This is a genomic window from Streptomyces sp. (assembly GCF_019510245.1).
Classification (GTDB): Bacteria; Actinomycetota; Actinomycetes; order Streptomycetales; family Streptomycetaceae; genus Streptomyces.
Window position 1 is genome coordinate 1 of record NZ_JAEKKT010000142.1, and the last position, 57,671, is coordinate 57,671.

The 57,671-nt window shown below is 73.2% G+C and carries 38 protein-coding genes and 3 pseudogenes (1 of these 41 running past the window's edge); 24 read left to right on the forward strand and 17 right to left on the reverse strand.

The window, feature by feature from the left end; all coding sequences use genetic code 11:
• The first annotated feature begins 347 nt into the window (after positions 1-347).
• The 10 genes from JF597_RS23530 to JF597_RS23575 all read left to right on the forward strand — a co-directional run bounded on the left by JF597_RS23530 (position 348) and on the right by JF597_RS23575 (position 11,336).
• Complete coding sequence (locus JF597_RS23530) at positions 348-1,625, forward strand: MFS transporter (RefSeq protein ID WP_293998039.1); 1,278 nt, start codon at positions 348-350, stop codon at positions 1,623-1,625.
• A 123-nt stretch (positions 1,626-1,748) separates the two neighbouring features.
• Positions 1,749-2,504, forward strand: a complete 756-nt coding sequence (locus JF597_RS23535; protein WP_293998041.1) for an SDR family oxidoreductase — start codon at positions 1,749-1,751, stop codon at positions 2,502-2,504.
• A 42-nt stretch (positions 2,505-2,546) separates the two neighbouring features.
• Positions 2,547-2,849 (forward strand): YciI family protein, encoded by a 303-nt coding sequence (locus JF597_RS23540; protein ID WP_293998044.1) that lies wholly within the window; start codon positions 2,547-2,549, stop codon positions 2,847-2,849.
• Positions 2,850-2,949: 100 nt separating this feature from the next.
• Positions 2,950-4,293 carry a PLP-dependent aminotransferase family protein gene (locus JF597_RS23545; protein ID WP_293998046.1) on the forward strand — a complete coding sequence of 448 codons (1,344 nt, stop codon included), beginning with the start codon at positions 2,950-2,952 and terminating at the stop codon, positions 4,291-4,293.
• Positions 4,290-5,555, forward strand: a complete 1,266-nt coding sequence (locus JF597_RS23550; RefSeq protein ID WP_293998048.1) for an ATP-grasp domain-containing protein — start codon at positions 4,290-4,292, stop codon at positions 5,553-5,555. The genes JF597_RS23545 and JF597_RS23550 overlap by 4 nt, the downstream gene beginning before the upstream one ends.
• 109 nt (positions 5,556-5,664) lie before the next feature.
• Positions 5,665-6,774 carry an LLM class flavin-dependent oxidoreductase gene (locus JF597_RS23555; protein ID WP_293998051.1) on the forward strand — a complete coding sequence of 370 codons (1,110 nt, stop codon included), beginning with the start codon at positions 5,665-5,667 and terminating at the stop codon, positions 6,772-6,774.
• A gap of 111 nt (positions 6,775-6,885) precedes the next feature.
• Positions 6,886-7,362, forward strand: coding sequence for a flavin reductase family protein (locus JF597_RS23560; protein WP_293998054.1), 477 nt, complete (start codon positions 6,886-6,888; stop codon positions 7,360-7,362).
• A gap of 624 nt (positions 7,363-7,986) precedes the next feature.
• A complete protein-coding gene (locus JF597_RS23565; RefSeq protein ID WP_293998057.1) occupies positions 7,987-8,943 on the forward strand; it encodes a ScbA/BarX family gamma-butyrolactone biosynthesis protein in 957 nt (318 codons plus the stop codon).
• A 133-nt stretch (positions 8,944-9,076) separates the two neighbouring features.
• Complete coding sequence (locus JF597_RS23570) at positions 9,077-10,045, forward strand: chlorophyllase (RefSeq protein ID WP_293998060.1); 969 nt, start codon at positions 9,077-9,079, stop codon at positions 10,043-10,045.
• Positions 10,046-10,202: 157 nt separating this feature from the next.
• Positions 10,203-11,336 carry a helix-turn-helix domain-containing protein gene (locus JF597_RS23575; protein ID WP_293998062.1) on the forward strand — a complete coding sequence of 378 codons (1,134 nt, stop codon included), beginning with the start codon at positions 10,203-10,205 and terminating at the stop codon, positions 11,334-11,336.
• Positions 11,337-11,397: 61 nt separating this feature from the next.
• Here the strand turns inward: JF597_RS23575 and JF597_RS23580 are convergent, their stop codons facing one another.
• The 5 genes from JF597_RS23580 to JF597_RS23605 all read right to left on the reverse strand — a co-directional run bounded on the left by JF597_RS23580 (position 11,398) and on the right by JF597_RS23605 (position 17,750).
• On the reverse strand, positions 11,398-12,147 hold the full coding sequence (locus JF597_RS23580) for a D-Ala-D-Ala carboxypeptidase family metallohydrolase (protein WP_293998064.1): 750 nt from the start codon (positions 12,145-12,147) through the stop codon (positions 11,398-11,400).
• Between the two features lie 37 nt (positions 12,148-12,184).
• Positions 12,185-12,619 (reverse strand): hypothetical protein, encoded by a 435-nt coding sequence (locus JF597_RS23585; RefSeq protein WP_293998067.1) that lies wholly within the window; start codon positions 12,617-12,619, stop codon positions 12,185-12,187.
• Positions 12,620-12,643: 24 nt separating this feature from the next.
• Positions 12,644-14,380 (reverse strand): GH25 family lysozyme, encoded by a 1,737-nt coding sequence (locus JF597_RS55650; protein WP_366916442.1) that lies wholly within the window; start codon positions 14,378-14,380, stop codon positions 12,644-12,646.
• Between the two features lie 183 nt (positions 14,381-14,563).
• Positions 14,564-17,356, reverse strand: a complete 2,793-nt coding sequence (locus JF597_RS23600) for a tetratricopeptide repeat protein (RefSeq protein ID WP_293998070.1) — start codon at positions 17,354-17,356, stop codon at positions 14,564-14,566.
• Positions 17,343-17,750, reverse strand: a complete 408-nt coding sequence (locus tag JF597_RS23605; protein WP_293998073.1) for a hypothetical protein — start codon at positions 17,748-17,750, stop codon at positions 17,343-17,345. The genes JF597_RS23600 and JF597_RS23605 overlap by 14 nt, the downstream gene beginning before the upstream one ends.
• Positions 17,751-18,327: 577 nt before the next feature.
• Here JF597_RS23605 and JF597_RS23610 point away from each other — a divergent pair.
• Both JF597_RS23610 and JF597_RS23615 read left to right on the forward strand, forming a co-directional pair.
• Positions 18,328-20,211, forward strand: coding sequence for a hypothetical protein (locus JF597_RS23610; RefSeq protein WP_293998076.1), 1,884 nt, complete (start codon positions 18,328-18,330; stop codon positions 20,209-20,211).
• A 154-nt stretch (positions 20,212-20,365) separates the two neighbouring features.
• Positions 20,366-21,166 carry a hypothetical protein gene (locus tag JF597_RS23615; RefSeq protein ID WP_293998078.1) on the forward strand — a complete coding sequence of 267 codons (801 nt, stop codon included), beginning with the start codon at positions 20,366-20,368 and terminating at the stop codon, positions 21,164-21,166.
• An 80-nt stretch (positions 21,167-21,246) separates the two neighbouring features.
• Here the strand turns inward: JF597_RS23615 and JF597_RS23620 are convergent, their stop codons facing one another.
• Both JF597_RS23620 and JF597_RS23625 read right to left on the reverse strand, forming a co-directional pair.
• The gene (locus tag JF597_RS23620; protein ID WP_293998081.1) at positions 21,247-22,872 is read right to left on the reverse strand and encodes a S53 family peptidase; all 1,626 of its coding nucleotides are present in this window, start codon (positions 22,870-22,872) and stop codon (positions 21,247-21,249) included.
• 127 nt (positions 22,873-22,999) lie between these two features.
• Positions 23,000-26,050: a helix-turn-helix transcriptional regulator gene (locus JF597_RS23625; protein ID WP_293998084.1), complete on the reverse strand. Its 3,051-nt coding sequence runs from the start codon at positions 26,048-26,050 to the stop codon at positions 23,000-23,002.
• Between the two features lie 195 nt (positions 26,051-26,245).
• Here JF597_RS23625 and JF597_RS23630 point away from each other — a divergent pair, with 195 nt between their 5' ends.
• The 3 genes and pseudogenes from JF597_RS23630 to JF597_RS55655 form a co-directional block, all read left to right on the forward strand.
• The gene (locus JF597_RS23630) at positions 26,246-27,565 is read left to right on the forward strand and encodes an alpha/beta hydrolase-fold protein (RefSeq protein ID WP_293998087.1); all 1,320 of its coding nucleotides are present in this window, start codon (positions 26,246-26,248) and stop codon (positions 27,563-27,565) included.
• Between the two features lie 84 nt (positions 27,566-27,649).
• Positions 27,650-28,267 (forward strand): DJ-1/PfpI family protein, encoded by a 618-nt coding sequence (locus JF597_RS23635; protein WP_293998090.1) that lies wholly within the window; start codon positions 27,650-27,652, stop codon positions 28,265-28,267.
• 51 nt (positions 28,268-28,318) lie between these two features.
• Positions 28,319-28,393: pseudogene (locus tag JF597_RS55655) on the forward strand (hypothetical protein); the annotation flags it as partial.
• 21 nt (positions 28,394-28,414) lie between these two features.
• On the opposite strand, the gene JF597_RS23640 reads toward JF597_RS55655, so the two are convergent.
• A complete protein-coding gene (locus tag JF597_RS23640; protein ID WP_293998314.1) occupies positions 28,415-30,085 on the reverse strand; it encodes a phospholipid carrier-dependent glycosyltransferase in 1,671 nt (556 codons plus the stop codon).
• Positions 30,086-30,439: 354 nt separating this feature from the next.
• Between JF597_RS23640 and JF597_RS23645 the strand changes: the two are divergent.
• From JF597_RS23645 to fxsT, 3 genes and pseudogenes are all read left to right on the forward strand, one after another.
• Positions 30,440-31,891, forward strand: a pseudogene (locus JF597_RS23645) (hypothetical protein); the annotation flags it as partial.
• A complete protein-coding gene (locus JF597_RS23650) occupies positions 31,888-33,006 on the forward strand; it encodes a MoxR family ATPase (protein ID WP_293998096.1) in 1,119 nt (372 codons plus the stop codon). The pseudogene JF597_RS23645 and the gene JF597_RS23650, both read left to right, overlap by 4 nt.
• Entirely contained in the window at positions 33,006-37,610 is a 4,605-nt protein-coding gene (fxsT, locus tag JF597_RS23655; protein WP_293998099.1) for an FxSxx-COOH system tetratricopeptide repeat protein, read from the forward strand. The genes JF597_RS23650 and fxsT overlap by 1 nt, the downstream gene beginning before the upstream one ends.
• Before the next feature lie 97 nt (positions 37,611-37,707).
• Here the strand turns inward: fxsT and JF597_RS23660 are convergent, their stop codons facing one another.
• Positions 37,708-39,036, reverse strand: coding sequence for a cation:proton antiporter (locus tag JF597_RS23660; protein ID WP_293998102.1), 1,329 nt, complete (start codon positions 39,034-39,036; stop codon positions 37,708-37,710).
• 295 nt (positions 39,037-39,331) lie between these two features.
• On the opposite strand from JF597_RS23660, the gene JF597_RS23665 reads away from it, so the two are divergent.
• From JF597_RS23665 to JF597_RS23680, 4 genes are all read left to right on the forward strand, one after another.
• A complete protein-coding gene (locus JF597_RS23665; RefSeq protein WP_293998105.1) occupies positions 39,332-40,390 on the forward strand; it encodes a hypothetical protein in 1,059 nt (352 codons plus the stop codon).
• The gene (locus JF597_RS23670; RefSeq protein WP_293998108.1) at positions 40,387-41,496 is read left to right on the forward strand and encodes a caspase family protein; all 1,110 of its coding nucleotides are present in this window, start codon (positions 40,387-40,389) and stop codon (positions 41,494-41,496) included. The genes JF597_RS23665 and JF597_RS23670 overlap by 4 nt, the downstream gene beginning before the upstream one ends.
• A 98-nt stretch (positions 41,497-41,594) precedes the next feature.
• Entirely contained in the window at positions 41,595-41,759 is a 165-nt protein-coding gene (locus tag JF597_RS23675; RefSeq protein WP_293998111.1) for a hypothetical protein, read from the forward strand.
• Between the two features lie 22 nt (positions 41,760-41,781).
• Positions 41,782-43,566: an HEXXH motif domain-containing protein gene (locus JF597_RS23680; RefSeq protein WP_293998113.1), complete on the forward strand. Its 1,785-nt coding sequence runs from the start codon at positions 41,782-41,784 to the stop codon at positions 43,564-43,566.
• Positions 43,567-43,585: 19 nt separating this feature from the next.
• Here the strand turns inward: JF597_RS23680 and JF597_RS23685 are convergent, their stop codons facing one another.
• Positions 43,586-48,457: a family 43 glycosylhydrolase gene (locus JF597_RS23685; protein WP_293998116.1), complete on the reverse strand. Its 4,872-nt coding sequence runs from the start codon at positions 48,455-48,457 to the stop codon at positions 43,586-43,588.
• A gap of 514 nt (positions 48,458-48,971) precedes the next feature.
• Between JF597_RS23685 and JF597_RS23690 the strand changes: the two genes are divergently transcribed.
• A complete protein-coding gene (locus JF597_RS23690; protein ID WP_293998317.1) occupies positions 48,972-49,907 on the forward strand; it encodes an anti-sigma factor RsbA family regulatory protein in 936 nt (311 codons plus the stop codon).
• 24 nt (positions 49,908-49,931) lie between these two features.
• Here JF597_RS23690 and JF597_RS23695 read toward each other — a convergent pair whose 3' ends face one another.
• The 7 genes and pseudogenes from JF597_RS23695 to JF597_RS23725 form a co-directional block, all read right to left on the reverse strand.
• Complete coding sequence (locus JF597_RS23695; protein ID WP_293998119.1) at positions 49,932-50,192, reverse strand: hypothetical protein; 261 nt, start codon at positions 50,190-50,192, stop codon at positions 49,932-49,934.
• Positions 50,193-50,222: 30 nt separating this feature from the next.
• Positions 50,223-51,260: a rod shape-determining protein gene (locus JF597_RS23700; RefSeq protein ID WP_293998122.1), complete on the reverse strand. Its 1,038-nt coding sequence runs from the start codon at positions 51,258-51,260 to the stop codon at positions 50,223-50,225.
• 157 nt (positions 51,261-51,417) lie between these two features.
• Positions 51,418-52,806, reverse strand: coding sequence for a carboxyl transferase domain-containing protein (locus JF597_RS23705; RefSeq protein WP_293998125.1), 1,389 nt, complete (start codon positions 52,804-52,806; stop codon positions 51,418-51,420).
• Positions 52,799-54,280 carry an acyl-CoA synthetase gene (locus JF597_RS23710; RefSeq protein WP_293998128.1) on the reverse strand — a complete coding sequence of 494 codons (1,482 nt, stop codon included), beginning with the start codon at positions 54,278-54,280 and terminating at the stop codon, positions 52,799-52,801. Before JF597_RS23710 ends, JF597_RS23705 begins: the two co-directional genes overlap by 8 nt.
• A gap of 288 nt (positions 54,281-54,568) precedes the next feature.
• On the reverse strand, positions 54,569-55,726 hold the full coding sequence (locus JF597_RS23715; protein ID WP_293998131.1) for a hypothetical protein: 1,158 nt from the start codon (positions 55,724-55,726) through the stop codon (positions 54,569-54,571).
• A 76-nt stretch (positions 55,727-55,802) separates the two neighbouring features.
• Positions 55,803-56,285 (reverse strand): annotated as a pseudogene (locus tag JF597_RS55660) (ATP-binding protein); the annotation flags it as partial.
• 122 nt (positions 56,286-56,407) lie between these two features.
• Positions 56,408-57,490: a MerR family transcriptional regulator gene (locus JF597_RS23725; RefSeq protein WP_293998319.1), complete on the reverse strand. Its 1,083-nt coding sequence runs from the start codon at positions 57,488-57,490 to the stop codon at positions 56,408-56,410.
• 165 nt (positions 57,491-57,655) lie between these two features.
• Here JF597_RS23725 and JF597_RS23730 point away from each other — a divergent pair, with 165 nt between their 5' ends.
• Positions 57,656-57,671, forward strand: the start of a protein-coding gene (locus JF597_RS23730; protein ID WP_293998137.1) for a hypothetical protein. The gene runs 863 nt beyond the window's last position; 16 of the gene's 879 nt are visible here — the first part of the coding sequence; it begins with the start codon at positions 57,656-57,658; the stop codon falls past the right edge of the window.

Here is a 57,671-nt window from a genome sequence, read left to right on the forward strand (position 1 = left end):
GGCGGTACGGCGCCGGCCCGGAGCGCCGGAGGGCCGGGCCGGGGCACGGAAACCCCCGCGCGGGCCGCCGCACACCCGCCGCGGCCACCCGCGGTCCCGGCCGCCCCGCTCTCCCCGCGCCCGTCACCCGTTCCGCTCAACGGCACAGCGGGCGACAGACCACCGTCCCCTCAGCAGGCTGTGCTCGTGGGCCGGGGCGTCATCCGCACAGCACCGGGTGCGCCGCCGCTCCGGGGTCGCGAAGGAGGACCCATGGACTCGTTCGCGACGCGTCAAGGGGACGGCGGGAACACCCGCACTCCCCGCGGCACCGTCCCCCACCTCTCCGACACGACGGGATGCTCCTGATGGCCCTTCCGAAAGCGTTCTGGCTGCTGTGGTTCGGGCAGACCGCCGGCCGGCTCGGGACGCTCGCCCCCGCCTTCCTCGTCCTCTACCTGGAGCAGGACGGCCGCGTCGCCCCCGGCACCACCCCGCTCGTCGTCGGGCTCTTCGGCGCGGGAGTCGTGCTGTCCGGTCTGGTGGGAGGGGCGGTCGCCGACCTGATCGGGCCGCGCCGGACCATCGTCGCCGCCCAGCCGGTGACCGCCGTGATGGCCCTGCTGTTCGGCGTCGCCGACCACGTCGCCGCGCTGTGCGCGCTGTCGCTGGTCACCGGGTTCCTGTCGGCGGTGGACCGGCCGGCCGGGGCCGGGCTGATCTCCGCGATCGTCCCCCAGGAGCAGTTCTCGAAGGCGTACAGCCTCTTCCTGGTCGGCTTCAACATCGGGATGTCGCTGAGCCCGGTCGTCTCGGGGTTCCTCCTCGAAGTCAGCCCCGGCGCCCTGTTCGTGGTCTGGGCGGTCTCCAGCCTCGTCTACGCGGCCCTGGTCTTCGCGGTGCCCGCCGACCCGCCGCCCGCGCGGGACGCCGACCGGCCCGCCGGGGCCGCGGCCGCCCTGAAGTCGGCCGCGCGCGGCATCGCCGAACCCTTCCGCACCCCCGTCCTGGTCGCCTTCCTCCTGCTGACCTTCCTGCTGGCCTGCATCTATCTCCAGGTCAACTCCGCGCTCCCGCTGGACATGCGGGACAGCGGGCTGACCACCAGGGGCATCGGGTTCGTGTTCGCCGTCAACGCCGTACTGTCGGTCCTGCTGCTGCCGCTCGTGCCCCGCCTGGTCGGCCGGCTGCGCGCCCACGTGCCGCTGGTCCTGGCCGCCGGGCTCATGGCCCTCGGCTTCGGCGCCAACGCCCTCGCCGACGGCATGGTGACCTTCACCCTCGCCACCGTCCTGTGGACACTCGGCGAGGTGCTGTGGGCCCCCATGTCCGCGACCTTCATCGCCGACCGGGCCCCCGCCGGACGCAGCAGCACCTACCAGGGCTCGTACTTCTTCGCCTGGAACGCCGCGTTCGTCGTCGGCAGCCCCGCAGGACTGGCCTTCGCCCAGGCCCACGGCTACGGACCGCTGTGGCTGTCCGTCCTCGGCCTGGGCCTGGCCGTGGCACTCGGCTTCGCCGTCCTGCCGAGGCTGACCGGGTTCGCGGCCGACGCCGCCGCCGGATCCGAGTCCGGGTCCGGGTCCGACGCCGTCCCGCCGGGCGCCGTCCAGTCCCGGGCCGTCCCCACAAGCGACCTCCGCTGAACAGATCCCGACCACACAGACCCCGACGACACAGACCCCGACCACACAGTCCCCGACGACACAGACCCCGACCACACAGTCCCCGACGACACAGACCCCGCCACACAGACAAGGTGATCCCACATGTCCGCACGCACTCCCCGCACCGCACTCCTCGTCGGAGCCGCCGGCGGCATCCTCACGGAGGTCTCGCGCAAGCTCGCCGAGGAGGGCCACACGCTCGTCCTGTTCGACCGGGACGCGGAGGCCGTGGGCCGGCTCGCAACGGAGCTGGGGCAGATCACGAAGGTCGAGGCCGTCGTCGGTGACATCACCGACATCCCGGCTGCGGAACGCCAACTGACCGACATCGTCGACCGGTTCGCCCCGTCGATCCTCGTCAACGGCGTCGGCGGCGACACCCGGGTCATCGGCTACGCCGACCTCACCACCGGCCATTTCGACCAGTCTTTCCTGGAGAACGTGGTCAGCAGCTGGATAGCGGTCAAGGTGTGCGCCCCGCGCATGGCCGCCGACGGCTACGGCCGCATCGTCAACTTCGCCTCGGCGGGCGGCCGTACGTACAGCCACTTCAACAACGCCGCGTACGTCGGGGCCAAGGCCGCCGTCATCGGCATGACCAAGCAGATGGCGTACGAGCTCGCCCCGACCGGGGTCGTCGTCAACGTCGTCGCCCACGGTCCCGTCGCCACCGAGCGGGTCGCGGGGGCGTTCGAACGGCGCGACCCGGCGCAGCGGGCGGCCGTCCTGGCCAAGCTGCCGATGGGCCGCTACGGCACCGTCGCCGAGGCCGTCGGCAGCGTGCTCCACCTCTGCTCGGAGAGCGCCGGCTACTCGACGGGATCCGTCATCGACATCAACGGCGGCCTCTACATGTGAGCCCCGCCCCCCAACCCCGAAACCGTGACAACGGAGGTTTCCATGGCGACGTTCGTCGTCGAGTTCGAGTACAACGTCGACCGCGCGGGACGGGAGCACCTGCACCCCGCCCACACCGACTACCTGCGGGCCCTCACCGACAGCGGCGTCCTGCTGCTCGGCGGGCCGCTCCAGGACACCAACGGCGGTCTGCTGGTCTACGAGGCCGAGGACCGTGACGCGTTGCAGCGGATTCTGGACGCCGAGCCCTACGTCAGGGGCGGCATCGTCCGCCGCATCCGCATCCGGCAGTGGGCCCCCGGCAAGGGTTCCTGGGCCGCGGGGCGGTCCCGGGCGGCGGCCTGAGCCTGCGGGTCTTCCGCCCCCGCCGACCTCACCCTTCCCAGGGGCTGCCTCCCAGACCCCCGCATTCGCGAAGTGACCTTCCCCGAAAGGACCGACTGACGTGCTTCTGACGCCAGTGCCGCAAGCCGCCACACCTCTGCGCCGTGAAGAGCTGCACGCCGGCATCGTCGATCCGGACATGGACTCGATGCGCCTGCTCAGCGAGACGGCGATGAGGTTCCCCGAAGCGTTGTCGTTCTCGTCGGGCGCGCCCCACGACGGCACCCACGACCTCGCGAGGCTCTCCTACTACGTCGACCGTTACATCGCGCATCTGCGGGAGAAGGGGGTGCCCGAACAGCGCATCACCCGGCTGCACTTCCAGTACGGACCCGTCAACGGGTTCATCCAGGAGGAAGTCGCGCGGATGCTCGCCAAGGACGAGGACATCGTTGTCTCGCCCGAGGCCGTCATGATCACGCACGGTTTCCAGGAGGCGGCGCTGGTCGCCCTGCGGGGGCTGTTCCGGTCACCCGACGACGTGCTGCTGTCCGTGTCCCCGGCGTACGTCGGCATCCGCGGGGCCGCCCGCATGCTGGACATCCCGGTCAAGGGCGTCACCGAGGGGCCCAACGGGCTCGAACCGGAGGCCGTGGCCGCCGCGGTGCGCGCCGTGCGCGCCGAGGGCAAGCGGCCTGCCGCGCTCTATCTGGTCCCCGACTTCTCCAACCCGTCCGGCACGGTCGTACCGCTCCAGGTGCGGCGGCGGCTGCTCGCGCTGGCCGCCGAGGAGGGGTTCACCATCCTGGAGGACAACCCGTACGGGTTGTTCGCGAGCGACGAGGAGCGGCTGCCCACGCTGAAGTCGCTCGACACCCGGGGGGACGTCGTCTACCTCGGTTCCTTCGCCAAGTCCGCGTTCCCCGGCGCCCGGCTCGGCTACCTGGTCGGCGACCGCGAGGTGGTCGGCGAGGACGGCGTCCGGCGCACCCTCGCCCAGGAACTCTCCAAGGCCAAGGCGATGTTCACGGTGGGCTCGTCGTCGCTCTCCCAGGCGGCGATCGGCGGCATCCTCGTCGACGCCGGCCACGACCTGCGCTCCGCCACCCGCGATCTGGCCGCCGTCTACCAGAAGCGGCTCGCGGCCACCCTCGACGCCCTCGCCGTGCACTTCCCGCCCGAGCGGTACGCCGAGCACGGGGTGCGCTGGAACCGGCCGCGCGGCGGCTTCTTCCTCGTCGTCGAGGTGCCCTTCGAGGCCGACCTGGCCGCCATGGAACGGTCGGCCCGCGACTACGGCGTCAGCTGGGCGCCGATGAGCATGTTCCACCTCGAAGGCGGCGGCGAACGCGCCGTGCGCCTCGGCTTCAGCAACCTCACCCCCGCCGCGATCCGCGAGGGCGTCGCCCGCCTGGCCCGCTTCATCGAGGACGAGTCCACGTCCACCCCGGAGGCCGTCTCATGACCAGCACACCCACCCGTCCCGTCGCCGTGGTCGTCGACGGCTACTCCGCCGGCAACTTCTACCCCGCCGCCTTCGCCGCGTACGGCACGGACGTCGTCCACGTCCAGTCCACGCCGGAGCTGATCCCGACGATGGCGCCGCCGGACCTCACCGCGTACACGGAGAACATCGCCGGCCACGGCGACGAGTCCGCGCTCGCCGAGCGGTTGCGCGCCCTTCGCCCGGTGTGCGTGATCGCGGGGCAGGAGTCGTCGGTGCCGCTCGCCGACCGGCTGAGCGAGGCGGTCGGCGTCCCCTCCAACGGCTCGGCGCTGTCGCCGGCCCGCCGGGACAAGTACGAGATGATCGAGACGCTGCGCCGGGCCGGAGTGCGCTGCGCACGGCAGTTCAAGACCGACGACCCGGACGCCGCGGTGAACTGGGCTGAGGAACACGGCAGTTACCCGGTGGTCGTCAAGCCGCTCAGCTCGGCGGCCTCCGACGGTGTCGTCGTCTGTGACGGCCCCGCCGCGGTGCGCGCCGCCGCCCGGGCCGTGCTCGACGCACCGAACATGTTCGGCCTCGCCAACACCGAGATCCTCGTGCAGTCCTATCTCAAGGGCACCGAGTACATCGTCGACACGGTCAGCTGCGGCGGCGAACGGTACGTCTGCGGCGTCTGGGAGTACGAGAAGACGCTGCTGCCGTCCGGCAAGAACATCTACAACCGCGACCTCCTCGCCGACCCGGACGACGACCCGGTGGTCGCGGCGCTCACCGGGTACGTCGACGAGGTCCTCGCCGCGCTCGGCGTCGCCTGGGGACCCGCCCACGCCGAGGTCATCGTCACCGACGAGGGCCCCGTCCTGGTGGAGATCGGCACCCGACTCAACGGCAACATCAACGCCCCCTTCCACGACCTGTGCCTCGGCCACAACCAGGCCGCGCTCACCGCGCAGGCGTACACCCGGCCCGACGAGTTCCGCGCCGAGCGCGCCGGCCGGACGTACGCCCGGCTGCAGCCCGCCGTCGTCTACAACACCCCGACCGAGCTGGACGGTGTCGTGGAGTCCGTCGACGAGACGGCCGTCGCGGAGATCCGGTCCCTGGAGAGCGTGTTCTTCGCGGCCGTCAAGTTCGGTCCCGGCGCCCGCATCAAGCCCACGGTCGACCTGCTGACCAGCTCCCTGCGGGTGTTCCTCACCGCACCGGACGAGGCGGCCCTGGCGGCCGACTACGAGAAGGTCCGCTCGCTGAAGGACGCGGTGTACCGCGTCGCCTGACCGGCGCCCGTCTCCTTCTCGCCCTCCTCTCGCCCTGTTCTCTCCCTCCTCTCTTCCTCGCGCTTCCCGCGCACGACTCACGTCCCGTCACTTCCCGGAGGCTTCTGTCATGCACAGCCGTATCGGTCTCTTCCTGTCCCCCGTCCACGAGACCGGCCAGGACCCGCACCTGGCGATCCGCCGTAACCTGGACCTCGTCGAGTACGTCGACGACCTCAACTTCGACGAGGCGTGGTTCGGCGAGCACCACACCCTGGGCTGGGGGCTCGTCGGGGCACCCGAGACGCTGATAGCCGCCGCCTCGCAGCGCACCACCCAGATCAAGCTGGCCCACGGTGTCGTACCGCTCTCCGGCCACCACCCCTTCCACGTGGCGAGCCGGGCCGTCCACCTCGACCACCTCACCCGCGGCCGCTACATCCTGGGCGTCGGCCCGGGCGTGCCCTTCGACGCGAAGATGTTCGGCCTGGAGCAGCCGGTGCAGCGCCGCCGCCTGGAGGAGGCCCTGCCGACCGTCCTGGAACTCGTCAACGGCGACGAGCGGATCACCCAGCAGACCGACTGGTTCGACCTGCGCGACGCCAAGCTCCAGTTGCCCCGGTTCAGCCCGCAGGGCATCGAGGTCGCCGTCGCCACCTCCGGGACCTCGCAGTCCAGCCCGCGCCTGATCGGCCGGTACGGGCTGAGCATGACGTCGTTCGCGCTCCCCTTCGCCCTGCTCACGCCGGGCGCGCCGGCCCACATCAACCTCGCCCACCAGTGGAAGTACGCGGAGGAGGCCGCCGCCGAGCACGGGCAGACCCTGGACCGCGACAAGTGGCGCATCGCGCTGCCGGTGCACGTGGCCGAGACCCGCGAGGAGGCGTACGCGGACGTCCGCGAGGGGTACGACCGCTGGCTGTTCGAGTACTTCGGCAAGGCGGCCGGGCGTGACGTCCTCAGCCCCGATGTGCCGCGCGAGAAGGCGCTGGAGGCGCGGGTCGAGGCGGGCGGTGCGCTCGTCGGCTCGGTGGACGACGTGGTGGCCGGCATCGAGCGGCTCCACGAGATCACCGGCGGCTTCGGCACGCTGCTCGTCTACGTCGCCGACTGGACGTCCTGGGAGAAGACCAACCGCAGCATGCAACTGCTGGCCCGGCACGTCGCGCCGCGCATCACCGGTTCGGCGGCGCGACCGCAGGAGGCGGTGGACTTCGCGATCGCCGCCCGCGGGAAGTAGGCGGGCCGACGGGCCCGACGAGGCAGGCGCGTCTCTCACGTCACTCACGTCGCGTCCGGCCGGGCCGTCTCGCCGGCCCGGCCGGGCATCCCACCCGATCGGAAAGAACTCATGCTGGAGCAACGCTCGTTCCGCGACATACTCGGCCGGTTCACCACAGGAGTGGTCCTGGTCACCGCAGACACGACCGAGGGCCCCAAGGGCATGGCCGTGAACTCCTTCACCTCCGTCTCGCTGACCCCGCCGCTGGTCGCCCTGTGCGCCGCGGACACCTCCTCCACCTGGCCGGCCATCCGCGACACCGGTTCCTTCGCGGTGACGATCCTCGGCGACCGGCACGCGGAACTCTGCCGCCTGTTCAGCACGAAGGGCGCCGACCGCTTCGCCGCCGGCGACTGGTCGACGACCCGTGCCGGGCACCCCATTCCGGCCGACGGCCTCGCCTGGCTGGACTGCCGCATCACCACGGTCCACCCGGCGGGCGACCACGAACTGGTCGTCGCCGAGGCGCTGGAGGGTTCCCTGAGCGAACAGGCGGACCCCCTGGTGTTCCACGCCGGCCGCTTCACGGCCCTGGCAGTGGCCTGAGCCGCACGAACACCGACGCGACCAGGGTCGTCCGCCCCGGCTGCCCGGTGCAGGTCACCTGCCCACCCGCCCGGCCCTGGGCCCCGGCCCACACCCCGCCCGACTCCCACCGAGCTGACCCAGCGGCCGGCCCTGGGTCTGGTTCAGGTTCTGGTTTTTGGTCGGGGGTCCGGTTCGGGTTCTGGTTTTCGCCGGGGGGCCGGTTCGGGTTCTGGTTTTCGCCGGGGGGCCGGCTCAGGCCCTGGTCTTCGCCCGGGGTCCGGTCGGGTCCTGGTGCTCGCCGGGGGGCCGGTTCAGGGCTGGACGGTCCGGTTCGGATTCGTCGTGGTGTGGTGGCCCGGCGGCCGGGGGCGGTCCCCGCTGCGGTCCGGAGACCGACCTCGCCCCGGCCCGGCGGCCCGGTGCGGTTCCGGTCTCGGAACGGCGGTCCGGGGATCCGGCGGCGCCCGGCGATCCGGGTCGGTGCGGGACCCGGCCGACGGCCGCCCGGCACCGCCCGGCTCCTCCCGTCCACTGGGCCGAGGTCACTGGCGTCCTCGACCCGCCCCGCCCCGCCCCGACCCGCCCCGGTCCGGCCCGCCCGGCAGGGCATCCGCGTCGTCGCCCACGAGAAAGGCAACCTGCGTGTCCCTCACCGATCCCACACTCACCGTGCCTCTGCCGCCGGATGCCATGGACGAGGCCGATCTCCGCTTCGTGCGGACCGCCCCACGCCATCTCGTCGACCGCAGCGCGGTGGCCGAGGTGCTGATCACGGACTGGCGGCGGCTGGGCCCCGACGCCTTCCGGCTGGGCGCGCAGTGGCCGCGCGGGCACCATTTCTACGTGCCCATCGCCGGTGCCTGGTACGACCCCCTGCTCGCCGCGGAGTCACTGCGGCAGGCGTCCGTCCTGGTCGGACAGACGTACTACGGTGTCCCGGCGGACCACGACTTCACCATCGCGGAACTGGAGTTCGAGGTGGTGCCGGGTGCCATTCTGCTCGGCCCCCGCCCCGCCGAAGTGCGTCTCGACGTCGCCGCGACCGACCTGCGGCATCACCACGGCACCCCGACCGCGCTCACGCTCGAGGCCGACCTGCTGCGCGGCGGCGACTTCGCCGGTGCCGGACGGCTGACCCTGCACACGAAGGCGCCCCGCGACCCCGCCGCAGGGGAGGGCGGCGGGTACCCGCCCCTGCCCGACCCCGTCCCGCCGGCGATCGTGGGGCGGCTCGACGAACGCGACGTCGTCCTCGGCGTCCCCGGCTCCGCCGGCGCCCGCCGTGGGCTGGCCTGGGACCTGCGGATCGATCCCGGCCACCCGGTGCTCTTCGACCATCCCACCGACGAAATCCCCGGGATGGTCCTCCTGGAGGCGGCCCGCCAGGCCGTCCAGGCGGCCTGCGCCCCGTACCGTGTCCTCCCGGTGGAACTGCGCAGCGCCTTCCATTTCCCCTTGAGCCTGTCCGCTCCCTGCCGCATCTCCGCGACCCGGCTCCCCGCCCAGGACGCGAGCGAGGACGCCGCCGTCCGCGTCACCGCCTGGCAGTCCGGCCGCCTGGCCTTCGACAGCCTGGTGGTGGCGAGCCTGTGCGACTGAGGACGAGCCACCACCCGGCGGCACGCGGGCCGTCCGGCGTCGCTTGACAAAGCGGGACGCTGTTCCGGATAGTAATCGGGACAGCGTTCCGTTTCGCTTGCCCGCGGTCGGACGCAGAAGGGAACCGCTCACCATGAGTGCATCCACCGACCTCTCCGCCGGCTCCGGCGCGCCCGCGCCCACCCCCGTCCTGTCGTACAGCCCGCTGACCCTGTCCGTGCCCGGGCGGCCCGTGGACCTCCAGGTCCGTGTCTCCGTGCCCGCGACCGGGACCGGCCTGCCCGTCGTGCTGCTCTCCCACGGGCACGGCGGCTCCCACCACCTCTCCTCGCTGAACGGCTACGCACCCCTCGCCAACCTCTGGGCGGCCGCCGGATTCGCCGTCGTCCAGCCCACCCACCTCAGCTCCCGGACCCTGGCCCGGCAGCTCGCCGACGCGCCGGGCGGCCCCTTCTTCTGGCGTTCACGCGCCGAGGACATGAGCCGCGTGCTCGACCGGCTCGACGAGATCGAGAAGACCGTGCCCCAGCTCGCCGGGCGCCTCGACCACGACCGCATCGCGGTCGCCGGGCACTCCCTCGGTGGCCACACGGCGAGCCTCCTGCTCGGCGCCCGGACCACCGACCCCGACACCGGGGCGGAAGTGGACCTGCGCGAACCCCGGATCAAGGCGGGCGTGCTGCTGGCCGCACCCGGCAGGGGCGGCGACGTCCTCAACGGGTGGATGGCCGACAAGGTGCCGTTCTTCCACGGCACCGACTTCTCCACGATGACCGCGCCCACCCTGGTCGTCGCCGGCGACAAGGACGACTCCCCGCACTTCACCGACATCGGCCCCGGCTGGCACGCCGACCCGTACCACCTCGCCCCCGCCCCCAAGACCCTGCTCACCCTCTTCGGTGCCGAGCACCTGCTCGGCGGCATATCGGGATACGACGCCGACGAAACCACCGACGAGAACCCCGAGCGCGTCGCCGCCCTCGGCCACCTCACTTCCGCCTACCTGCGCACCCAGCTCCGGTCCGACCCCTACGCGTGGCAGGCGGCGTGCGAGGCGCTGACGACGGGGACCGCTCCGGCCGGCCGGGTCGAGTGCAAGTAGGCCGCCCGGGAGTGGCGCTTTTTTTGATGACTTGTCAAATTCCTTTACTGAAAAGGTCATTGGCGGTCGCATGAGGGCAACGGAACGACGTACGCGCTCCTTTCCCGCGGTGTAGCTTCTACCCGTCAGTAGAGGCTTGAGCAACGGGGGACGACGCGTGGTTGCCTCTCCGCATACCGAGAAATTCGCCGCCCGTCTTCGGATGCTGAAGGACCGCAGCGGCCGGGGATACGACCGCCTCGGCAAGGAAGCGGGCGTCAGCGGATCCAGCCTGCATCGGTACTGCTCCGGCGTCAGCGTCCCGGTGGACTACCGCGTGGTGCACGCCTTCGCCAAGGTGTGCGGCGCCGGCGCGGAGGAACTCCGGGAACTCCACCGGCTGTGGGCTCTGGCGGACACCGAGCGGGATGCGCCGACCGCGACCGCCGGGACGGGCGTGCCGGAAGGTGCGCAGGAAAACGCGCAGGAAAGCGCACCGGAAGACGCGCCGGAAAGCGTGCAGGGCAGTGCCGTACCGGATGACGTCACCCCGGCGGAGACCGGCGTCACCGCGGCGGAGGCCGGGCGGCCGCGGCGGTTCCGGGTGCCCGAGAAGCTGTCCCCGCGTGTCGCGGTCCTGGCCGCCGTGGTCGCGGTGGTGCTGGTGGCCGGCTTCGTGTGGCTGCCCGGCAGCTCTCCTGACGGTGCCGCGCCGGCGTCCGGTGACAGGCTGCTGGACTCCGCGGCGTGCAAGACCGTGAGCATGGGACAGCACGACGCCTGTGTGCGCGAGGTACAGACCCTGCTGACGCGGGCGAAGGGCAAGCTCGCCGTCGACGGCGACTTCGGGCCGGAGACCCTGCGCAGAGTGACCGCGTTCCAGGTGCTGGCGGGGCTGCCGGCCACCAACGTGGTCGACGACGCCACCAAGAAGGCTCTGTACGCGCGGCGGGTGACCATGACGACCTGGCCGGCGGACAGGGTGGCGAAGCGGATCCGCGAGGTGTTCGTCGAGGATCCCGGCACCGCCGTGGCCGTCGCCCGCTGCGCGTCGTTCCTCGACCCGCTGTACGTACTGCCGAACACCAACGGCAGCCGCAACTGGGGCGTCTTCCAGATCTCCGACGCCCGGCTGCGGGACCTCGACGGCACCCCGCTGCGGGCGTTCGACCCGGACTGGAACATCCGGGCGGCCCACCGGCTGTGGAGCGTCCGGCACGACTTCCACGACTGGCCCTCCTGCGAGGCGGCGCTGAAGAGCACACCCGGCAGCACACCCGACAGCACAGCGAAGGGCACACCGGCGGGCTGAAGCCCGGAGCTCCGAGTACCGAAGCGGCGGTACCCGGAGCTCCGCTCCCCCGAGAGCGGCGTCAGACCGTGCCGTCCTCCCACCACCAGTCACGGCCGAGGTCGGCCCGGCTGTCGACGTGCTGGTGGTCGACGGTGTACGTCTCCAGCCCGGAGAACCCGCAGGTCTCCGCCTTCTGGTAGACGGTCTTGGTGGCCACCCCGGGCACGTCGAGGTCGGCCGCGGTGCCGTACAGGTGCATGCTGTCGCTGGCCCCGCCGATCTCGGCGTTGTGCGCGATGCTGCGGAAGCCGGAGTTGACCGTGATCGGCTTGTCGCCCAGCTTCTTGCGCAGCGCCTCCAGCTTGTACATGCAGCGGCGGACGTTCTCCTTCACCTGGGAGGCGCTCAGCTTGCCACCGTTGAAGGTGCCGTCCGACTGGTTCACGAACTCGCTCCAGTTGAAGTGGAGCGTGGAGCCGTCCGACTGCTCCAGGGAGTTGAGCTTCGCCTGGGTGTTGGGTCCGACACTGGCGTCGGCGGTGAGACCGTACGCCGTCTGGAAGCGGCGCACGGCCGCCGCCGTACCGGAGCCGAAGTCACCGTCGATGCTCACCCGGCTGTGGCCGGCGCTGTCCGCCGCCCAGCCCGCTATCCGGATCTGGAGTTCGGTCACGTCGGCGCCGGTGGCGCCCTGGGTCAGGGTGCGCGACCACGAATAGGCCTGGGCGGTGCCCGAGAACAGCAGCTGGCCGAAGGCGATGCCGGCACCGGCGGCCAGCGTGCCGCGCAGCATGGTGCGGCGGTCCAGGGGACGGGAGGAGGAGGTCATGGTCGTCCTTTCGAATGTGGATCCGAATGCGAAGAGGTCAGTAGGCGATCTGGAACGTCACGTTCTGCGCGTCGATGTCGTAGGCGTGCACACGCAGGACGAAGTGGGTGCCGTCCTTGACGTCGGTGGCGACGGTTCCCCACTCGGTACCGTGCGTGGTGTAGGCGTCACCGTTGTTGCACTTGCTGGTGTGGTCGACGAACACCACGCAAGCGTCCAGGTACACGCCCGGCTCGTCCGTGATGAGCCGCAGGTTGATGTCGTTGCACCGCGAGGACGTGGTGTAGGTGCCGTACTCCTTGGCGGCCGCCTGGTAGTGGTATGTCAGGGTCTTCGCGCCGCCGTAGCAGCTGGTGGCCGCGGCCGTGGCGGTCGAGGCGGCCGACGTCTGCGCCGAGGCGGGCGCGACGCCCACGCCCAGCAGGGCGGCCGCGGTGCACAGGGCCGAGGCGAGGGTTCTGTTGCGGATCATGGTGGTCTCCGTACGGCCGGCGGGTCAGAAGGCGATCTGCAGGACGGCGTCGTCGCCCTCCAGGGGCACGCCGTTGGGCACCGTGAACTTGGTGCCGTCCAGGACGTCGGTGGCGATGGTCGTCCAGCTGCGGCCGACCTTGGTCCAGCGGTTGCAGGTACCGGTCTTCGCGAACTTCACGCAGGCGTTCACGTAGTCCGCGGTGCCGCCGGTGACGCGCATGTTGATGTCGTTGCAGCGGCTGGTGGTCCAGTAGGGGCCGAAGTCGACGACGTCCCCGTAGCGCACCGTCACCGCCCCGCCGTAGCAGGTCGTCGCGGCCGCGGTCACCGACGCCGCGGTGGACAGGCCGGTGGACAGGCCGGTGGACAGGCCGGTGGCGAGACCGGTGGTGAGACCGGTGGTGCGGTTGGCCAGCCGGTCCAGGTCGGCCTGGGTGCCGTTGAAGACGTCCGCGGTCGCCGGGGCCTTGATGCCCGGGAACAGCGCGGCGTCGGTGTACTGCCACATCGTCCAGGTCGAAGAGCCGGCCGGCAGCGGCGGCTGGGTGATCGACTGGCGGTAGTCCGCGAGTTGCAGCGGATACCGGGCGAAGGCGGTGGTCGAGCCGAGGCAGTCGTCCAGGAAGGACTTCTGGGTGTAGATGATCGGAGTGCGGCCGAAGGCCGCCTCCACCTTGTCGAGCCAGGCCTTGGCGTCGGCCACCGTGCCGTAGGTCGGGCAGCGTCCGGTGCCGTCGTCCATCCGCTCCAGGTCGAACACCGGCGGCAGGTCGCCCGCGCGCTGCCCGGTGTAGCCGGTCGCCCGCACCGCGGCGATGAACCGGTCGGCCTGCGCGCCGCCCGTGTCGGGCGCGGTGCCCGTGTAGAAGTGGTACGGCGCGACGGCGAGTCCGGCCGCCCTGGCCGCCGGCAGGTCGGTGGCGAGGTACTCGTCGGTGACGTTCAGGCCGCGGGTGGCCTTGATCGTCGCGAACTCGACGTCCGAGGCCCGTACGGCCTTCCAGTCGATCGGCGCGCCGCCCGGGTGCTGGTACTTGGCCGTGTCCAGGCCGTCGACCGGGTGGCCGGCCGGGCGCGGCGGCGCGCAGTACGTGTTGCGGCCGGACCAGTCGACCAGCTTCGCCCAGGTGTTGGGGCCGACGACGCCGTCGGCGCTGAGGCCCGCGCAGTGCTGGAGCTCGACGACCCGGCCCGCGGTGCCGCCCCCGAAGTCACCGTCGATCGTGAGCGGCGGGTAGTGGAACGGCTCCATGGCCAGGTTCAGCCGGCACTGCAGTTCCTCCACCTCGACGCCGTTCGCGCCCTGGCGCAGGGTCGGGCGCGTGTCGGTGTGACCGCACACGGCCGCCTGCGCCGTGGCCGACGTGCCCTGCGTCGCGCAGGTGTGCGGCTGTGCGGCCCAGGTGTTCAGCGCGGCCCAGGTCTGCGGCCCGAGCACACCGTCCACGCTCAGCCCGGCACACGCCTGGAACTCCTTGACCCGCGTCTCCGTCGCCGGACCGAACGAGCCGTCCGCCGCGATCGGCGTGTACCGGCTCGGCTTCGTCGCGAGATCGAGTTCGCACTGCGCCTCGACCGTCGGGTCCCCCGTGGATCCCCGCTGGAGCGTGGGCTGTTCGCTCGTGTGCCCGCAGACCGCGACCGCGGTGGCGGTGGTGGTCGCCGCGGACTGCGCCGCGTGCACCGCCGTGGGTCCGTACAGGGGCAGGACCGCTGCCACGGCGAGGGTCAGGCCCCGCAGTAGCGTCCTCCGTCCCATCTGTGTTCCCCCTCTGTGAGTGGCCGGGAACTCCCGGCGGGGCACATGCTGGCAGCGCCCGCCCCGAACCCCGGCCCCCTCGCCCCGGATCGGGACGCCGGGACGGTCGCACGCCGGTGACCTGCGGGGACGGAGTGCCGCTGGGACGGGCGTGGGATACGGCGGGATGTGACGGGCTGCGGCTCAGGCGGTCGGACGGCGGTACCGGTTCCGCAGGGCGGTGCGGACCGGGCCCGGACGGAGGGAGGCCTTCGCCAGGTGGAAGAGAGCATCGTTGAACTGCTCCGCTTCCTGGTCGTCCCGCCGCACGATCCCGAACGCGCTCGTCAACGACCAGAACATGTCGGTGACGCGCCATGCCTGCCGTTGCGCGGTGGCGACGGCCAACAGGATCACGCTCTCCCGGCCGCGCGGGTCGTTCTCCGGCAGGCCGGACAGCACCCAGTGGTACGCGGCCATGGTCCGCTCGGCCCGTGGCGCGTCCCGGACCGGCAGGCCCAGGCCGCCCAGTGCCCTCCGCTCGCACCAGGTGTCCTCCAGTTCGCGGTAGCGGCCGATCGCCGCGGCGGAGGCTTCCAGGGCCCGCGACCGCCGGCGCCCGCTGCGCAGTGTCGTCGCGAGGCGTTCCAGTGCCTCGGCCTCCTTGTGCAGGTCACCGCGGGCCTGGAACAGCGCGATCTCCCGTTCGTGCACCTCGGCGGCCTCGGTGAACCGGCCGGCCGCGCACAGGGCGCTGCCCAGGTCGCGGAGTACGCCGGTCAACTGGGTCTCCTCGTCGCGCTCCTCGTGGATGGCCGCCGCCCTGCGGTGGGCCGTGACGGCCTCGTCGTACCGGCCGAGCCGCTGGAGCCGGTCGGCCAGGGCTCTCAGGGCCAGGGCCTCCAGCGGGCGGTCGCAGACCTTGTGGCAGATGGCGACGACCTTCTCGTAGTTGTCCACCGCCTCCTCCGGGTCCATGTCGCTCACCGTCCACAGGTGCTGCATGGCGATGGCCTGGTGGTGTTCGTCGCCGCGCTCCTGGTAGACGGCGAGGGCGCGGCGGTAGGCGGCGACGGCGTCGTCCGACCTCTTCAACGCGAGCAGCGTGTCCCCGAGCCCGAGGAGGTTGAGGCCCTCGGCATGCCAGTCACCGGTCTCGGTGAAGTGCCGTACGGCCTCGGTGAGCAGGCCGGCGGCCTCCTCGTGCTCCTGGCGGTCGCGCAGCGTGTCGGCAAGGCCCACGAGCGCCCTGCCGATCAAGTCCCGGTCGCCGAGTTCCTCGCAGAGGGCCAGGCTCTCGGTATGGGCCTTGACGGCCTCCTCGAACCGCTCGGCACGGCGCAGCGAGGTGCCGAGCACGTGCAGCGCCGTGATCTGGCGCTTCCGGTCGGCGCGGCCCCGTGCGACGTCCAGGCTCCTGGCGGCGGCCTCCACCGCATCGGGCAGTCGTCCGCAGTCGCCGAGGGCCTGGCTGAGGTGTTCCAGGGCGGTGGCCTCACAGCAGGTGTGGCCGATCGCGCGGGCGCTGTCGACGGCGTGCTGCGCGGCGGTCACCGCCTCGCCGGCGTACGTGCGCCGTTCCAGCAGGAACAGACGTATGTGCTCCTCCAGGTCCAGCACCGCATGCGGGTGCCCGGTGGCCGCGGCCCGGGTGACGAGGGCCACCAGGTTCGCCCGTTCCGCCTCCAGCCACTGCATGGCGTGCGCACGGTCCGGGAAGTCACCCGGCAGGGGCCCGTCGTCGTGGGTGTGCCGATGCGCGTCGGCCGCGCGTGCGAGCTTCCCGCAGTGCGCCAGCAGCCGGGTGAACGCGGCGTCCCGCCACTTGGCGCTGTCCTTCTCGACCAGCGCGGCCGCGTAGACGCGGAGCAGGTCGTGCATCCGCCAGCGACCCGAGCGCACCGGCTGCTCCGCCAGCAGTCCGGCGCGGGCGAGCGCGGCCAGGGAGTCCCGGGTCCGCCCCCGGGACCGGCCCGCGAGTGCCGCGGCGGCGTCCGTGCCGATGTCCGGGCCGGGGCTGAGGGCGAGTTGCCGGAACAGCTGGCGGTGGTGCGGTGGCAGCCGCTGGTACGAGAGGCGGAACGCCGCCTGGACCGCCGTCGTGTGCCCGCCGTCCTCGAAGCTCAGCACGTCGAGGCGGGTCCGGGCGTCGGCCAGGTCGGCGGCGAGGGCGGCGATGGACCGGCCCGCGTCGGTGGTGAGCAGGCAGGCGGCGATCCGCAGGGCGAGCGGATGGTGGCCGCAGTGTCCGGCGAGCTCGGCCAGCGCGTCGGCCTCCCGCCGCGGACGCGGATCGTCGGGCCGGGCGTGCCGCAGCGCCTCGGCGATCAGGTCGGCGGCGCCCTGCGGGGTCAGCTCGTCCAGGCCGATCAGCCGCGGCTGGAAGGCGGGGCTGGTGAGCAGGTGACGGGAGGTCACCAGCAGCCGGTGCGCGGAGCGGGCGGGTACGAGCCGCTCGATCTGTGCGGCGTCGGCGGCGTCGTCGGCGATGAGCAGGACCGCCCTGTCCTCGTCGGCGAGCCGGTTCAGCGCGGCCTGGCAAAGTCCCGTCTGTTCGTCCGGCGTCCTCGCGTCCTCCACGCACAGCGCCCGTGCCAGCGCGCCGACCGCCTCGTCCGCGCCGACCGGTCCGGCCGGGTCGTAGCCCCGCAGGTGCAGGAAGACCGCGCCGCCCGGGAACCAGCCCCGGGCCACGGCCCGGTGGGCGACATGGAGGGCCAGGGCGGTCTTGCCGATGCCGGGGAGCCCGGACAGCAACGAGACGACGGCGTCGGGCCGGCCGCGGGACACGGGGGCGAGCAGCGCCAGTACGGCCTCGGCCTCCTTCTCCCGGCCGGCCAGGAGTGTCGGCTCCGCCGGGAGGTGCAGCACCGGTGACCGGTCCGCGGCGCCGGACGCGCAGACGTGGTTCCCGCTGCCGCTGATCTGGATGACGTGGCCGTGCCCGGAGGCTGCGGCGGCCTGTGCCTGCGCGGCCCTGCGCCTACCGGTCACCACGCCCGGGACCTGCTGTGCCGTCGTCCCCGCCGACCTGGGTGACCCGGGCCCTGCCCGCCGCCCTGACGCGCTGGGCCAGCCTTCCGGGGCGTTCCGCGGGAGCGCCGGGCCCGGGGTGCCGGTGCCCCGCGACCTGGGTGACCCGGGCGTCGTCCGCTGCCGTGACGGCCTGCCGTACGGCCCCGGCTCCCTCGGCCCCCGCCCCCGCCCACCACCCGGCCGCCGCCCCGACCAGCGCGGCCACCGTCGTCGCGAACGCCGTCGCCACCACCCACCGGTCGGCCTCCGCGCGGGGCAGAAACCCGAACGACGCGGTCCGAGCCGCCCACAGACAGCCCACGAACGAACCGGCCCCCACGCACACCGCCACAACCCAACGCCCTGCGCGTTGCATGCGTCCCCCCTTGCCTCGACGCGTGCTGCCAGAGGTACAGCCGGGAACGCCCCATCGGGGGCAGAACATGGAAAGCGACGACAGAGGCGTCTTCTTGGGGTATATCGCCTGTGGGTGCGGGTGACTGGTCTTGGCAGGGCGGGTGGCTGGTGCGGGTGCGGGTGCGGGTGCGGGCGGTGGCGGTGGCGGGATGGTGGGTGGGGGATGGCTGGGTGGCGGTGAGAGGTGGGGGATGGCTGGGTGGCGGTGAGGGGTGGGGGATGGCTGGGTGGTGGCTGCGCGGTGGTGGTAGGGGATGGCTGGACGATGGTGGTGGCGGCGGTGGTAGGGGATGGCTGGACGATGGTGGGGGATGGCCGCCGTGGTCGGCTGCGGCGGCGTCGTGGCCGGGCGCGCAGTTCCCCGCGGACCCGCGGACGACCGCGGCGGGTACGGCGGTGCGGGGTGGCGGCGAGGCCCGCCTGACCCCAACCGTCCTTGCCGCCGCGGCGGTTCGCAGGCGTGATCTCCCTCTCCCTCGGGTAGCAACGTCCTGCTTCGCAGCCGCGTGCGGGAACGTGTGGAGGGGGATCACAGGGTGTCGGACGACGACCCGCCGGACGGCTGGGAGGCGCACGAGCGCCGGCTGTGGGAGGCGTACCGGCGGGGCGAGTGGTGCGAGGACGTGCCGGAGGTGCGGGCCGAGACCCTGCGGTGGCTGCTCGTCGCCGCGCCGCGCCCGGTGCCCGGGCGGCTGGCCCGGCTCCGGCTCCGCGGCGCCCGGATCACCGGCACCCTCGACCTGGCCGAGGCGGCCGTCCAGGGCGCGATCCGCCTGGACTCGTGCCGCTTCGACGACGTGCCCTGTTTCGACGGCGGGCAGTTCGGTGTCCTGCAGTTGAAGGACTGTGCCCTGCCGGGGCTGAGCGCGGCCGGGGCGCGGGTGGGCCAGGAGTGCGAGTTCGTGGGCTGCACCCTCGACGGCACCCTGGACCTCCGTTCCCTGACCGTCGGTACGCGCCTGCTGCTCGACCGCTCGACGGTGCACGCGCCCGACGGCGCCGCGGCGGTTTACGCGCAGTCGCTCGCCGTCGAGGAGCACTTCTCGGCGACCGGACTGGTGTGCACCGGCCCGGTCCGGCTCATGAGCTCCCGGGTGCAGGACACCCTCGGCTTCCGCGGTGCCCGGCTGCAGGGCGACCGGGCCTGCCTCCAGGCTCCGGAACTGACCGTGGGCGGCGGCCTCTACCTCGACCGGGGGTTCTCCAGCGACGGGGGCATCAACCTTTACGGCGCCTCGATAGGCGGTTCGCTGCATCTGGAGGACGCCACCCTGACCGGCCCCGACGCACCGGGCGACCCCGCCCTGCAACTGCTCTGCGCCTCGGTCGGCGGCGACATACAGGCCGGCTCGGGGCTCGCCGTGCGGGGGAGCGTCGACATGCGGGACACCGCGGTGCGGGGCAGCGTGGTGCTGCGGCGGGCCCAACTGCACCATCCGGCCGGCACCGCGCTCAGGGCCCACCGGCTGCATGTCGGCGGCGACCTCGACTGCCGGGACGGCTTCGTCGCGGAGGGCACCGTGGACCTCTGCGACGCCCGGGTCGGCGGGTCGGCCCTCTTCGAGGGCGCTGAGCTGACCGGCCGTGACGGGGCCGCCGCCCTGCGGGCCAACGGCATCGAGGTGGGTGCGGAGTTCAACTGCTGCGACGGGCTCACCGCGCACGGCCGGATCTCCCTCAGCAGCATCACCGTACGGGCCCGGCTCTGTTTCGAGAACGCCCTGCTGGACGTCCCGGCGGGGGAGCGGGCCCTGATCTGCCGGCGCTCCGCAGCCGCCGAGCTGACCCTGAAGCCCCGCGAGGCACCGCACGGCATCGTGGACCTCAGCCACACCAGGATCGGCGTGCTCCGCGACGACCCCGCCGGCTGGCCCCGCTCGCTGGTCCTGGAGGGCCTCGCCTACGACAGCACCAAGCCGGCGCTGCCCGGGCACCGCCGGCTGACCTGGCTCGACCGCGACCCGGCCGGCTTCGCACCGCAGCCCTACGAGCAACTGGCCGCCAACTACCGGCGCCACGGCCGGGACGCCGACGCCCGTCTCGTCCTGCTCGCCAAACAGCGCCGCAGGCGGGCCACCCTGGCCTGGCCGGCCCGGATCTGGAGCCTCCTCCAGGACCTCACCGTGGGCTACGGGTACCGGCCGCTGCGCGCGGTGCTGCTGCTCGCCGTCTTCTTCACCGTCGGCACCGTGCTGTTCGCGGCCTGGCCGCCGCTTCCGTACGGCGACGGCACGCCCCCGGACTTCCAGCCGGCCGTGTACACCCTCGACCTGCTGCTTCCGGTGGTCGACTTCGGCCAGGAGCGGTCGTACAGCTCCCACGGCGCCATGCAGTGGGCGGTGGTCGTCCTGGTCAGCGTGGGCTGGGTCCTCGCGTCCACGGTCGTGGCGGGGGCCAACCGGGTCCTGCGCAGGTCCTGAGCCCCTCGGGGCCGAGCGCCCCGGCCGGCCCTCCGTGAGCACGGTGGGAACAACGGGGCAACCATGGCCGTCCTTCGCATGTCTAGCGAACGTGACACAGCATCAGGACTCGCCGTACGGAGGCGGCGAGCCGCCGATCCCGAAGGGGGATCCCATGCGCATCCGCCCGGCCGTCGCCGCCGTATCCCTTGCCACCGGCCTTTCCGCCCTCACCGCGTCGGTGCTCCCGGCAGCCGCCCGGGCGGCGGACCGGGCCGCGCCCAGTGACACGGTGTTCTCGCACGTCGTGGTCAACGGCGGCAAGGACATCGTCCTCGGCCTGACCACCAGGAAGACCGTCGCCATCACCTGGACGGCGACGGACCCGGACGGCGTCGCCGCGTCCTGGGCCTACCTGTGGCACGGCCCGAACACCGACGACGAGGACGGCCACCTGCCGCTGTACCCGCCGACGGGCACCTGCACGGTGTCGGCCACCGACCCCACCACCTCGGCCTGCACGGTGAGCATCGCCGTGGACGCCGCGCGGGACCTCGACCACAACGGCCTCGCCGGCACCTGGAAGGTGCTCGCCGGGGCCCAGGACCGCACCGACGACTGGACGGAGATCGACGCCGCGGGCACGGCCCGGATCAAGCGGCTGGCCAAGGTCACGGTGAACGCCTCGCCCGAGCCGGTGAAGAAGGGCAGGACCGTCACCGTCACCGGCAGGCTGAGCCGGGCGAACTGGGAGAGCGGCAGCTACACCGGCTACCAGGGGCAGGCGGTCAAGCTGCAGTTCCGGAAGAAGGGCAGCAGCACCTACACCACCCTGAAGACCGTCACCAGCGGCAGCGCCGGAGCGCTGAGGACCACCACCAAGGCCAAGGCCGACGGCTACTTCCGGTTCGTCTTCGCCGGCACCGCCACCACCGGCCCGGCCACGGCGGCCGGCGACTTCGTCGACGTCAGATAAGGCCCCGTCAGGGGCGCGGGGAACTGCGCGACCCGCCACAGCGCACCCGCACCCGATGACGGTGGCCCGGGCCCCGCCTGTCAGCCGAGGAGCTTGGACGCCAGCGTCGAGGCGTTGTACGAGCCCCAGCCGGTGGTGAAGTCCCAGCCGGTGGCCGCGGAGTAGGCGCCGTTGCTGCCGCTGGTGATGTCGTGGAAGCCGGTGCCGCTCGCCGCGTAGAGGGCAGGGTTCGCGAAGCCGAGGTTGGCCTTTCCGGCCGCCGCCGCCTGCTGGTTGTAGAGGGCCGCGAACGCCGCCCACTCGGGGGCCGCGGCGCTGGTGCCGCCGACCGAGGACCAGGAGCCCTGCGAGTAGATGGAGACGCCGGGGCTCGGGTTGGCGTGCGCCGAGACGTCCGGGACCTGGCGGTAGCCGCCGCCCGCGCTCTTCTGGACGGCCGTCTGCCAGCTCGGGATCTTGAAGACGGAGGACTTGCCGCCACCGCCGCCGGACCAGGCCACCTCCTTGCTGAACGCGTTGGACGAGGTGACGGTCAGCTTGGTGCCGCCGACGCCCGTGACGTACGGGTCGCTGGCCGGGTAGTCCACGGAGGTGCCGCCGTCGCCCGCGTCGTCGGAGCCGTCGTCACCGGAGGCCGCGTAGAAGCCGAGGCCCTCGGCGGCGCCCGCCTTGAAGACCGCGTCCACCGCGTTGATGTTGGAGGTGGTGCGGGCGGACTCGGCCGCGCCCCAGCTGATCGAGGTGGTCGGGATGCCGCTGTCGACGATGGCCTGGTACGTGTCCACCTCGCCGGCGTCCGAGTTGGGGCCCTCGAAGACCGTCACGTTCGCCTTCGGGGCGATCGCGTGCAGGACCTCGATGTCCAGCTCGACCTCGACCTGGCCGTCGCCGAGCGCACCGGAACCGCCGTCGACCTGGGACACGGTCGGGGTGGGCGAGCCCAGGCCGTAGTTGGTGTCGTACTTGGTGATGTTGGACTGCTGGAACCCGTCGAACTCCAGGAGCGCGATCTTCTGGCCGCTGCCGGTGTACGTGCCGGAGACGTTGTAGCCGCCCTTGAGCTGGGCCGGCGTGTAGCCGCCGCCGGGGCCGTTGTGTGGGGAGACGGTGTGCGGGGTCGCCTGGTGGTGCAGCTGGACGCGGTTGTTGAGGCCGGCCACGTCGCTGACGATGGCGGCGAGGGAGGACGGGAGCGTCGGCGCGCTGTCGTTGGCGTAGAAGGAGCGGCCCGTCGTGGCGTCCTTCCAGGTCGACAGGCGGGTGCCGAACGCCTTCCGCAACTGGGCGGCGGTGCCGCTGGCGTCGACCAGCAGGTTGCCGGAGTGCACCTTGCCGACGGTGACGCCCTGCGCACGCAGGTAGTCCTTCAGCTGCTCGACCTCGGCGTCCGTCCGGCCGAACCGGGCCGCGAACTGGCGCTTGCTCAGGTAGTGCCCGTAGGCGGCCGAGTGCGGGTCGCTGACCTTCGCGATGAAGGTGTCGAGGGCGCTGCCGCCTCGGGGCGTCAGGCTGATCGCCACCGATATGCGCTTGCCCGCGGCGACCTCGCCGGTGCGGGACGCGTCGTGCTTCAGGCCGGGCAGGACGTCACCGGCGACGGCGGCACGGGCGGTGTGCGGGGCGTCGGCCGCGTAGGCGGCGGGGACGACCGCCGTGATCAGTGCCGGCGCGGCGACCAGACCGAGCAGTTTCAGGCGTGACTTCACCGAAGTTCCTCCGGACGGTGGGGGGTGGGGAGTGTTCCGGAAGCGGAACGGGATCACCGTAGGAACTGCGGCCCCACCCCCGTAAGCGGGGGAACCCTTGCGTTGCGTGTTAACTGCCTGTGTCACGTCAACGGCGTGTGTCCAGCGGACGGGGGAGGCGGGCCCGCGCGGCCTGGCTGACCGTCACCGTCTGTGCGGTGGGCGCGGGTTGGTCGTCGTCGCCGGTGTCCACCGCCGCGCCGGAGGCGATGACGGCGACCGCCATCGCGTGCGCCAGCGCGGTGCGGGAGCGGACGCCGACCTTGCGATAGACCCGGGACAGCGTGCCCTCGACCGTCTTGACGCTGATGAACAGTTCGGCGGCGACCTCCCTGTTGGTCGCCCCGCCGCCGACCAGTTCGGCGATCCGCGCCTCCGTGGGTGTGAGGTCGGGCCCGGCCGCGCCCGCCTCGCCGCCGCGCTCCCCGGCCGCCAGGCGGGCCAGTTCGTCCCTCGCCCGGGCCGCGAGCGGGGCCGCGCCGATCCGGGTCGCCGTCTCCAGGGCCTCGGCGAGCGCTTCGCGGGCCGCGTTGCGGCGGCGGGCGCGGCGCTCGACCGCGCCGAGTGCGATCAGGGTGCGCACCAGCTCGACGGGGAGCGGGAGCCGGCGCAGCCGGTCGACGGCGGTGCGCAGCCGTACCGCACCCTCCCGGGCCCGGCCGATCCCCGCCTCGCGCAGCCCCTCCGCCCGGTCGAGTGCCGCCAGGACACTGCCGGGTGCCCCGTCCGGCACCCGCGCGCGGGCGTCGTGGAGCACCGCCTCGGCCGCCTCCGGCTCGCCGAGCACGACCAGGGCCTCGGCCAGGTCGCCGTACCAGTGCAGCAGCGGCGGGTCGGCCGCGCACATGGCCTCGCCGAGTTCCCTGACGCGTTGCAGCGCTTCGGCGGCGGCCGCCGCCCCGCGGGGATCGCCGCCGAGGAGTTCGGCCTGGCCGAGGACGGCGAGGGCGCGCAGCAGGAACAGCCGGTCGCCGTCGGCCTCCGAGGCGCGGACCGCCTGTGCGGCCAGCTGCCGGGCCTCCTCGGCGGTGCCGCCGGCGGTCGCGGCGAGGGCCGCCGCGTAGAGCGCCGGCGCCGCCTCGGGCAGGGTGCGCGCGCAGCGGGCCGCGCTGCGCAGCGCCTCCCGGCAGTGCCCGGCGCGCACCTGGATCCGGGTCAGCGCCACCAGGGTCGCGACGGTCTCCTCGGCTCCCGCGGGCTCACCGGTCGCGGCGAGCAGCGGCACGACCTGCTCGCGGGCCTCGGTCACCCGGTCGGAGTCCAGGGCGAGGATCGCCCGCATCCGGATCAGCCGGCGACTCTCCGGTCCGCCGAAGCGGTCTGCTGCAAGTGCCGCGACATCTGTGGGTGCCGCGATCTGCCGTGCGTCGACCGCGGCGCCGTCGTGGCCGATCGCGCAGTTCCCCGCGCCCCTTTGGGGGGCTGCCGCGACATGCTGTGTGTCGGGTGCGGTGGCGTCGTGGTTGTTCGCGCAGTTCCCCGCGCCCCTGCAGGGCGCTGCTGGGTTGCGGTGGAGCAGGGTCAGGGCCTTTGTGAGGGCGGCGTCGGCGGCGGAGGGGTCTCCGGCCAGGGACTGGATTCGGGCCAGGGTGGCGAGGGCGTCGATCCTGGTGCCGGTGTCGCCGGTCGCGGCCGCCTGCCGGGCGTGTTCGGCCGCCTCGGCCAACTCACCGCACAGCAGGCCCCGGACGGCGGCCCAGTGGTGCAGCCGGGCCTCGGAGCGCGGATCACCGGCCGCGTCCCGCAGGCCGTCCGCGATCAGGTCCTCGGCGCCCTCCAGCGCCTGCCCGGCGCCGCGCAGCAGGACCAGCCGGGCCTGCACCCGCTGTGCCGCCGAGCAGGACCGGGCGAGTACGGCTCCGGCGGCCTCACCGGCCTCCTCCGTGCGACCGGCGTCGCAGGCGTACTCGGCCGCGGCCAGCAGCCGTTCGGCACGTTCCGCCGGGCGGTCGGCGGGGGTGCGGCGGGCGGCGAGGGCGGCCAGCTCGAAGGCGGTGCCGGGGGCGCCGTCGTGGCGGGCGCTGCCTGCCGCCGCCATCAGGGTGCGGGCCGTGTCCTCGTCCTCGTACGGGTGGGCGAGCGCGAGATGGCGGGCCCGCTCCACCGGCTCGGGCACCGCGCGGACCAGCAGCGCGTGCGCCTGCCGCCGCCCGTGCTCCGAGGCGTCGGCGTGCACCGCCGCGCGCAGCACGGGGTGGTGGAAACGTACGGCCCCGTCGGCATCGGCCGCCGCGATGCCGAGCCGTTCCGCCTCCGCGAGGTCCGCGGCCGGGTCCGGGAGCCCGGCGGCACGCAGCAGGCTGAGGCTGGGGCGGGCCGCGGCGCTCGCGACGAGGAGGGTGCGCCGCACCGGCTCCGGCAGCGAACGGGCCCGCTCCAGCAGGCGGGTGCGCAGCGCCGGGGGCACCGGCGGCAGCGCGCCGAACCCCGCGGACGGCGGGGCCGTCCGGGCGGCGCGGCCCAACTCCTCGGCGTAGTAGGGGTTTCCGGCGGCGGTCCGCAGGATCGCCCGGAGCATCGCCGGGGGCAGGTCGGCGCCGACGCGGGTGCGGACCAGGTGGGCGGTCTCGCCGTCCGTCAGGGGCGGTACCGGGAGTTCGACGGTGCCCGGCGGGCAGCAGCGCAGCCGCTCGGGCCGGCCGCCGTCCGGCACCCGCTCGGCGGCGAGCATCCGGATGCCGGGGTCGTCGAGCCGCCGTACCGCGAAGGCGAGGAGCTCGGCGGTCGGCCCGTCGAGCCACTGCAGGCCGTCGACGACGAGCAGCACGGGAGCCGCGGCGGCCAGGGCGCGCAGCGTGCCGAGGACGGCGACGCGCACGGCGAGCAGGCCGCGGTCGTCCGCCGGTCCGCCGCCGCGCAGCAGGGCCGCCCGCAGCGCTGCCCGGGGCTCCGGCGGCAGGTTCTCCAGGAGGCTCTCCGGGATCCGCGCGAACAGGTCGACGAGCCCGGCGAAGGGCAGCCGGGCGTCCGCCTCGGCGGGCGAGCAGTGCAGGACGGTCCCGGCGGCCGGCTCGGCCGCGAGAGCCGCCACGAGCGCGGACTTGCCGATGCCGGCGGGGCCGTGGAGGAGCAGTCCGGGGCGGGCCGCCACCTGGACCCGGGCGGCGTCGAGCAGCGCTCGGCGCCCGGTCAGTTGCATGTGTTCATGACAACCCTCGTGATCGGGTGTGTCAATGACGTCCGTCACTCCACGGCGGCGGTCCTGCTGCCCGACATGGCGTAACAGGTCATGTCTTCTTCCTGAATCCCTCGTTACGGAACGCGGAAGGCTCTTCCGCCCTCCTCCTGTGCGGAAGCAACGGAGTACGGGCAGGGAAAACAGGGACTGAGTGACATGGGTTTGACCAGTCGAACGACCGTATACGCGCTGGCGGCGCTGGCCGCCCTGTGTGTGGCGCTGCTGGTCTGGCTGTGGCCGCGGCTCGCCAGGCCGGGGCTGTGGCAGGTGCTCGGGCGGCTCGGGGCCGTCGCGGTGACACAGGTGACGATCGTCGCGGCGTTCGCCTGCGCGGTGAACTCGTCGTACCAGTTCTTCGGCTCCTGGAACGAGCTGTTCGGGAACGTCGACACCGCTCCGGTCGGCGTGACCCAGGCGGCCGGCGGGAACGGCGGCGGCTCGGTGAACGGCATAAGCAGCGTCCGCGGGGCGTCGCTCGTGCAGCCCGCCGGGGACCAGCAGCTGAGCAGGGTCAGCGGTCTGCCCGACGGGCCCGCCGCGACCGTCGGCCGGGTGGAGTCCGTGAAGATCATCGGCCGGCGCACCGGCGTGGTCGACCCGGCCTTCGTCTATCTGCCGCCGCAGTACTTCCAGAAGGCGTACCACCGCATGCGGTTCCCGGTGATCGTCGCGCTCAGCGGCTACCCGGGCAGCATCTACAACCTCGCCCAGCACCTGCGGGTCTCGCAGACCGCGGGCGAACTCCAGCGCAAGGGCCAGATGCAGCCGACGATCATCGTGATGATCCGGCCCACCATCGCCCCGCCGCGCGACACCGAGTGCGTGGACGTCCCCGGCGGGCCGCAGACCGAGACGTTCCTGGCCAAGGACCTCCCGGACGCCGTCAAGTCCGTCTACCGGGCCGGCCACGACGCGAGCTCCTGGGGCGTCATGGGGTACTCCTCCGGCGCCAGCTGCGCCCTCCAGCTCACCATGCGCGACCCCGGCGTCTACACCACGGCCGCCGCCCTGTCGCCCGACTACCGGGTCAAGGACGACCCCACCACCGGCAACCTCTTCGGCAGCGGTCCCGGCCGCCAGGCCCGGATCGACGGCCACGACCTGATGTGGCGCCTCAAGCACCTGCCCGTGCCCCAGGTGTCGGTCCTGGTCGCCAACAGCAAGCACGGCGAGAAGGGCTACGCGCAGACCGAGGCCTTCATCAAGGCCGTCAAGGCGCCCATGCGGGTCGTCTCCATCCTCCCCGAGAACGGCAGCCACAACTTCCCGACCTGGGTGCGGGAGATGCCCGCCGCCCTGAAGTGGATGAACGGGCAGCTGACCTTCCCCCAGGACGTCGTGCCCCTCCACCACGCCAAGAAGCCGGTGACCGAGGCCGCGGGCAAACCCACCCCCGGCCCCACTCCCGCCCACGGCCACCGCTCGCTGCGCGCGGAGGGCCCGGAGCCCACGCCCACCGCAACCGCACACCGCTGACCGGCCGGTCACCGCACCGCGGTGACCGAGGAGCAGCCCTTAGACTGGGCAGCCGGTGCCCGACCAGTGGAGTGGGAGTGGGGAATGGCGACGCAGGTAGCCGTGGTCACCTTCGACGGGTTCAACGAGCTGGACTCCTTCGTCGCCGCCGCGCTGGTCAACCGGTGCCGCAGGAACGGACTGGAGGCGTTCATCACGACGCCCGCCCCCGTCGTCACGTCCATGAACGGCGTCGAGGTGACCGGGCAGCGGCCGCTGGAGTTCGTGGCCGAGGCCGACGTCGTGCTGGTCGGCAGCGGGGTGCGGACCCGGGACGTCGTCGCCGACGACCGGCTGGTCTCCCGGCTGCCGCTCGACCCCGGGCGCCAGCTGATCGGCGCGCAGTGCTCCGGCGCCCTCGTGCTGGCCCGGCTCGGACTGCTCGACGGCCGGCCCGCGTGCACGGACCAGGCCAGCCGGCCCTTCGTCGAGGCCCGCGGCGTCACCGTGCTGGACGCGCCGTTCCACAGCGAGGGGAACATCGCCACGGCCGGTGGCTGCATGGCCTCGCAGTACCTCGGCGCCTGGGTGATCTCCCGGACCCTCGGCGACGAGGCCGTGCGCGAGGTCATCGGCTACACGGCACCCGTCGGCGAGCAGCAGGAGACCGTCGACCGCGTCCTGCGCGCCGTCCGCACGGGCGAGGCCGCCGCACTGCGCTGAGCGTCGCAGCCCGGGCTGGGCGCCGGAGTCCAGGTGGGCGCCGGAGTCCAGGTGGGCGCCGGAGTTCAGGTGGGCCCCGGAGTTCAGGTGGGCCCCGGAGTTCAGGTGGGCCCCGGAGTCCAGGTGGGTCCCGGAGCCGGGCCGGCCTCAGATCCAGGTGTCGAGCCACATCCTGGACTGCCAGCCGCTGTAGGGAATCGTCTGCCCGGTGTAGATCGGGTAGAAGTAGACGAAGTTCCAGGCGATCAGCAACACCAGTCCGGCCGCCACCGAACCCCGCAGCCGCCGCCGCTCCGTGGCACCCCGCGGCCCCAGCAGGGCCCCGATCATCATCGCCACGGCCAGGCACAGGTACGGCACGAAGACCACGGCGTAGAAGGAGAAGACCGTACGGTCCTGGTAGAGGAACCAGGGGAGGTAACCGGCCGCCACCGCGCAGAGGATCGCACCGGCCCGCCAGTCGCGGCGCAGGGCCCACCGGTAGAGCAGGTAGGCGAGGGCGAGGCAGGCCGACCACCACAGCGCGGGGGTGCCCAGGGCGAGGACCGTGCGGGTGCAGGCGGCCGCGGTGGAGCAGCCGTCCCGGCCGGGCTGCGGGGAGTCGTAGGCGAACAGCACGGGACGGCCGAGGACCAGCCAGCTCCACGGGTTCGACTGGTACTTGTGCGGCGTGTGCAGGCCCACGTTGAACTGGTACACCAGGTACTCGTAGTGCCAGAAGCTGCGCAGCGGGGCCGGTATCCACGACCAGGTGCCGCCGCGGCCGTCCGCCCAGTGCCGGCCCCAGCCGTCGTCGGACAGGAACCAGCCGGTCCAGGAGAGCAGGTACGTCAGGAGCGCGGTCGGGACGAGGGAGAGGACCGACCGGCCGAGGTCCCGGCGCAGCACCGACCGGTATGGGTGGCGGGCCCCGGCGACGCGGCGGGCGCCGACGTCCCACAGCAGCGTCAGGACCACGAAGAAGACCAGGACGTACAGGCCGTTCCACTTCGTCGAGGCCGCGAGGCCGAGCAGCACGCCGGCCGCGAGGCGCCAGGGCCGCCGGCCCGTCCCGGCCCGGTCTCCGGTGTCCGCGTCCGGGCGCACCCTGCCCTCCGCGTCGGCCGGCAGGGCCGCCGCCAGCCGGGCCCGGTACCGGTACCGGTCCCGGTCGATCAGCAGGCAGCCGAACGCCGCCAGCACGAAGAACATGACGACGAGGTCGAGCAGCGCGGTGCGGCTCATCACCAGGTGCAGGCCGTCGATCGCCATCAGCGCCCCGGCCAGGCAGCCGAGGAACGTCGAGCGGAACAGGCGGCGGCCGATGCGGCACAGCATGAACACCGAGAGGGTGCCCAGGGCCGCCGTCATGAAGCGCCAGCCGACGGGGTCGAGGCCGAACATCCACTCGCCGACGGCGATCACCCACTTGCCGGTCGGCGGGTGCGCGACGAAGGAGCCGGTGTCGGAGAGCGAGATCACCTGGGGGTGCGCCAGGATCTGCGGGTCGGCGATCTTGCGGTCCGGCCAGGTGCCCTCGTATCCGAGGTGGAGCAGTGCCCAGGCGTCCTTGGCGTAGTACGTCTCGTCGAAGACGAGGTCCCGCGGCCGGCCCAGGTGCCAGAAGCGCAGTACGCCGGCCAGGGCGGCGACGAGCAGCGGGCCCAGCCACTGCGTCGCCTTCGCGAGCCGCCGCGCCCGGGCCGGGCCGAGCCCCAGGAGCTGCCAGGGCCGGGCGCCGGGCTCGGGGAAGGGCGGGACCAGGCGTTCGCGGACATCGGCGGGCGGGACCGTGCGGGTGCCGGTGCGCGGGGCCCCGGCGTAACCGAAGCGGCGCAGCCGGTCCAGCCACACCGGGGGCTCCGGCGCCGGACGTATGCCGTCGAGGTCGTGGGAACGCGTCGCGCTGCTGTTCGTCACCGGACGACCTTAGGCCGTGCCGGCATCCGGCCGCGAAGCGGCCGCCCCTTCCCCCCCTCCTGCGTGACCGTGCGGCGAATGCCTGTGATTGCCCTTCCGGGGTGGCCACGTGTAAGGCCTGGGCCATACCCTGGAGCCGGGGCTGCGGCACCTGGACTGCCCTGTAACCGGAGGGAGTTGAGGGGCGCTGGAGCCGTGACGGGGGGACTTTTGTTCAGTGGGAGAAACGGCGGTCGTCCGGCGGGGTTCGAGCATGAGCTGGTAGACCAGATGTGCGCGGTGTCGGGACTCGATGCACCGGGAGGGCGCGATCTCTTGATCGACATGCTGTCGGGCCGGTTACCCGAGTTGGCCAACGTCCGGCGACACGACCGGAAGCGGCACGACATCCTGGAGATAGCCCGAGCCTGCTGGCAGCAGCCCGCGGGACTCTCGGTGTTGGTGGACACCCTCCAGGTGTACGACCCGGGATCGATTCCCGTGCTGAGGATCGTCGAGCTCCTCTCCGGCTCGCCGGTTCTGGCGGCCCTGCCCGACGCCGAACTGCGCAGGGCCCGCGCGCTGTTGGGCCGGTTACCGTATCCCGACGCACAGGGCCTGCTGTACGCGGCGGCCGGTGACCTTCCGCTCCCGGCCCACCCGGTCGGCAGCCTCCAGGAGGCCTTCGACTTCCTCGCCGGGGCCAACGCCCGCCCCGACGGCCTGCTTCCGGTGCTGGTCCTGGTGGAGCACGCGATCGCGGCGGGCGCGGTGGCCGACGCCGACCGGCGGGTCGTCGACGGCCTGCGCGGCTGGAACGACGATCAGAGCACCCGACTCGACCTGGTGAAACCTCTCGAAGCGCTCCGCTCGCAGATAGCGCGCGGAGCGGCGGAACCGGCTCCCGCCTGCCTCGTTGTCCAGTTGAGCAAACACGGGATGAGTTCGGACGAGTACCTGCTGTCCCACTGGCGTCAGCGGCGGCCCGGCTCGTGGCGGCCGGAGCGAGGAGAGGACCGGATCGTGGCCGTGGGCGACGTCGAGGCCGCGGTCGAGCAGTTGGTGGAGAGGGTCGAGGAGGACTGGGGCGAGCAACCCGGCCGGCCGGTCCTTGAGTTCGTACTGCCGCTCCAGCTGCTGAACCATCCCATGGAATGGCTGCCGACCGCCTCGCACTCGTCCTCCGCCACCGCCCTGTGCCTGGACTACCCGGTGGCGCTGCGGAGCCTGGAGCGGATGCGGGCCCGCCGGTACCACCGGCGCTGGCGCAACCGCTGGCAGCAGCTGGCGGCCGGTCCCCGCATCGTCTGCCACTGGGACACGACGGGGGAGCGCGGCCACGACCCCGAGCAGTGGAACAGCGCCCTCGCCGCCGACGAGAGGCTGGTGTCGGTCGCGCTCACCGGGCCTGTGCTGCCCGGTCCCGGCGGCCGCCAGACCACGCTCGAAGCCGCGCTGCGGGCCGGGGTGCCGCTGGCGGTCTGGGACCGCCGGCCCACGCCCCCGGGCGACTTCCGGAAACGGGTCGACAGGCTGCTGAAGGGGACGGCCGCCGAACTGCCGCAGCGTGTGCAGAAGTTGCGCACCGAGGCGGCCACCGCCGCCGCTCCGCAACGCGATGCGCACGCAGGACGTCACCTCGCGGTACTCCTCGACAACCCGAACCGGATGGTGGACTGGTCCGAATACCCGGCGTCGGATCCCGGGAGCGTGCGCGGCGGACACAACGACGAGGGGACCTCATGAGCCGCGTCCAGCACCCCGTGGAGAACAGCCGCAACGGCGGGCCGGTCAGCCGCAGTTGGTGGATCTACCGGGGCACGGGGCAGCCGCTGCCCGACATCCGCCTGGCCGACGTGCTGCCCCCGCCGCCCGGCTGGCGGACCTTCGACGGCGGCCCGGTGCTGCCGCCCGTACCGGCCGAGAGCGCCGAGACCGACCGCCGTCTCGGCAGCGTGGGCCGCACCACCTCCCGGCAGAACCCGCACGACATCGACATGATCAACACGGCTCTGCTGCTGCGCAGGCCGCTGCTGGTGACCGGCCGGCCCGGCATCGGGAAGTCCACGCTGGCCTACCTGGTCGCCCGCGAACTGGGCCTGGGCCGGGTGCTGCACTGGGGGATCACCTCGCGCAGCACCCTGCGTTCCGGACTCTACGAGTACGACGCCATCGGCCGGGCCCAGGCGTCCCTGGGGCGGGGGCCGGCCGCCCCGTCCGGCGACGGCACCCCGGAGGCGGCACCCGGAACCCCGTCGGCGGCCCCGGAGGGCGGCACCGGGGCCCGGATCGGGGACTTCGTGCGGCTGGGCCCGCTGGGCACCGCCCTGCTCCCGTACGAGCTGCCCCGCGTCCTGCTCATCGACGAGCTGGACAAGAGCGACATCGACCTGCCCAGCGACCTCCTCCATGTCCTGGAGAACGGTTCGTACGACATCCCGGAACTGGTCCGCGCCCGCCATCACGAGGGCCGGGCGCAGGTGTTCACCGACGACCCGGACACCACGGTCACGGTGACGGACGGCCGGGTCCGGTGCCGAGCCTTCCCGTTCATCGTCATCACCAGCAACGGCGAACGGCAGTTCCCGCCGGCGTTCCTGCGCCGCTGCGTCCGGCTGGACGTCTCGCCGCCCCGCGAGGACCAGCTGGCCACCATGATCGCCGCGCACTTCCGGGACCCGGAGGGCCGGTACGACGACATGATCCGGGAGTTCGTGGAGCGCAGCAGGCAGAACGGCGGACTCGCGACCGACCAGCTGCTCAACGCCGTGTTCCTGCGGACGGCCGGGGTCCGGGAGGACGACGAGTCCTGGGGCGAGCTGCTGGAGGCCCTCTGGCGTGAGCTGTCGGGGGCGCCCTGATGGGTGAGGACCCGCGTGCCCGTCCGGAGGCCTTCGAGGTGGCGGAGGGCCTCTGGCTGCACGCGTACCAGACGCTGGCGGCCCGGCTGCCGGCGTCGGACCGCCCACCGCGGCCCCGGCCGACCGAACTGCCGGGGCTGGCCGGGCTGTCCGAGCCACTCGGCGGCCCGCCGGTGTCCGGTGGGACGGGCGGGACGGGCGGTCGTACGACGGGCGTTACGGGCGGCGGTGCGGCAGCCGGGACCGGTGGCGGTGCGGCAGCCGGAGCCGCCGGTGGTTCGGCGCACGGGACCGGAGGCGGCAGGTCCGCGGAGAACGGCGACGGCAGGTCGCCGGAGAACGGGGACGGCACGACGGACGGGACCGCCGACGGCGCGGTGCGGGAGCCGTTGGGTGACCTGGCCGAGGTGCTGTTCCTGCCGTTTCCGCCCGCCGGAGCGGAGGGAACCGGGCCCGGTTCCGTGCCGGAGCGGGCGACCCGCCGGGTCCGTGCCGGGGCGGCCGAGCCGGCCGAGGCGGCGCCGGACCTGCGGGACGCGGCGGGGATCACCCGTGCGCTGCGCGCGCTGAAGCAGCTGGTGCCCTCGGCCTCCGAGGTCGAACTGGACGAGGAGACCACCGCCGAACGCGCCGCCGAGGACGGCCTGTGGGTGCCCTACACCCGGTCGGCGGACGAGCGCCGCTTCGATCTGGTGCTGGTGGTGGACGACCACCCGACCATGGTGATCTGGGAGCAGACGGTCGCCGAGTTCACCGCCGTGGCGGAACGGCTCGGCGCCTTCCGAGACGTGCGGGTGCGCAGGCTCGGTCTGCGCGAGACCCCGCGGGGGCCGGAGGCGGTGCTGCGCGGGCCGTATCCGGACCACGACGTCCTCGGTGTCCCCGGCGAACTGGTGGACCGCACCGGCCGCCGGATCATCCTCGTCCTCACCGACGGCCTGGGACCCCTGTGGCGGACCGCGGCAGGCCGGCAGGCGATGGAGCCCTGGTCGGCGGCCGGGCCGGTGGCGGTCGTGCACCTGCTGTCCCAGCGGGACTGGCACCGCACCGCGCTCACGCCGCGGCCCGCACGGCTGCGCAGCCCCCGCCCGGCGGCCCGCACCACCGAACTGGCCGTGGACTTCCCGGCCGAGTGGCACGACCCCTTCGACCCGCCGCCCGGCACCTGGACGGCGGCGGTCCCGGTCCTGGAGCTGGACGCCCGGTGGCTGGGCCGCTGGGCCGGTCTGGTGGCCGGTGCGGAGCCCGGCTGGGTCGAGGCCCCGGTGCTGCTGCTCGGCGCGCCCGACGCCGACACCTCCGACGAGGACCTCGCCGAGCCGCCGGTCGTCATCCCGGCGCCCTCGGTGCAGGAGCGCATCCGGCGCTTCCGCAGCCATGCCACCCCCACCGCCTTCCGGCTGGCCACGCATCTGGCCGCCGCGATCCTGGAGCCCCGCCTGGTGCGGGACGTCCAGCGCAGACTGGTGCCCGAGGCACAGCCGGCCCATCTGGCCGAGCTCTTCCTGAGCGGCCTGCTGGAGCAGCCGGCGCCCGCCGGGGCGCAGAGCGCCGTCGCGCCCGCGCCGCTCGAGTTCGTCGACGGGGCGCGCGAGGCGCTGCTGGCGGGCGCGATGCGTGCGGACACCGCCCGGGTGGTGAGCTCGGTGTCCGAGTTCTACGGCGACCGGTTCGAGGCGGCCCGCGGGCTGCACGGCGCGCTGCTCGCCCCGGACGAGGAGCCGGTTCCACAAGTGACGGCGGAGAGTCTGCCGTTCGTGCGTGTCGAGCTGGCCGTGCTGCGCGCCCTGTCGGGGCCCTACCTGCTGCGCGCCCGCCGGGTCGGCGCGGCGTTGGAAGGGGCCCCTGCGGGTGCGTCGATCACTGAGAATTCGCGGCAAATGAGCCACGATATCCGTAATAAAGATGTTGTAAATTCAGACTTGGGCGGCCTGGACATGACCGACACCACTGCCAGTGAGCACCAGCACGCAGCGGGAGAATCCGCGAGCGGGACTCCAGTGCGGGAGATTCCCGTTCCGAGCACCGACGGGCAGCCGGACGCCGACCTCTCGTCACCCGGCAGGACGGTCCCCGGGCCTGCCGCACCGCAGTCACGGTCGGCCCCGCAGCGCGCCTCCGTACCGGCGGTGTGGGGGAACGTGCCGCCGAACAACCCCAACTTCACCGGGCGCGAGGAACTCCTGGCGCAGGTGCACGAGCAGTTGCTGACGGGCGACACCTCGGCGGTGCTCCCGCACACCCTGCACGGCATGGGCGGTGTCGGGAAGTCCCAGATCGCCATCGAGTACGTCTACCGGCACTCCTCCGAATACGACGTCATCTGGTGGATCCCGTCCGAACAGCCGACGATGATCCTGACCGCGCTCACCGAACTCGCCCACCGGCTCGGCCTGAACGTGGGCACGGAAGCCAACCGGGCGGTCCCGGCGGTCCGGGAGGCCCTGCGCCGGGGCGAGCCGTTCGACCGCTGGCTCCTGGTGTTCGACAACGCCGAGAACGTCGAGGCCGTACGCCCCTACTTCCCGACCGGCGGCACCGGGAAGATCCTCATCACGTCCCGGAACCAGGAGTGGGACCGGGTGGCCAGGACCCTCTCCGTGGACGTCTTCACCCGGGAGGAGAGCAAGGCGCTGCTCCGCCGCCGGGCCCGTGACCTGAGTGACTCCGACGCCGACCGGCTCGCCGAGGAGCTGGGCGACCTGCCGCTCGCCATCGAGCAGGCCGCGGCCTGGCAGGCCGTCACCGGTATGGCCGTCTCCGAGTATCTAGGGCTGATCAGGGAGAAGATCGCCGAGCTGATGCTCGAACTGGTTCCCTCGCCGGACTACCCCATGTCGGTGGCGGCCGCCTGGGACGTCTCGCTGCGCCAGCTCGAACAGCGCAACCCCGCCGCGCTCCAGCTCCTCCAGGTCTGCTCGTTCTTCGCCCCCGAGCCGATCTCGCGCTCCCTCTTCAACAACTCGCGGAGCACCATCGCCCCCGAGCTCGACGAAGCCCTGCGCCACCCGATCAGGCTCGGCCGGGCCATCCGCGAGATCAACGTCTACGCCCTGGCCCGCATCGAGCACCGGCACGACACCATCCAGCTGCACCGTCTGGTCCAGGCGGTCCTGGTCAACCGCATGTCCCCGCAGCAGCAGGCGGACATGCGGCACGGCGCGCACCTGCTGCTCGCCGACGCCAACCCCAACGGCCCCGGCTCCCGGGAACTGTGGCCGCGCTACCAGCAGCTGCTGCCGCACATCATCGTGTCGCGGGCCGTGGAGTGCGACTCGCCGTGGGTGCGTGGCCTGATCCGGGACGTGGTGGAGTTCCTCTCCATCTGGGGAGACTTCGACGGCGCGGTCTCGATGGCGCGTGAGGCGCTGCAGGTGTGGACCGCGAAGTTCGGCGCCGAGGACCAGCAGACGCTGGAGATGGCGAAGTGGCTGGCCTTCCTGCTGCGCAGGGTCGGGGAGTACGCGGAAGCCGCCGACATGATGCAGCGCACCGCGGACACGTACGTCCGGGTCGCGGGCGAGGACGACGAGGGCACCCTGGACGCCCTCATCCAGCTGACCAGCGGACTGCGGCTGAGGGCAGAGATGGCCGAGGCGCTGGACATCAACCGGTCGGTCTACGAACGTTCCCTGCGGGCCTTCGGCGAGGACGACCCGGCCACCCTCCGCGCGGCGCACAGCCTGGGTATCGGCCTGCGGCTGATGGGTCTGTACCAGGAGGCCCGCGAACTCGACGCGGAGACGGCCCGGCTGCGTGGCCTCACCCTCGGCGAGAACCACCTCGACACCCTGAACACCCTCAGCGGCCTGTCCCTCGACATGCGCGAGGTCGGCGACTACCTGGGCGCGCTGGTCCACCAGGAGGACATCTACGCCCGCTACATCGCCAACTACGGCGAGGACAACCCGGCCAGCATCACCTGTGCCCGGGTGCTCGCGGTGTGCCGCCGGCGCGCCGGCGACCACGACGGGGCGCTGGAGCTCGCCGAGCTGGGGCTGTCGAGGGTCCAGAGCCGTTACGGAGCCGACCACCCGGACGCCATCGCCTTCGCGGCCAACCTGGTCGTCGACCTCAGGCAGAACGGTCAGCTGGAGCGGTCCCGGGACGTGGGCGAGGCGACCGTCGAGCGCTACGCCGCCCAGCTGGGCCCCACCCACCCCTACACCTTGTCGGCCCGTACGAACGTCGCCATCACCCTGCGCCACCTCGGTGAGCTGGATGCCGCCGGGGAACACCTCGACGTGGCGCTGCGGGGCATGCGCGAGTCACTGGGTGAGGAGAACATCCTCACCTTGACCACGGCTCTCGGCATGGCCAACCAGCACAGCGCACTGGGGCGGCACGCGGAGGCCCTGGAACTGGACCGGCAGACCCTGGAGATCCTCAGGCGCGACCTCGGCGCGGACCACCCGACCACCCTGGCCTGCGCCAACAACGTCGCTCTGGACCTGCGCGCGCTGGACCGCGTGGACGAGGCCACGGTGCTGCACACCGACACCCTGACCCGGTTCCGCCGGACGCTGGGCGAGAGCCACCCGGCGACCGTCGCCGCCGCCAGCAGCCGACGGGCCGAGGCGGACATCGCCCCGGTGCCGTTCTAGCCGGGGACCGCCGGCCGGGCCCAGGGTCCGGCCGGCTCGGCCCGCCACCGCGCCACGGCCGGTGGCTGCTCGGCGGGTGACTTCACGGCCCGCGGCGCTACGGCTGCGGCGTCGGTTCGGCGTCCACGGCGGGGGCCTGCCCGGAGCCCGGCGTCTGCTCGCCGTCGGGGCCGGTGCCGACGCGGCCGGCCGGCGGCGCGCCGGTGGGACGGTACAGCGGGCCGATCAGCGGTCCGGTGGCCGCCGTGGTGAAGAGCGCCATCACGACCAGCAGCGCGTACAGCCGGGGGCCGATCACTCCGGCCTGCAACCCGACGTTGAGCACGATGAGTTCGGTCAGGCCCCGGGTGTTGAGCAGCACGCCGATCAGCAGCGAGTCGCGCCAGGGCAGCCGGGCACCGCCCCGGGCCGACAGGGCGCCGGCGGCCACCTTGCCCACCACCGCGGCGGCGCATATCACCAGCAGGAGCACCAGGTCGGAGGCGTGCAGTCCGTCGAGCTGGACCGACATCCCGGAGATCGTGAAGAACACCGGCAGCAGCAGGCCGCCGGTCTCCTGGAGCGGTCGCAGCACCTGGCTGTCGGGAGCGCCGTCGGGCTGGCGCGGCATGATGATCCCGGCCAGCAGCGCACCGAAGATCACATGCAGTCCGAGTGCGCTGGTGGCCCAGGCCGAGGCCAACGCCAGCGCCGCGGCGACGGGGACGTGATTGGTCATCAGGGCGCCGGGCCGGTGCATCCACCACTTCATCGCCGGCCGCACGACGGCGAACATCACCAGCACGTACGCCGCCAGCAGCGCCACCTTGACGCTCCAGGAGCGCAGCGAGCCGTCCTCGCCGCCGATCAGGGCGACGGCCAGCACCGGCCAGCTCAGTGCGTCGATGACACCGGCGGCGGCCATCGCGATCGTGGCGGGGCGGGTGCCGGCCAGTCCCTGGTCCCGGATGATGCTCGCCAGCACGGGAACCGCCGTGATGGACAGGGCGACCGCCATATAGAGGGTGAATGTCGCGTCGATCGGATGCCCGCCGTTCGCGGAGCGGAAACCTCCGGAATACAGCAGGACGATGCCGGCTCCGATAAGCATGGGAATCGCGAACCCGCTCAGCGAGACGGCGGTCACCGCCCCGCGATTGCGCAGCTGGCCGAGGTCGAGTTCATAGCCGACTGCGAACAGGAACAGCACCAGCGCGACTTGCGCCACGGAAGTGAGAACTGGCTTGATCTGGTCCGGGAAGAGGGTTTCGTACACCCCTCCCGGGGCCAGGCCCAGCAGGCTGGGGCCGAGGGCGATGCCGGCGAATAACTGTCCGATGACGGAGGGCTGGCGCAGCCTGCGGGCGGCCGCTCCCAGGGCCGAGGAGGCCGCGATCACCAGTGCGAGAGCTGCGACGACATGAGTGACAGTGGAGTCGATGCTCACCGGCATCCCCCTTTTGGCAAGTGCCGCGCCCTGTGGCCTTTTTCCTACGCAGTGTAGCCGGTTAAGCCGCAACTGACCTATTGTTGCGTGCGCTTGGAATATGCCGTTCTGGGGCGGGGGGTCGACGGTGACGACGGTCTTATTCGTACACGGCACCGGCGTGCGCGAGCCGGGATTCAGCGGAACCGTGGAAGTCGTACGGGAAGGATTACAGCCGTTACGGCCCGAAGTCTGCGTTTCTTCCTGTTATTGGGGAGGAACTGCCGGATCGGTACTGCATTCGAACGGTATTTCCGTGCCGGGGTACGGGACGGGGCGTGAAGTACCGGACACGGGCGCCCCCGGCACGCTGCAACGAGACCTCGACGAGGACGTCGAATTCTGGGGACTTCTTTATCTGGACCCGCTGCTCGAACTGCGCCTGCTCACCGTGGAAACCGCGGGAAGAACCGAGTTGCCGCCCGGTGCCCGGCCGCCGGGCGAGGCACTCTCGGCGGCGGCTCCGGCGCTCACCGCGGACGACCGGCTGCGCGGACTGCTGGACGCGGCGGGCATCTCGGAGGACTTCGCCGCCGCGGTGGCCGCCGTTCTGACCGCCGACGACTGCCGCCGCTTCCTCCGTGCCCCGGCCGAGGGTGCCGGCCCGGCCGAACTGGCCCGGGCCTTCGTGGCCGAGGCGGTGCGCCGCCGGACCGGACGGCAGGGACCGGCGGCGGCCCTCGACGGCACCGCCCGCGACGAGGCGGTCGCCCGGATCGCCGCCCTGCTCCCCGGGCCCTCCGGCACCGGCGACGAACCCGGCACCCACCGCGGCCCGGTGACTCGGCGGATCAAGCGGCTGACCGGGCGGCTGGCCCTCGGCCTGGCCTCCGCACAGGCGGTCAGACGGCGCTCGGCGCTCACCGACGCGGCCCACCCGGCCGCCGGTGACGTGCTGCTCTACCTGGCCCGCGGCGGCCCGATCCGCGAGGCCGTCGCGCAGGCGGTGCTCGCGGCAAAGCCGCCGGTCGTGCTGCTCGCCCACAGCCTCGGCGGCATAGCCGCGCTCGACCTCCTGGTGCTGCGGCCACTGCCACAGGTCGCGCTGCTGGTGACCGTCGGCTCGCAGGCCCCGTTCCTGTACGAGCTCGGGGCCCTGCCCAGCCTGGAGCCCGGCAGCTCGCTGCCCGACCGCGTACCGCCCTGGCTGAACGTCTACGACCGCCGGGACCTGCTCAGCTACCTCGGGGCCGGCGTCTTCCCCGGCCGGGTCCGGGACATCGCCCTCGACAGCCGCCAGCCCTTCCCCCTCTCCCACAGTGCCTACTGGAGCAACCCCGAGCTGTACCGCGTGCTGGCCGAGGAACTGCCGTGACCGCCGCTCGCCCGGACCGGACCCACGCTGTCGTGGTCGGCGTGGAACGCTATGCCGTCGGCCCTTCCTGGGACCTGCCGGGCCCCGCCGCCGACGCCCGCCGGTTCACCGCCTGGCTGCGCGGCCGCGGCGTGCCCGCGGCCCACATCTCCCTGCTGCTGGACGCCCTGCCCGGCACGGGCGGACCCGAGGTCGACGTGCCCGCAGGGCCCGCCGGACGGGAGGCCGTGCAGGAGGTGCTGACCCGCCGGCTGCCCGCGCTGGAGGGCGACCTGCTGTTCGTCGTCTGGGGCGGCCACGGGGTCACCGATCCGCAGGGACACCGCAGGCTCTTCTACGCCGACGCTACGGCCGACGACAAGCGCAACCTCGACCTGGACGCCTGGCTGACCACCCTCACCACCGACGCGCTGCCCGGCTTCCGCCGCCAGATCTGGCTGGTGGACTCCTGCCAGACCTTCGTCGAGGACCTGGGCTTCGTCCGCTCACTGCCCGGCGAACTCCCGGCCCGCGGCGACCGGTTGCCGAACCGGGACCAGTTCGTGCTGCTGGCCTCGGGGCCGGGGCAGCGAGCGGCCAACGACCCCGTGCGGCGGACCGGCGCGTTCTCCCGGGCCGTGCTCTCGGTGCTGGAGGCCGCGGGCGACGAGAACTGGCCACCGGACATGGGTGCGGTGACGGACACCGTGATCGGACGGTTCACCGAGGAGGGACAGCGGCCCACCTCGCTCTGGTACCGGTCCGGGGCCGGCGACGTACGCCACTACGACTTCGCCGCCGCCCGCCGCCGGGAGGAACCGGTGCCGGACGCGGCCCTGGCCGAGCTCATCGCCCTGCTGGCCGGATGGCCCGCCCTGGCCGACCGCGACCAGCGCCAGCTCGTCGTCGGCATGCTGCCCGTGGACCTGGCCGGCGCCATTCCCCGGCTGGGCGCGGCCCGGGCCGACATCATCAGCATCGTGCGCACCTGCCGGCTGCACCCGGGCGGCCTGGCCGCTCTGGTCGAGGCACTCGGCGTGCTCGACCCGGGCTCGCTGGCACAGCGCGACCTGAAGGACTGGGCGGCCCGCCGGCTGCCGGCCGGGCAGGAAGGCCGTCCGGCCTGATCACGGCCTTCCCGGCACCTGGTCCATGCGTCATCATGAAATCAACGGGAGACAGGGCGTTCTCAGGGGGATGGCGCATGAACACGTCCGCAGAATTCATGAGATCCGAACTGCCCGACCTGAGCGACACCGCCCTCTCCGACCTCCGGTCGCAGAGCACTGACGTCTACGCGCGTGCACTGGAGCGGTTGCTGCGGCAGGTCGAACGGCCGAGGGTCAACTTCGCCTCCGAGGGCGGACCAGGATCCGGACGAGCCGACTGACGGACCCCGCGGAAGGAGACATGTGCCGGACGCACGCTCCGCACCCGCGCAGGCGGATCACCATCTCCTGCCCGCGGCCTACTTCAGCGACCTGGCCGCGGGCCGGGGCGGTCCAGAGACGGTGCGTTTCCTGCGCGTCACCGAGTACAGCAGGCGGCTTCTGCTGCTGCGGACCCTGCTCGACGCCATCGCCGAGACCCCCGGCGCGCTGGGTCCGCTACCGCCCGTGGACACCGCGTGGGATGTCCTGACGACGGCTCAGCAGCGGGCCCCGGAGGACTTGGCCGAGCTGCTGATGCACCCCCAGGTCGGCATCTGGCTGGGGCATGGCCTGCGGCGCGCGAGCCACACGGCCTGGGGCGACGGCCCGCTCTGGACCGACCTCGGCCATCTGTACGCGGTGTGCGCGGTCGCCGCGCTGCGCGCCGGGCTGCCGCTGCGCACCACCGTGCCGTTGCGGGACGGCACGGCGATGTTCCCCACCCTCGGGCTGGCCCGGCTGCCCGACCGCCCGCGGTGGGGGACGGCTGAGGTGGTGGTCGAGGGAGGCCGGCTGCGGGTCGATCCGCAGGGCGCGTGCGTGGGCCCGTCAGGCGCCCATGACGGTGACGCCCCCGGGTGGCAGGGGCTGCACACCCTGCGGGCCGACGTGCAGGGACGGCCCATGACCCTCTGGCTGGACGACATCGACCCCTATCGGGACCTGAGCGAGCCGCTGCCCCCACAGCGCCTCGGCAAGGACGAACTCGCCCGCTGGCGGGAACGGTTCGACGGCGCGCTGGACCTGCTCGCGAACAGCGATCCGGGCACGGCGTCCGCCATGGCCGTGGGCCTGCGCACCATCGCCGAGGTGCGCCGGGCATCGGCCTGGACGGTTCTCAGCGCCTCGTCCAGCGACGCCTTCGGCGGCCTGCTCGCCTCGCTGCCCCCCGACCCCGTCAGCTTCGCGGTCACCCTCGTCCACGAGTTCCAGCACACCAAGCTGGGCGCGCTGCTCCACCTGCTCACACTGGAGCGGGACAGCGGGACCGAACGGCACTACGCCCCCTGGCGCAACGATCCGCGCCCGCTGAGCGGTCTGCTCCAGGGCGCCTACGCCTTCCTGGGCATCACCGACTTCTGGTGCAGGTACCTGGACCACGCGCCGCCGGCCGCGCGCCCGCTGGCGGAGTTCGAGTTCGCGTTGCGCCGGCGGCAGACCCAGGAGGCGATCCACGCCCTGCGCGCCGACCCCGGCCTGACCGCGCACGGGCGCCGTTTCCTGCGGGGCATGGCCTCCCGGCTGCCGGCCTGGTGGTCGGACCCGCGGATCCGGCCGGACATCGCCGCCCTGGCCGAGTTCACGGCCACCGACCACCGCACCGGCTGGCGGATCCGGCACCTGGCCCCCGCCCCGGACGACGTCCGGGCCCTGGCCAGGGCCTTCACCGCCGGTGCCGCGGCCGGCGGGCCCATCGCCGCGTCCGCCGTCGTCCCCGATCCCGTCGCGCCCTGGTCCCAGTCCCGCAACGGACTGATCCGGCAGCGCCTCGCCGTGCCGGACGCCGGCGACTGGCCCGTACCGTCCGCCGCCGACCGTGCCCTGGTCGCCGGGGACCCCGGTGCGCCCGACGCCTACGCCCGCCTGCTGGCGGGCGACCCCGAGGACGCCGACGCGTGGACCGGCCTCGTCCTCGCCCTCGCCGAGCGCCCGCTGCTGCACCGCCCCGAGCTGCTCCGCGCGGTGCACCGCGAACTCCGCATGACCGGCACGGCCGCCGACCCGCGCGACGTCGCGCGCTGGCTGGCCGCGGGCACGGCCGCCTGACGGCAGTGCCGCCCCCGGATCAGTTACCGCCGGACCCGGCCGTACCGTGGGCTGATCCAGCCGCACGAGCCGGTGAGGACGGCCGTGGTCTCGCGGAGTGCCGTGGTCCGACGGGGACCGGCACGGTGGCCGTGCCCCCGTCGTCGTCGGTGATCGTGACCGCCGGGCGGTGTCCGCCGGGCCTGCGGTAGAGGTGCTCGGCCCGGCAGGTGGTGCCGGTGATCCGGCCCTTCGCCGGGCGGCTGCCGTCCTTCCAGTCGACGGTGCAGGTGTGGGTGTCGGAGCCGCCCGGGTCGGTGAAACGGACGGTGAGGGTCACGTGCCGTGCGCCGTGGCCGCGGGCGTCGGTGATCGTCGGTGGGGCGTTGGTGACGGTCACGGAGGTGGTGTCGGTGCTGCGTCCGCCGGTCAGGGTGAGGGTGTAGGTCCCGTTGTCGGTGCAGGTGACGGTGGTCGCGGCGGCCGCCGGGTCGCGGACCGTGCAGGGGGCTTTCGCGGGCACGGTCCACTGCGCGGTACCGGCGCCGGAGAGGGTGCCGGACAGCGCGATCGCATCCCCTTCGGTCCCGCTGACGTCCGGTCCCGCGTGCACGACGGTCACCGGATCGATGCTCGTCAGCGTCGGCACGACCGGCTTGATCAGCCCGTCCGCGTCGAACTCCAGCTTGTCGACGGTCGTTTCCCGGTGGGTGCCGTCGCCCCCGGGGATGGCGAAGCGGTGGTAGGCGATGTACCAGTCGTCGGTGTTCGGCACGTGTACGACGCTGTGGTGGCCGGTGCCCCTGATCCCCAGGGAGAGGTCCTTGGAGAGGATCACGCCCCGCTTGGTCCAGGGTCCGGTGGGGGAGGGGCCGGTGGCGTAGGCGACGCGGTAGTTCTCGTCGCGGGTGTCGTTCTCCGACCACATGAAGTAGTAGATCCCGTTGCGCTTGATGACGAACGAGCCCTCGTTGTACCCGCTCGGCGTGATGTCCCGGACCTTCGAGGTGTCGATGGACGTCATGTCGGCGTTCAGCGGGACCACGTAGGCGTGGCCGTTGCCGAAGTAGAGGTACGACTGTCCGTCGTCGTCCGTGAAGACGGCCGGGTCGATCATCTGGCCGCTGAAGTCACCGGACTTGAGGAGGGGTTTGCCGAGCGCGTCCTTGAAGGGGCCGGTCGGCGAGTCGGCCACCGCCACCCCGATGTTCGCGTCGGCGCAGAAGTAGAAGTAGTACTTGCCGTCCTTCTCGGCGATCGTCGGTGCCCAGGCCCTGCTGTCCGCCCAGCTGATGTCCGGGCCCAGGTCGAGGATGACGCCGTGGTCCGTCCAGTGGACGAGGTCGGTGGAGGAGTACGCCTTGAACCGGGTGCCGCTCCAGCCGTCGTAGCCGTCGCTGGTCGGGTAGAGGTAGAAGGTGTCGCCGAAGCGGACGATGTTCGGGTCGGCGTTCAGCCCCGGCAGCACCGGGCTCTTCATGACCAGTGCCGACACCGTCCAGGTGCGCTTCCTGCCGTCGGAGCCCGTCACCTCGTAGGTCACCGGCTTGCTGAAGTCCTGCACGCTCCCGGAGGCCGGGCTGATCGCGGCGCCGTGGGCGAGGGTGAACTCCGGTGCCAGGGAGGTGAGATCGGCGCCCTCGGTCATCGGCAACGTGATCTTGCCATCCGCGTCGTCGACGATGGCGTCGACCTTCAGACCCGTCTGGGTCGCCTTGGCGATCCCGGCCGTGTTGCCGCTGAGCTCCATGACCTCGGCGGCCGACAGGGCCCGGTCGTAGATGCGGAAGTCGTCGACCTCGCCGCCGAAGTAGGGGTCGGCCGCGTACAGGGAGCGGCCGATGTAGCCGGTGTGGTCCTTGCTCGCGTCGTACAGCTCGGACGGCTTGATGGTGGTCGTCGTGCGGGCCGCCTCGATGCCGTCGACGTACAGGATCATCGTGCCGGTCGAACCGTCGAGGGTGACGGTGACGTGCCGCCACTGGCCGGGCGTGAGCTGCGAGCCGGCCGACAGCTTCGACTCCGCCGGCCAACTCGCCTTGGTGATGGCCGAGTAGAGGCTGGACCCGCCGTTGGACGGGGTGGCGAAGAGGTACTTGTCGCTGTCGGGACCCAGCCCGAACAGCCACTGGAAGCTGTCGCCGCCCTTCCACTTGGCGTACGTCGACACGGTCACGCTGTCGGCGTCCTTCAGCACCCCGTTCGGGATCCTCACGTACGGCGAACTCGTCGCGTCGCCCGACATCTTGAAGGAGCCGCCCTCCACCCCCGTACCGAACTCGGGTGTGCGGACGTACGTGCCGTGGTAGCCGTGCCCGCTGGAGTCGACGGCGATGTTGCCGCCGGTCTCGTCGAAGTCGTAGTGCAGGAGCAGGTCGGCCGGGACGTCGGGACCCTCCTGTGACACGGTGACCTCGGCCTGGACCGGGATCGCGGTGCCGTCCGGGAGGCGGCCGGTGACGGTGAAGGTGCCGGGTTGGGCGTAGGCGGACGCCGGGACGTCGTCCCAGGTGACGGCGGCCGGCCGGTCGACGCCGTCGGCGTAGGAGGCGATGACGGTGGCGGGGAGGACCGGCGCCTGCCCCGTCCTGGTCGCCACCTTCACGCTCTGGACGCTCTCCACCAACTGGTCGGGCTGGTAGGCGCGCAGGAGTCTGTCGTACTCGGTCTGGGTGACCGGGAGCACGGTGCCGTGGCGGGGCTTGGCGGGCAGGTCGTAGTCGGTGACGGGTGTCCAGACCCCGGAGTCCAGATCGTCGGTCTCGAACGGGATGTACCCGCGCCCCCCGAACTCGTCGAGGAACGCGTACCACTTGTCCTCCGTGTTGGACTTGAAGACCAGCGGCCCCTCGGCGGCGCTCATCGCCCCCTTGCCGATGCCCTCCGCGACCGGGGTCCAGTCGGTGCTGCGGATCGAGTCGCTCTTCTCCTCGAAGACGAACTTGCTGTTGGGGGTCGAGGAGGTGTTGTTCCGCTCGTCCTTGGACAGGCGGTAGTAGGTCCCGTCCTTCTGGATCATCGTGGAGTCGATGACCGACCAGCCGCGGTCGATCCACACCTTGGGCTCGCTGAAGGTGTAGAAGTCGCGGGTGGTGGCGTACATCATCCGGTTGTAGGTGTCGCCGGTGTGCGCCGCGTTGTCGTACAGCTTCGACGCCCAGAAGACGACGTACTCGCCGAGCTTCGCGTCGTAGAACGCCTCCGGTGCCCAGGTGTTGCCCGCGCTGTCCGGGGCGACCTTCACCAGGCGCTGGTTCGTCCAGTGGACGAGGTCGGTGGACTCCCAGACCATGACGGACCTGCTGCCGGTGCGCTGGGCGGCGTCCCAGTCGCCGTTGCCGTAGATCCTGAGGTCGGTGGCGATCTGGTAGAACTTGTCGCCCTCGGGGGAGCGGATGATGAACGGGTCGCGCAGGCCCTTCTCGCCGAGCGTGGAGGTCAGAACGGGCTTGCCGTCGTTCAGCTCCCGCCAGTTCAGCGGGTCGTTCCCCTTGCTGAGGGCGGCGTAGAGCTGTTCGCCGTCGGCGGTGCCCTCGCCGGTGAAGTAGCTGAACATGTAGCCCTTGAGGGCTTCCCTGGCGGGGAGTTCGGGGACCCGCGCGGTGAAGGTGCGGGTGGCGGAGGCCGTTCCCTTGGTGACCGTCGCGGTCAGGTCGACGGTGGTGGCTCCCGCGCCGTGCGCGGGGCGGTGGACCACGCCGTCGGCGGAGACGACGTCCGGGTCGGCGGAGGACCAGGTGACGGCCGTGCCGTAGGCGCCGTCGGCGGGCAGGGTGAGGTTGCCGCGGACGTCGTCGACGTCGTGCACGGTGAGGGCGCCGGCGGCCTGCGAGGTGGCGGTGGCGTCGTCGAAGTCGGCGCGGACGGTGACGTCGAAGGTCCTGGTGTCGGTGACCGTGCCCTTGGTGAGGGTCGCGGTGAGCGTGGCGTGGGCGTCGGGGGAGCCGGCGGCGGGCCGGGTCACCTTGCCGGAGTCCGACACGACCCCGGGGGCGTCGCTGGACCAGCTGATGGCGGAGCCGCCCGCCGTGCCGGTCGTCGGCAGGTCCAGGTCGGCGGTCACGGCACCGGTGTCACCGAGGTTCAGGGCCGCCTTGTCGTCGGAGACGCCCTGGGTGTCGACGGGGAGGGCGAGCTGCCCGACCTCGGAGCCGTCGAGGGCGCGGTCGTATACGCGGAAGTCGCGGATACGGCCCTTGAAGAGCTTGTCGCCGGAGTAGACGGACTTGCCGATGTAGTTGGCGACGGTGCTGCCGGAGCCGATGGCACCGGGGGTGATGGTGACGGAGGTGTTCCGGCCCACCTCGACGCCGTCCTCGTAGAGCACGCCCGTGGTGCCGGTCTGGGTGTAGGCGATGTGCTTCCACACGGACCGGGTGAGGTTGTGCGAGTCGGACGGCCTGGTCGTCTGCTCGGTCGACCAGTTGCCGGTGGCGAGGGAGGTGCGGAGGGAGTTGCCGGTGGTGAAGAGGTAGCCGTTGCCGCTGCTGCCGCTGGAGTTGCCGAAGCCGTAGAGGAAGTACGGGGTGGACTGGGCGGAGTCGATCCGCACGTCCATGGAGACGGTGATCGAGTCCATGCCCTTCATGACGTCGTCCGGGACCTTGATGTAGGTGCCGGAGCCGTCGAAGCCGAGCCCCTGCCCGGTGGCCGACCAGTCGGCGGTGCCGTTGAGGGTGCCGTCGCGGCCGTTGCCGGAGGCGTCGGGGACGGTGGTGCCGGTGTCGGCGTCCAGGGGGTACCAGAGGGCGAGGCCGTCGGTGACGGCGGCGGGATCGGCGACGGCCCCGGTCGTGGCCCGGGCCGGAAGGGCGGGGCCGAGGAGGGCCAGGAGGGTCGAGGCGGCGGTCAGTCCGGCGAGCTGTCCCGCCCGGCGTCTCGCGCGGCCGCGCAGGCGTGAGGTGTGCGTCATGTGCGGCTCCCTGCCAAGTCCTCAGCGGTTACACGGAGATGACATTGCGTTGCGAGAGTGTCAAACGATGTACACGGGGCCGTCAAGAGTTTTCGAACAACGTCCGACCAGTCGAACGATCTGTTCTGCCCCCGCCTCGACCACCCCGCCAACTTTCCTGCCCCGCACCAGGCTTGGACCTGCCATGTGCGGGGCAGAGCCCTCCTACCGGACAGCAGGCACCGGTCAGGGCTCGGCAAGAGGAGGGCGTCATGGACGGTCGGATCCGCGTACGCGTTGTTCGTCGGCCCGCTCCCCGCGGGCAGGAGATCGACCGCAGGACGCCTTCCGGGCGCATCCTGCCGTACTAGTCCGGGTGTGCGGGCGGGTGGTACGCACCGGCCGCCCCGCGCCCGGCGCCCGTGGCCGGCGGGCCGGTTTGGACCGGCGGCAACGGGGCACGTGTGTGAGCCGGCGGCAGGAAGGCGGGCACCGTGACCATCCGGGAGCCGGTACGGCGTACGGCGACGTCGGCATGACCGGCGCGCCCGGCCCCTTCGCCCACCCCGCCCTGTTCTACGGCGACGAGGGCGAGTACCTGGCCGGGACGGTGCCCTTCGTCCGGGCCGCGCTGGCCGCCGGCGAGCCGGTGGCCGTCGCCGTGCCCGGCGAGAACCTCCGCCTCATCCAGGACGCGCTGGGCGCCGACGCCGGGCCGGTGCGCTTCCTCGACATGCGGGAGGCCGGCCGCAACCCGGGCCGGATCATCCCCGGCGTCCTGCACGCCTTCGCCGACGCGCAGCCGCCCGGCCGCCGCGTCCGCATCATCGGCGAACCCGTCTGGCCCGGCCGCACCCCCGCCGAGCACCTGGCCTGCGTCCAGCACGAGGCCCTGATCAACGCGGCCTTCCGGGGCCGTACGGCGACCGTCCTGTGCCCGTACGACACCCGGCGCCTCGACCCGCAGGTCATCGCCGACGCCCACGCCACCCACCCCACGCTGCGGCAGCCCGGCGGCGGCCCGGACCGGGACAGCCACGCCTACGCCCCCGACGACGCCCTCGCCCGCTGCAACGAGCCCCTGCCGCCCCCGCCCGACGCCGTCCCGGCGGTCTGCTTCGAGTCGGGCTCACTCTTCGAGGCCCGGCACCTCGCCGCCGCCGAGGCCGCCCGGCTCGGCCTGACCGCCGGCCGGCTCGCCGATCTGACGCTGGCCGTCGCCGAGCTGGCCACCAACAGCGTGGTGCACGGCGGGGGTTCGGGCACGCTCGGGGTGTGGGCCGAGGACGGCAGCGTGGTGTGCGAGGTCCGCGACAAGGGCCACCTCACCGACCCCCTGGCCGGCCGCCGCCCGCCCTCCCGCGACCGCTCCGGCGGCCGCGGCCTGTTCCTCGTCAACCGCGTCGCCGACCTGGTCCGCGTGCACACCGGCCCGGAGGGGACGACGGTGCGGTGCTGGTTCGCGCACTGAGCGGCGGGGAGCGATCCGGCCGGCTCACACGGCGAGCGGCTCCAGGTCCCGGTACACCCTGCGTTCCGCCGGCGCGAAGCGGGTGATGCCGTTGTTCTCACCGAGTTGCCGGCGCAGCCCCTTCAGCCTGCTGACGGCTTCCTCGCGCCGCGCCCGGGCCTCGTCCAGGCGGCCGAGGGCGGTCACGGTGAGGGCGCTGTTGCAGGCGACCGCCAGGGCTTCGGGATGCCGGGTGCCCAGGCCGGCGCGCAGCGCCCCGATGCCGAGCCGGGCGCGTCGACTCACGTCGGTGCCCCGGCGGGGCATGCGGGGTGCTCAGGCGGCCAGCGGGTCCAGCACCAGGGGCTCGATCCGGCCCTCCAGCATTGCTCCGATGCCCTGGACGGCGCACACGTCCGGCCGTTCCGCGATGTGCACCGGCATGCCGGTGGCCTCCCGCAGCAACTGGTCGAAGCCGGGCAGCAGCGCCGATCCGCCGACCATCGTGATGCCCCGGTCGGCGAGATCGGCGACCAGGTCGGGCGGGCAGTCGCGGAGCACCTTGCCGATCCCGTCCAGGACGGACATGAGGGGCGTCTGGATGGCGTCCCGGACGGCGGCGGTGTCGACCCGCACGCTGCGGGCGAGCCCGGTGACCACGTCCCGCCCGTGGATCTCGGTGGAGGCCGGGCCGTACGGGGTGAGGCCGTTGTCCTCCAGGGCCAGCTGCAGGGGCCGTACCGACTGGTTCGGCAGCATCAGCTCGTGCTCGTGCCGCAGGTGCTGGACGATCGCGTTGTCCACGGCCTCCCCGCCGACGGGCATCCGCTCGGCGCACACGATCGACCCGAGGGAGAGCACGGCGACCTGCGTCGCGGCGGCCCCGCAGACGAGGATCATGCTCGCCTCCGGCCGCTCGACCGGCAGCCCGCACCCCACCGCCGCGGCGATCAGCGTGTCGACCAGCTCCACCCGCCGCGCCCCCAGCCCCACCAGCGTCTCGATGGTCGCCCGCTGGGCCAGCGGGTCGGCGTCGTGCGGGGTGCAGGCCGCCGCCCGCAGCCGGGGCTTGCGGCGCAGCGAACGGCGGATCTTGTCGCCGAGCAGATGGCGCAGCATGCGCTGGGCCATCTCGATGTCGACGACGGTCCCGCCGGAGACGGGCCGCACGACACGGATGTAGTCGGGGGTCCGGCCGGTCATCTTCTCCGCGAACTCGCCGACGGCGATCAGGGCGCCGGTACGCGTGTTCATCGCGGCGACGGAAGGCTGGTCGACGACCAGGCCCATGCCCCTCACGTACACCCGGGTGCGTGCGGCCCCCAGATCGACGGCGAAATGGCAGCGGCGCAACTGCTCCAGACTGACGGTCACGGCAGATCCTCCCGGTGCGCGGGCCGTGTGGGGTGGTACCGCCGGTCGGCGGCCTGCTTCGCATCCTCCGGGGGATCCGAGCGGCGCGCCTGCGGGGAGGGGCCGGGCGGGGCGCGGCTGAACGGGGGGTTTCGGACCCACCCGGCCACCGGGGAGGTCAGCCGGGCGGTGTGGGCGAGGCGAGGGTGGCCGGGGAGTGCGGCACGATGCCTTGGACCACGCCCAGGTCCACCAGGTCCTGGGGGCGGATGCGCAACTGGCCGGCGGTGGTCTCGACGTCCTCCGGGGGGCGTTTCAGGATCGCCGCCGCCAGTTCCGGGGCGATGACGGAGAAGTAGCTGTCCGGGGTGGCCCAGGTGTTGCCGGGTGCGGCCAGGGCGAGGGCGCCGCCCGAGCCGCCCTCGCCGATGACGAGGGTGGTGATCGGCGTGCGGGCCGCCGCGACCTCCCCGAAGAGCTCCGCGATGGCGGCACCCGCGCCCTGGCGTTCCGCGTCCGCGTCGTTCGCGGCGCCCGGCGTGTCGACGAGGGTCAGCACGGGGATGCCCAGCCGGTCCGCGAGCCGTATCAGGCGGGCCGCGGTGCGGTACCCGGCGGGCCTGGTCGCCGTCCCGTTCTGCGCGGCGAAGGCGACCGTACGGCCGTCCGCCCGCTCGCCGAACCCGCACAGCATCCCGCCCGGGTCCGCACCGCCGCACCGGTCGCCGGCCAGGGCGACCCGGCGGGTGAAGTACGCGTCCAGGTAGGCGCCGGCCCGCGGGCGGTGCGGGGCGCGGGCGCGCCGGACGGCCTCCCAGCCGGTGGCGGGCAGCACGCTCCCGCCGAGGGCGGCCGGCGGGTCGGCGGGTATCGGGGCGGGGGTGGTCAGCAGCCGCAGCCACAGCCCGAGCGTCGCCTTCAGCTCCGGCAGGGGCACCACGGCGTCCGCCGAGCCCGTCGCGAGCTGAGCCTCGGCCGTGTACGCGGCCGGGTCGGCGTCCGGCGGGCGGACCCGGGAGCCGGCGAAGCCCACCTGGGCGCCGGGCAGCGCCAGGACCACGTCGGCGCCGGCGCCCAGCGTGGCCCAGCCGCCGCCGGTCGTCGGGTCGCGCAGGACCGCGACCTGCGCCAGCCCCGCCTCCCGGGTGAGCGCCGACTGGCGGGCCACGCGCTGGAGCTGTGACAGGGCGAGCATGCCCTCCTGCATCCGGCTGCCGCCGGTGGCGACCAGCGGTACGACCGGGAGCCGGTGGGCGCGGGCATGGACGTACGCCGCCTCCAGCCGGTCCCCGGTCCGCTCGCCGAGCGAGCCGCCGAGGAAGCCGAACTCGAAGGCGATCAGCACGGCCGGCGTGCCCCCGACGCGCGCGGTGCCGACGACGACGGACTCCTCCTCGCCGGTGCGCTCGGCGGCGCGGGCGCGCGAGGCGTCGTACCCCTGCCAGCCGAGCGGGCCGTCGGGCGGCGACTGCCGGGCCGGGTGCGGGAGTTCGGCGAAGGTGCCGGGGTCGGTGACGAGGGTGAGGATCCGGCGGGCCGAGAGCCGCCCGGGCGTCGGCTCAGGCACCGAGGGCCCGCTTCATGATCTTCCCCATGTCGTTGCGGGGGAGGGCGTCCAGGTAGCGGACGACGCGGGGCCGCTTGTGCGGGGCCAGCCGCCCGGCCACATGGTCCGCCAACTCCTCGGCGGAGGGCGGCGACTGGGGCTCCGCCGGTACGACCCAGGCGACGATCCGCTCGCCCAGGTCCGGGTCCGGTTCCCCGGTGACCGCGGCCTCCCGCACCCCAGGATGTTCCAGCAGCGCGTTCTCGATCTCCCCGGCGCCGATCTTGTAACCCCCGCTCTTGATCAGGTCGGTGGCCTTGCGCCCGACGATCCGCACGTAACCGTCCGCCTCCCGCACGGCCATGTCGCCGGTCCGGAACCAGCCGTCCGGGGTGAAGGCGGCGGCGGTCGCGTCGGGCCGGTTGAGGTACTCGGTGAACAGGTTCGGGCCGCGCACCTGGATCTCCCCGACGGTCTCCCCGTCGTACGCCGCGATCGCCGTCCCGTCCTCCTCCACCAGCCGCAGCTCCACCCCGGGCAGCGGCAGGCCCACGGTCCCCGCCCGGGCCTCCCCGTCCGCGCGCACGCTGGTGTTCATCAGCGTCTCCGTCATGCCGTACCGCTCGACGACCCGCCGTCCGGTCGCCGCCGCGATCCGCTCGTGGTCGTGGACGGGCAGCGCGGCGGAGCCGGAGACCAGCAGCCGGGCCCGGCCGAGCGCCTTCGCCAGCGCGGGATCGGTGGGCAGCGCCTCGGCGATGCGGTGGTACATGGTCGGGACGCCGAAGAGCATGGTCGCCCCGTCGTTCAGCTCGCGTGCGACCCCGGCGGTGTCGAACCGCCCGAGGTGCCGGACCGAGCCGCCGCGCCGCAGCGGCCCGAGGATGCCCAGCACGAGCCCGTGCACGTGGAAGAGCGGCAGGCCGTGGACGAGGACGTCCTCCCCGGTCCACTGCCAGGCGTCGGCGAGCGCGTCTAGGGTGGCGGCGAGCGCCCGGCGCGGGATGACGGCGCCCTTGGGCGGCCCGGTGGTGCCGGAGGTGTAGACGACGAGGGCCGGGTCGGACTCGGCGGTACGGTCCTCGGGCAGCGCCCCCACGGCCGCCGCGTCGACGTCGATCCGCTGCAGGCCGGCGAACGCGGCCGGGAGTTCGGCGCCGGGCGCGGCCAGCACGGCGGTCGGCGCGCTGTCGGTGAGGATGTGCGCGAGTTCCTTGTCGCCCGACTTCGGGTTGAGCGGCACGGCCGCCCGCCCGGCGAGCAGGGTGCCGACGACGGCCACCGCCGTCTCCAGCTCCGGCGTCGCCCACACCGCGACCCGCTCGGCGCCCCGGACCCGGCCGGCGACGGCCCCGGCCGCGGCGGCGAGCTGCCCGTACGTCAGCGAGCGCACCCCGAACCGCAGGGCGACCCTTCCCCGGACCTCGTCCGGGGGGACCCCCGTCCCGCTGCGCTCGCCCGGACCGCCCACCAGGGCCGGAAACAGAAACGACACGCGACGACTCCTCACATCGGAAAGCACCGGCCGGAACCTCGACAGCCCCTTCCTACACCAGCCACCGCACTCCCGGGCCACCCCACTCGCACACCGCACCACGACCTTGATCACACTGCCGGCCGCTCACCACCGTCGCCTCCCGACGACCGCGCACGGATCATGCGCCGGCCGCACCTCACCGCCCGCAGGGCCGGATGCTCCGGTCAGTGCAGCCGCGCCCGGTTGAGGCCGCTGTAGGCGCCGGTGCCGCGATCACTCATGGTCCGGCTTCCGCCCCAGCCCGGGTCACGGTTGTCCTCCGTGGCCGAGTGCTTCGGCGACCGCCCTGTTGACGGGTACGTCCTCCAGGAAAAGGCGGCGTGCCGGTCCGGTCAGGGAGGTGGACTTGTGCTGGATCTCCTGCCAGGCGCGCTCCAGGAACCGGGTCGCGCCGGCCTGGTCGTCCAGGGCCAGGAGCGTCCTGGCGTGGTGGTAGTGGATCTCCTCGGCGTTCACCGCCGCCAGCCTGCCCCCGCTGGCGTCGAGGATGTCCACGGCACGGATTCCGGCCTCCCGGGCCTCCTGGGGCCGCCCTTGCGCCAGCCGGGCGCGCGCCACCAGCGACCAGGCGACCACCTCGCTGCGCGTCGTGCCGGCCTGCCGGCAGTGGGCGGCGTTCTCCGCGGCCAGCCGTTCCGCCTCGGCCGCGCGCCGGTCGCCGTCGGGGCCGGTGGGGTCGGCCTCCAGCAGGGCCTCGGCCAGGTAATTGTGGACGAGCGGAGCGATACTGACGATGCCGGACCGATCGACTTCGTCGGCCGCGGCGCGCAGCCGTCGCAGCGCTGTCTCCCCGTCGTCGCGGAGCAGCGCGACATGTCCCAGCAGCGCCGTCTGGTACGCGTGCCAGGCACTGGCCGGGGAACCGTCCTCGCCGGAGCGGCCGAGGCCGACGGCTTCTTCGAGCAGTTCCTGCGCCCCCGCGAAGTCACCGAGCGAAATCCGGTTCTGAGCCAGGTAGTTCAGCGGTGGCTGCAACTGGTCCGTGGCGCCGCGGCCCCGCAGCCGTTCGAGGACGGCGGTCAGCCGCACCTGCGCTCCTGACGGGTCGCCCGCGTCGAGAAGGTTGATGCCGAGATGCTGTTCGAGCTGGTCGGAGACCACACGCACCACGGGGTCCCGGGTGTCACGCAGTTGCGGCGCCCGGTGCAGCAGTTCCTCCGCCTCGTGCATCATCGCCATCCCGCGCCGCAGGTCGCGCTGGGTGAGCTGGGCGCCGTGCTCGGCGGCGAGCAGGAACGAGTTGACCGGGTCCGTCTCCTTGCGGGTCGCGGCCAGCGCGTCGGTCAGGACGGCCAGCGACGCCTCCGCGCCCCTGGCGTGCAGGAGGATCTTGCCGTGCAGGAACCCCGCGCGGGCGCGGAGCGGCGGGTCGCCCACCCGGTCGGCGGCGCGGGCCGCTTCCATGGCCAGAGTCGAGGACGATGCAGCTGCTGTGGTCGATGCGCTCTGCGTCGTCGATGACCAGGAGCGTGGGTCCGTGGGTCGCGGCCGCGCGCAGCAGAGCGCCGGCGAGGACCTGCGCGACCCGGCCCACCTGCCCGATCAGTCCGTTCGGATCGGCTTTGGAGTGATCTTCGATCACGTCTTTCACCAGCTGGGCGCCCAGTTTGAGCGCGCCTCCCGCCACGGGGACCAGCTCCAGCAGGTCGGGGGCCAGATCGGCGGCGATGCGGCGGCGCCGCGCCCAGCGCCGGGCGGGGGCCGACGCCGGCTGCGTCGCGAGGAGATCGATGATCGGGCCGTACGAGTTCTCCGCCCCGACCTGACCGTGACAGGCGACCTTCGAGATCCGCAGCCCGGGCAGGGCCGCGGCCGTCTCCCGGAAGGTGTCGAGCAGGGCCGTCTTGCCGATGCCCGCCGGCCCCTCGACGCAGTACACCCCGCCCGTACCACCGGTCACCGCCGTGGCCAGGTCCAGCAGTTGCCGCCGTTCCTGCTCGCGGTCCACGAAGATCTCGGTCACGGCACCTCCGGCGCGTACGGCACGTTGGTCTGACGGAGCGTCGCTCAACTACCCGGCGTCCGACCGTCCCCGCACAACGCCCGGCGCCGACAACGGAGTCGGGTGCAGCGTCGACGCCGCGGCTATCCGGCGCCGTCCGGCCGGCGGGGGGCCGTCACGGCGTCCGCCACCACGCAGCTCACGTTGTCGGCGCCGCCCGCCGCGTTCGCCGCGTCGATCAGCGTCCGTACCGTCACTTCGGGGGCCGTCCCGTTCCCGAGCAACTCGCGGATCCGCTCGTCGGGAACGGCCCTCGTCAGCCCGTCCGAGCACACCAGATACCGGTCGCCGGCCCGGGCCTCGTGGAGTTTCAGGTCCGGGGTGTCGGCGGTGCCACCCGGCAGGGCCTTCGCCAGCAGCATCCGCTGCGGATGGCTCTCGGCCTCCTCCGGCGTCAGCCGGCCCTCGTCGATCAGTGCCTGCACCACAGTGTGGTCGTGCGTGATCCGGAACAGCTCCCCGTCCCGCAGCAGATACGCCCGCGAGTCCCCGACGTGCACCAGGGCCAGCCGGGACCCGGTCCACAGCAGCGCGGTGAGCGTCGTACCCACCTCCGCACTGCCCTCCGCCACTCCCTGTACCGCCTCGGCCGCCGAACGCACCGCGTCCTCCAGGAGGTTCAGCACGTTCCCGGGCGAAAGCTCCGCCTCCTCCAGGGGCTTGAGTGCCGCCACGGCGGCGGCACTGGCCGATGCCCCGGCCGGCCCGCACCCGTCGGCGACGGCCAGCAGCCGGCGCCCCGCGTACGCGGTGTCCTGGTTGGACGGCCGGACGTGCCCCCGGTCCGAGTTGGCGGCATAACGCAGTTCCAGCATCGTCGTCGTGTCCCTTCTCGACTCTCCGGACAAGTGGTCGACGAGGAACGCGGCCAGGTCCCGCCGTACGGCGGTCTCCGCCTCGACACGGGCCCAGTACGCCCGCACCTCCCGGGCGGCCGGGCCGGCCGGCAGCGCGCACACCTCGCGGATCCGCGCCAGCGGCATGCCCAGCCGCCGCAGCCAGGCCACCAGCCGGGCGCGTTCCAGCTGCGCGTCGGCGTAGTACCGGTAGCCGGTCTCCGGGTCGACCCGGGCGGGCTTGAGCAGGTCCAGCTCGTCGTACAGCCGCAGCGCCTTCGGCGACAGCCGGCAGGCCTTCGCGAAGGCCCCGATGGTCAGCCATTCCATGCCGGTCTCCATGCCGTCTCCATGCCGTCTTCCTGCCCGTGCCTGACGTTCCTCGACGTCCGCCACCGATGCTGGGGCTTCACCGAAGGTGAAGGTCAACAGCGTCGCCGGGTTAGCCTGCCCGAGGAAGGAACGCAGCCGCCGACAGCCAAGGGAGCCCCCGCCGTGCCCCGCATAGCCC

Excerpts from the sequence above, each read along its gene's own strand:
- JF597_RS23530 (WP_293998039.1), top strand. The coding sequence starts at position 348 with ATGGCCCTTCCGAAAGCGTTCTGGCTGCTGTGGTTCGGGCAGACCGCC.
- JF597_RS23535 (WP_293998041.1), top strand. The coding sequence starts at position 1,749 with ATGTCCGCACGCACTCCCCGCACCGCACTCCTCGTCGGAGCCGCCGGC.
- JF597_RS23540 (WP_293998044.1), top strand. The coding sequence starts at position 2,547 with ATGGCGACGTTCGTCGTCGAGTTCGAGTACAACGTCGACCGCGCGGGA.
- JF597_RS23550 (WP_293998048.1), top strand. The coding sequence starts at position 4,290 with ATGACCAGCACACCCACCCGTCCCGTCGCCGTGGTCGTCGACGGCTAC.
- JF597_RS23555 (WP_293998051.1), top strand. The coding sequence starts at position 5,665 with ATGCACAGCCGTATCGGTCTCTTCCTGTCCCCCGTCCACGAGACCGGC.
- JF597_RS23560 (WP_293998054.1), top strand. The coding sequence starts at position 6,886 with ATGCTGGAGCAACGCTCGTTCCGCGACATACTCGGCCGGTTCACCACA.
- JF597_RS23570 (WP_293998060.1), top strand. The coding sequence starts at position 9,077 with ATGAGTGCATCCACCGACCTCTCCGCCGGCTCCGGCGCGCCCGCGCCC.
- JF597_RS23580 (WP_293998064.1), bottom strand. The coding sequence starts at position 12,147 with ATGACCTCCTCCTCCCGTCCCCTGGACCGCCGCACCATGCTGCGCGGC.
- JF597_RS23585 (WP_293998067.1), bottom strand. The coding sequence starts at position 12,619 with ATGATCCGCAACAGAACCCTCGCCTCGGCCCTGTGCACCGCGGCCGCC.
- JF597_RS55650 (WP_366916442.1), bottom strand. The coding sequence starts at position 14,380 with ATGGGACGGAGGACGCTACTGCGGGGCCTGACCCTCGCCGTGGCAGCG.
- JF597_RS23605 (WP_293998073.1), bottom strand. The coding sequence starts at position 17,750 with ATGCAACGCGCAGGGCGTTGGGTTGTGGCGGTGTGCGTGGGGGCCGGT.
- JF597_RS23615 (WP_293998078.1), top strand. The coding sequence starts at position 20,366 with ATGCGCATCCGCCCGGCCGTCGCCGCCGTATCCCTTGCCACCGGCCTT.
- JF597_RS23625 (WP_293998084.1), bottom strand. The coding sequence starts at position 26,050 with ATGCAACTGACCGGGCGCCGAGCGCTGCTCGACGCCGCCCGGGTCCAG.
- JF597_RS23630 (WP_293998087.1), top strand. The coding sequence starts at position 26,246 with ATGGGTTTGACCAGTCGAACGACCGTATACGCGCTGGCGGCGCTGGCC.
- JF597_RS23635 (WP_293998090.1), top strand. The coding sequence starts at position 27,650 with ATGGCGACGCAGGTAGCCGTGGTCACCTTCGACGGGTTCAACGAGCTG.
- JF597_RS23650 (WP_293998096.1), top strand. The coding sequence starts at position 31,888 with ATGAGCCGCGTCCAGCACCCCGTGGAGAACAGCCGCAACGGCGGGCCG.
- fxsT (WP_293998099.1), top strand. The coding sequence starts at position 33,006 with ATGGGTGAGGACCCGCGTGCCCGTCCGGAGGCCTTCGAGGTGGCGGAG.
- JF597_RS23675 (WP_293998111.1), top strand. The coding sequence starts at position 41,595 with ATGAGATCCGAACTGCCCGACCTGAGCGACACCGCCCTCTCCGACCTC.
- JF597_RS23685 (WP_293998116.1), bottom strand. The coding sequence starts at position 48,457 with ATGACGCACACCTCACGCCTGCGCGGCCGCGCGAGACGCCGGGCGGGA.
- JF597_RS23690 (WP_293998317.1), top strand. The coding sequence starts at position 48,972 with ATGACCGGCGCGCCCGGCCCCTTCGCCCACCCCGCCCTGTTCTACGGC.
- JF597_RS23715 (WP_293998131.1), bottom strand. The coding sequence starts at position 55,726 with ATGGAAGCGGCCCGCGCCGCCGACCGGGTGGGCGACCCGCCGCTCCGC.
- JF597_RS23725 (WP_293998319.1), bottom strand. The coding sequence starts at position 57,490 with ATGGAATGGCTGACCATCGGGGCCTTCGCGAAGGCCTGCCGGCTGTCG.